This is a genomic window from Adhaeribacter aerolatus (genome assembly GCF_007991635.1).
GTDB lineage: Bacteria > Bacteroidota > Bacteroidia > Cytophagales > Hymenobacteraceae > Adhaeribacter > Adhaeribacter aerolatus.
Map to the genome: position 1 here is coordinate 1 of NZ_BJYS01000032.1, position 57671 is coordinate 57671.

General features: G+C 45.4%; 55 protein-coding genes and 1 pseudogene (1 of these 56 running past the window's edge). 26 read left to right on the top strand and 30 right to left on the bottom strand.

Features of this window, described 5'->3' with window-relative positions:
• Positions 1–210 precede the first annotated feature (210 nt).
• On the bottom strand, positions 211–1311 hold the full coding sequence (locus tag AAE02nite_RS19155; RefSeq protein WP_170252647.1) for a DUF3810 domain-containing protein: 1101 nt from the start codon (positions 1309–1311) through the stop codon (positions 211–213).
• 202 nt (positions 1312–1513) lie between these two features.
• On the opposite strand from AAE02nite_RS19155, the gene AAE02nite_RS19160 reads away from it, so the two are divergent.
• Positions 1514–2599, top strand: a complete 1086-nt coding sequence (locus tag AAE02nite_RS19160; RefSeq protein ID WP_146901577.1) for a Gfo/Idh/MocA family protein — start codon at positions 1514–1516, stop codon at positions 2597–2599.
• A gap of 7 nt (positions 2600–2606) precedes the next feature.
• On the opposite strand, the gene AAE02nite_RS19165 is transcribed toward AAE02nite_RS19160, so the two are convergent.
• Positions 2607–3833: an MFS transporter gene (locus AAE02nite_RS19165; RefSeq protein ID WP_146901580.1), complete on the bottom strand. Its 1227-nt coding sequence runs from the start codon at positions 3831–3833 to the stop codon at positions 2607–2609.
• Between the two features lie 214 nt (positions 3834–4047).
• Between AAE02nite_RS19165 and AAE02nite_RS19170 the strand changes: the two genes are divergently transcribed.
• From AAE02nite_RS19170 to AAE02nite_RS19195, 6 genes are all read left to right on the top strand, one after another.
• On the top strand, positions 4048–5370 hold the full coding sequence (locus AAE02nite_RS19170) for a polysaccharide deacetylase family protein (protein ID WP_146901583.1): 1323 nt from the start codon (positions 4048–4050) through the stop codon (positions 5368–5370).
• A 737-nt stretch (positions 5371–6107) separates the two neighbouring features.
• The gene (locus AAE02nite_RS19175) at positions 6108–7331 is read left to right on the top strand and encodes an acyltransferase family protein (RefSeq protein WP_146901587.1); all 1224 of its coding nucleotides are present in this window, start codon (positions 6108–6110) and stop codon (positions 7329–7331) included.
• A gap of 269 nt (positions 7332–7600) precedes the next feature.
• The gene (locus tag AAE02nite_RS19180; RefSeq protein ID WP_146901590.1) at positions 7601–8950 is read left to right on the top strand and encodes a Gfo/Idh/MocA family protein; all 1350 of its coding nucleotides are present in this window, start codon (positions 7601–7603) and stop codon (positions 8948–8950) included.
• A 253-nt stretch (positions 8951–9203) separates the two neighbouring features.
• Positions 9204–9608: a hypothetical protein gene (locus AAE02nite_RS19185; RefSeq protein WP_146901593.1), complete on the top strand. Its 405-nt coding sequence runs from the start codon at positions 9204–9206 to the stop codon at positions 9606–9608.
• A 535-nt stretch (positions 9609–10143) separates the two neighbouring features.
• The gene (locus AAE02nite_RS19190; protein WP_146901595.1) at positions 10144–11025 is read left to right on the top strand and encodes a PIG-L deacetylase family protein; all 882 of its coding nucleotides are present in this window, start codon (positions 10144–10146) and stop codon (positions 11023–11025) included.
• Between the two features lie 58 nt (positions 11026–11083).
• The gene (locus AAE02nite_RS19195; RefSeq protein ID WP_146901598.1) at positions 11084–12058 is read left to right on the top strand and encodes an NAD(P)H-quinone oxidoreductase; all 975 of its coding nucleotides are present in this window, start codon (positions 11084–11086) and stop codon (positions 12056–12058) included.
• 261 nt (positions 12059–12319) lie between these two features.
• Here the strand turns inward: AAE02nite_RS19195 and AAE02nite_RS19200 are convergent.
• Positions 12320–12706, bottom strand: a pseudogene (locus AAE02nite_RS19200) (endonuclease domain-containing protein).
• 354 nt (positions 12707–13060) lie between these two features.
• On the opposite strand from AAE02nite_RS19200, the gene AAE02nite_RS19205 reads away from it, so the two are divergent.
• A complete protein-coding gene (locus AAE02nite_RS19205) occupies positions 13061–14236 on the top strand; it encodes an MFS transporter (protein WP_146901601.1) in 1176 nt (391 codons plus the stop codon).
• A gap of 170 nt (positions 14237–14406) precedes the next feature.
• On the opposite strand, the gene AAE02nite_RS19210 is transcribed toward AAE02nite_RS19205, so the two are convergent.
• A complete protein-coding gene (locus AAE02nite_RS19210) occupies positions 14407–15717 on the bottom strand; it encodes an amidohydrolase (RefSeq protein WP_146901604.1) in 1311 nt (436 codons plus the stop codon).
• Between the two features lie 672 nt (positions 15718–16389).
• Between AAE02nite_RS19210 and AAE02nite_RS19215 the strand changes: the two genes are divergently transcribed.
• Positions 16390–17877: an SDR family oxidoreductase gene (locus AAE02nite_RS19215; protein WP_146901608.1), complete on the top strand. Its 1488-nt coding sequence runs from the start codon at positions 16390–16392 to the stop codon at positions 17875–17877.
• 97 nt (positions 17878–17974) lie between these two features.
• On the opposite strand, the gene AAE02nite_RS19220 is transcribed toward AAE02nite_RS19215, so the two are convergent.
• The 11 genes from AAE02nite_RS19220 to AAE02nite_RS19270 all read right to left on the bottom strand — a co-directional run bounded on the left by AAE02nite_RS19220 (position 17975) and on the right by AAE02nite_RS19270 (position 27352).
• Positions 17975–18274, bottom strand: a complete 300-nt coding sequence (locus AAE02nite_RS19220) for a HigA family addiction module antitoxin (RefSeq protein WP_146901613.1) — start codon at positions 18272–18274, stop codon at positions 17975–17977.
• A 4-nt stretch (positions 18275–18278) separates the two neighbouring features.
• On the bottom strand, positions 18279–18563 hold the full coding sequence (locus tag AAE02nite_RS19225; protein ID WP_146901615.1) for a type II toxin-antitoxin system RelE/ParE family toxin: 285 nt from the start codon (positions 18561–18563) through the stop codon (positions 18279–18281).
• Positions 18564–18700: 137 nt separating this feature from the next.
• Complete coding sequence (locus AAE02nite_RS19230) at positions 18701–19015, bottom strand: hypothetical protein (protein ID WP_146901618.1); 315 nt, start codon at positions 19013–19015, stop codon at positions 18701–18703.
• A 241-nt stretch (positions 19016–19256) separates the two neighbouring features.
• Entirely contained in the window at positions 19257–20303 is a 1047-nt protein-coding gene (locus tag AAE02nite_RS19235; protein ID WP_146901621.1) for a tRNA guanosine transglycosylase family protein, read from the bottom strand.
• The gene (locus AAE02nite_RS19240) at positions 20281–22089 is read right to left on the bottom strand and encodes an ATP-binding protein (RefSeq protein ID WP_146901624.1); all 1809 of its coding nucleotides are present in this window, start codon (positions 22087–22089) and stop codon (positions 20281–20283) included. The genes AAE02nite_RS19235 and AAE02nite_RS19240 overlap by 23 nt, the downstream gene beginning before the upstream one ends.
• Before the next feature lie 22 nt (positions 22090–22111).
• Positions 22112–23602, bottom strand: coding sequence for a DNA double-strand break repair nuclease NurA (locus AAE02nite_RS19245; protein WP_146901627.1), 1491 nt, complete (start codon positions 23600–23602; stop codon positions 22112–22114).
• The gene (locus AAE02nite_RS19250) at positions 23599–24342 is read right to left on the bottom strand and encodes a DUF6884 domain-containing protein (RefSeq protein ID WP_146901631.1); all 744 of its coding nucleotides are present in this window, start codon (positions 24340–24342) and stop codon (positions 23599–23601) included. The genes AAE02nite_RS19245 and AAE02nite_RS19250 overlap by 4 nt, the downstream gene beginning before the upstream one ends.
• Positions 24343–24461: 119 nt before the next feature.
• Entirely contained in the window at positions 24462–25145 is a 684-nt protein-coding gene (gene queC, locus AAE02nite_RS19255) for a 7-cyano-7-deazaguanine synthase QueC (protein ID WP_146901634.1), read from the bottom strand.
• A gap of 42 nt (positions 25146–25187) precedes the next feature.
• Entirely contained in the window at positions 25188–25664 is a 477-nt protein-coding gene (locus AAE02nite_RS19260) for a 6-pyruvoyl trahydropterin synthase family protein (protein WP_146901637.1), read from the bottom strand.
• A gap of 150 nt (positions 25665–25814) precedes the next feature.
• Positions 25815–26696: a phosphorothioated DNA-binding restriction endonuclease gene (locus tag AAE02nite_RS19265; RefSeq protein ID WP_146901640.1), complete on the bottom strand. Its 882-nt coding sequence runs from the start codon at positions 26694–26696 to the stop codon at positions 25815–25817.
• A 269-nt stretch (positions 26697–26965) separates the two neighbouring features.
• Positions 26966–27352 (bottom strand): PDDEXK nuclease domain-containing protein, encoded by a 387-nt coding sequence (locus AAE02nite_RS19270; RefSeq protein ID WP_146901644.1) that lies wholly within the window; start codon positions 27350–27352, stop codon positions 26966–26968.
• A gap of 297 nt (positions 27353–27649) precedes the next feature.
• On the opposite strand from AAE02nite_RS19270, the gene AAE02nite_RS19275 reads away from it, so the two are divergent.
• The 4 genes from AAE02nite_RS19275 (at position 27650) to AAE02nite_RS19290 (ending at position 30810) form a co-directional block, all read left to right on the top strand.
• On the top strand, positions 27650–27892 hold the full coding sequence (locus AAE02nite_RS19275; RefSeq protein WP_146901647.1) for a DUF433 domain-containing protein: 243 nt from the start codon (positions 27650–27652) through the stop codon (positions 27890–27892).
• Positions 27876–28199 carry a hypothetical protein gene (locus AAE02nite_RS19280; protein ID WP_146901650.1) on the top strand — a complete coding sequence of 108 codons (324 nt, stop codon included), beginning with the start codon at positions 27876–27878 and terminating at the stop codon, positions 28197–28199. Before AAE02nite_RS19275 ends, AAE02nite_RS19280 begins: the two co-directional genes overlap by 17 nt.
• Positions 28200–29012: 813 nt before the next feature.
• Complete coding sequence (locus tag AAE02nite_RS19285; RefSeq protein WP_146901652.1) at positions 29013–29654, top strand: OmpA family protein; 642 nt, start codon at positions 29013–29015, stop codon at positions 29652–29654.
• A gap of 88 nt (positions 29655–29742) precedes the next feature.
• Positions 29743–30810, top strand: coding sequence for a DUF2382 domain-containing protein (locus tag AAE02nite_RS19290; protein ID WP_146901655.1), 1068 nt, complete (start codon positions 29743–29745; stop codon positions 30808–30810).
• A 200-nt stretch (positions 30811–31010) separates the two neighbouring features.
• Here the strand turns inward: AAE02nite_RS19290 and AAE02nite_RS19295 are convergent, their stop codons facing one another.
• The gene (locus AAE02nite_RS19295) at positions 31011–31328 is read right to left on the bottom strand and encodes a hypothetical protein (RefSeq protein WP_146901658.1); all 318 of its coding nucleotides are present in this window, start codon (positions 31326–31328) and stop codon (positions 31011–31013) included.
• Positions 31329–31862: 534 nt separating this feature from the next.
• Between AAE02nite_RS19295 and AAE02nite_RS19300 the strand changes: the two genes are divergently transcribed.
• The 3 genes from AAE02nite_RS19300 to AAE02nite_RS19310 all read left to right on the top strand — a co-directional run bounded on the left by AAE02nite_RS19300 (position 31863) and on the right by AAE02nite_RS19310 (position 35801).
• Positions 31863–32291 (top strand): LexA family protein, encoded by a 429-nt coding sequence (locus AAE02nite_RS19300; protein WP_146901661.1) that lies wholly within the window; start codon positions 31863–31865, stop codon positions 32289–32291.
• Positions 32292–32296: 5 nt separating this feature from the next.
• A complete protein-coding gene (locus tag AAE02nite_RS19305; RefSeq protein WP_246151164.1) occupies positions 32297–33577 on the top strand; it encodes a Y-family DNA polymerase in 1281 nt (426 codons plus the stop codon).
• Between the two features lie 943 nt (positions 33578–34520).
• Entirely contained in the window at positions 34521–35801 is a 1281-nt protein-coding gene (locus tag AAE02nite_RS19310; RefSeq protein WP_146901667.1) for an MFS transporter, read from the top strand.
• Between the two features lie 439 nt (positions 35802–36240).
• Here AAE02nite_RS19310 and AAE02nite_RS19315 read toward each other — a convergent pair whose 3' ends face one another.
• Positions 36241–37602 carry a Gfo/Idh/MocA family protein gene (locus AAE02nite_RS19315; protein WP_146901670.1) on the bottom strand — a complete coding sequence of 454 codons (1362 nt, stop codon included), beginning with the start codon at positions 37600–37602 and terminating at the stop codon, positions 36241–36243.
• A 45-nt stretch (positions 37603–37647) separates the two neighbouring features.
• The gene (locus AAE02nite_RS19320) at positions 37648–38676 is read right to left on the bottom strand and encodes a formylglycine-generating enzyme family protein (RefSeq protein ID WP_246151166.1); all 1029 of its coding nucleotides are present in this window, start codon (positions 38674–38676) and stop codon (positions 37648–37650) included.
• A gap of 237 nt (positions 38677–38913) precedes the next feature.
• Here AAE02nite_RS19320 and AAE02nite_RS19325 point away from each other — a divergent pair, with 237 nt between their 5' ends.
• Positions 38914–39867: a sugar phosphate isomerase/epimerase family protein gene (locus AAE02nite_RS19325; RefSeq protein WP_146901672.1), complete on the top strand. Its 954-nt coding sequence runs from the start codon at positions 38914–38916 to the stop codon at positions 39865–39867.
• Positions 39868–40222: 355 nt separating this feature from the next.
• Here the strand turns inward: AAE02nite_RS19325 and AAE02nite_RS19330 are convergent, their stop codons facing one another.
• The 3 genes from AAE02nite_RS19330 to AAE02nite_RS19340 form a co-directional block, all read right to left on the bottom strand.
• A complete protein-coding gene (locus AAE02nite_RS19330) occupies positions 40223–40468 on the bottom strand; it encodes a hypothetical protein (protein ID WP_146901675.1) in 246 nt (81 codons plus the stop codon).
• A gap of 45 nt (positions 40469–40513) precedes the next feature.
• Complete coding sequence (locus AAE02nite_RS19335; protein WP_146901678.1) at positions 40514–40774, bottom strand: hypothetical protein; 261 nt, start codon at positions 40772–40774, stop codon at positions 40514–40516.
• Positions 40775–40936: 162 nt separating this feature from the next.
• The gene (locus AAE02nite_RS19340) at positions 40937–41341 is read right to left on the bottom strand and encodes an Hsp20/alpha crystallin family protein (protein ID WP_146901681.1); all 405 of its coding nucleotides are present in this window, start codon (positions 41339–41341) and stop codon (positions 40937–40939) included.
• Positions 41342–41755: 414 nt separating this feature from the next.
• On the opposite strand from AAE02nite_RS19340, the gene AAE02nite_RS19345 reads away from it, so the two are divergent.
• Complete coding sequence (locus tag AAE02nite_RS19345) at positions 41756–42559, top strand: hypothetical protein (RefSeq protein ID WP_146901684.1); 804 nt, start codon at positions 41756–41758, stop codon at positions 42557–42559.
• 165 nt (positions 42560–42724) lie between these two features.
• Here AAE02nite_RS19345 and AAE02nite_RS19350 read toward each other — a convergent pair whose 3' ends face one another.
• Together AAE02nite_RS19350 and AAE02nite_RS19355 are read right to left on the bottom strand one after the other, a co-directional pair.
• The gene (locus AAE02nite_RS19350) at positions 42725–43741 is read right to left on the bottom strand and encodes an MBL fold metallo-hydrolase (protein WP_146901687.1); all 1017 of its coding nucleotides are present in this window, start codon (positions 43739–43741) and stop codon (positions 42725–42727) included.
• Positions 43742–43856: 115 nt separating this feature from the next.
• Positions 43857–44822: a M28 family peptidase gene (locus AAE02nite_RS19355; RefSeq protein WP_246151170.1), complete on the bottom strand. Its 966-nt coding sequence runs from the start codon at positions 44820–44822 to the stop codon at positions 43857–43859.
• A 210-nt stretch (positions 44823–45032) separates the two neighbouring features.
• On the opposite strand from AAE02nite_RS19355, the gene AAE02nite_RS19360 reads away from it, so the two are divergent.
• Positions 45033–45824, top strand: coding sequence for an FRG domain-containing protein (locus AAE02nite_RS19360; protein WP_146901689.1), 792 nt, complete (start codon positions 45033–45035; stop codon positions 45822–45824).
• 240 nt (positions 45825–46064) lie between these two features.
• Here AAE02nite_RS19360 and AAE02nite_RS19365 read toward each other — a convergent pair whose 3' ends face one another.
• Positions 46065–47342, bottom strand: coding sequence for an erythromycin esterase family protein (locus tag AAE02nite_RS19365; RefSeq protein ID WP_146901692.1), 1278 nt, complete (start codon positions 47340–47342; stop codon positions 46065–46067).
• Between the two features lie 170 nt (positions 47343–47512).
• On the opposite strand from AAE02nite_RS19365, the gene AAE02nite_RS19370 reads away from it, so the two are divergent.
• The gene (locus AAE02nite_RS19370) at positions 47513–47743 is read left to right on the top strand and encodes a hypothetical protein (RefSeq protein ID WP_146901695.1); all 231 of its coding nucleotides are present in this window, start codon (positions 47513–47515) and stop codon (positions 47741–47743) included.
• An 87-nt stretch (positions 47744–47830) separates the two neighbouring features.
• Here the strand turns inward: AAE02nite_RS19370 and AAE02nite_RS26390 are convergent, their stop codons facing one another.
• From AAE02nite_RS26390 to AAE02nite_RS19380, 3 genes are all read right to left on the bottom strand, one after another.
• Positions 47831–47977, bottom strand: a complete 147-nt coding sequence (locus AAE02nite_RS26390) for a hypothetical protein (protein WP_170252648.1) — start codon at positions 47975–47977, stop codon at positions 47831–47833.
• Positions 47978–47988: 11 nt separating this feature from the next.
• Positions 47989–48435, bottom strand: coding sequence for a DUF6934 family protein (locus AAE02nite_RS19375; protein WP_218033525.1), 447 nt, complete (start codon positions 48433–48435; stop codon positions 47989–47991).
• A gap of 118 nt (positions 48436–48553) precedes the next feature.
• A complete protein-coding gene (locus AAE02nite_RS19380; protein ID WP_246151171.1) occupies positions 48554–49552 on the bottom strand; it encodes a hypothetical protein in 999 nt (332 codons plus the stop codon).
• 175 nt (positions 49553–49727) lie between these two features.
• Here AAE02nite_RS19380 and AAE02nite_RS19385 point away from each other — a divergent pair, with 175 nt between their 5' ends.
• Together AAE02nite_RS19385 and AAE02nite_RS19390 are read left to right on the top strand one after the other, a co-directional pair.
• Entirely contained in the window at positions 49728–50462 is a 735-nt protein-coding gene (locus AAE02nite_RS19385) for an SIMPL domain-containing protein (protein ID WP_146901699.1), read from the top strand.
• A 118-nt stretch (positions 50463–50580) separates the two neighbouring features.
• Entirely contained in the window at positions 50581–52311 is a 1731-nt protein-coding gene (locus AAE02nite_RS19390; protein ID WP_146901702.1) for a M28 family metallopeptidase, read from the top strand.
• A gap of 601 nt (positions 52312–52912) precedes the next feature.
• Here the strand turns inward: AAE02nite_RS19390 and AAE02nite_RS19395 are convergent.
• Positions 52913–53134, bottom strand: coding sequence for a hypothetical protein (locus tag AAE02nite_RS19395; RefSeq protein ID WP_146901705.1), 222 nt, complete (start codon positions 53132–53134; stop codon positions 52913–52915).
• Positions 53135–53740: 606 nt separating this feature from the next.
• A complete protein-coding gene (locus AAE02nite_RS19400; protein ID WP_246151180.1) occupies positions 53741–55090 on the bottom strand; it encodes an amidohydrolase in 1350 nt (449 codons plus the stop codon).
• A 268-nt stretch (positions 55091–55358) separates the two neighbouring features.
• Here AAE02nite_RS19400 and AAE02nite_RS19405 point away from each other — a divergent pair, with 268 nt between their 5' ends.
• The 4 genes from AAE02nite_RS19405 (at position 55359) to AAE02nite_RS19420 (ending at position 57545) form a co-directional block, all read left to right on the top strand.
• Entirely contained in the window at positions 55359–55571 is a 213-nt protein-coding gene (locus AAE02nite_RS19405; protein ID WP_146901708.1) for a hypothetical protein, read from the top strand.
• 170 nt (positions 55572–55741) lie between these two features.
• Positions 55742–55969 carry an entericidin gene (locus tag AAE02nite_RS19410; RefSeq protein WP_146901711.1) on the top strand — a complete coding sequence of 76 codons (228 nt, stop codon included), beginning with the start codon at positions 55742–55744 and terminating at the stop codon, positions 55967–55969.
• Between the two features lie 200 nt (positions 55970–56169).
• Entirely contained in the window at positions 56170–57108 is a 939-nt protein-coding gene (locus AAE02nite_RS19415) for a J domain-containing protein (protein ID WP_146901714.1), read from the top strand.
• A 107-nt stretch (positions 57109–57215) separates the two neighbouring features.
• The gene (locus tag AAE02nite_RS19420) at positions 57216–57545 is read left to right on the top strand and encodes a chaperone modulator CbpM (protein WP_146901717.1); all 330 of its coding nucleotides are present in this window, start codon (positions 57216–57218) and stop codon (positions 57543–57545) included.
• Positions 57546–57599: 54 nt separating this feature from the next.
• On the opposite strand, the gene AAE02nite_RS19425 is transcribed toward AAE02nite_RS19420, so the two are convergent.
• Positions 57600–57671, bottom strand: partial view of an NAD(P)-dependent oxidoreductase gene (locus tag AAE02nite_RS19425; protein WP_146901720.1) — the 3' portion only. It continues 1158 nt past the right edge of the window; only the last 72 of its 1230 coding nucleotides appear in the window; its start codon lies off the right edge, out of view; it ends in the stop codon at positions 57600–57602.

Here is a 57671-nt window from a genome sequence, read left to right on the forward strand (position 1 = left end):
TCTCACAAATCTAAAGGGAGGAAACTTGTTGGCTGCCTGCTAAATAGTTTCCTCCTGAATGACACCTTTAGATTAGACGTTGCCGCTTAACAAAACTTTGCATAACAATCGTTGATAATATTCAAACAATTACGCTTGGCAAAGGAAAAGCCAAGCAACAAAAAGGCAACGAAACTGGCGTTCTGCTGCAAGCTATTGCCCACCTTTATTTTAATATTTCAACTGGTTTTTCCGGAACTCGGCCAGGAGCAACTCTACCACCATGCTGTAGCTTTCGAGGCCTTCGTCCTGGTCGTTGGCTTTCAGGAATAAATCGTGAATACCATCGCTGACAACCTCAATCGGATTCTGAAATTTTTCCCAGTACGCCTGGTTTTTTTTTAAGTCCTGCTGCAAGCCGGGGCTGAACCTTTTTTCCAACTGTTTAAACGCCACTGAATCTACCGTGCGAAGGCGGTTCATGGCGTACTTCATGGCCATCAGGTTACCCGAATACTGAAACGCCGGATTGGGGTTCAGGCGACAGGCCAGGTACGATACAAAATTAGCTTCGTCTTCCGAAGCTACACCTATCTGGTGGGCCATTTCGTGACAAACCGTGGCGGGTAGTAAAAAATTAGGCGGGTCCATGTTAACGTTGGCTTCGCCGGTAAACGGAAAATAAATACCGCCAATCCCGAAAAACGACATTAATTGGGGCACATACACTTGCTTTACGGCCGGATAGGTGTACGTTAATTCGGGAAATTGCCTAGACATCACCGCAAAGCCCCGCGTAGCTTCTTCCAGCATTTGCTCGTGGCTGATGGGTAATATTAAAGGCTGCTTTTCCTGCTGCGTTACCTGCTGGCGACTTTGGTTCGTTAGCCCGATCAATTTTACACAAAGGGTGATTAACTCCGGCTTTGCGAGGGTGCGGGGCTGGATGCCGACAATATCGTGGATGGGCCGGCGGTGGTAATTAAGTCCCCACATGAGGGTAAACAAAAAATAAAACACCGATAAAAAACCCACGGCCGCCAGCCCAACGCGCTTAAAAAATAATTTCAGGCTCACCTGTTTTAACCACATCTGCCGGACCTGCCGGAGCAACCAAAACAGCATGGCGGCTATAATACCGTAAAAAAGCAATTGCCCGACCGGCACCGGAATAGCCCCGAATACGATGCGGAGCGTTTGGCTTAAGCTTTTGTAAAATCCGTGGGTATAAACCTGTTCTACCCAGTGGGTCCGCGCCGAAAGAAACTGAACTATAATTATTTGTAGCGGTAAACTTATTAAAAGTAAGCGGTGCCGGTATTTTTTTATCACTTTATAAATTGTTTAATCTTAATATTTGTAAGGCCGGAGGCACTTAGAATAACGCTGGCTAAGCCTTTGTTTGTATTCTGGCTGTCCCGGTTATGCCCAATCTGCTCCAGCTTTTCCTGGTTACGGCAGGCTTACTTATTCAAAAGGTTTAAGTATCTTCCGGTGGTAATATTAAAGAAATTCCGCCTTAAAATTTCCGGATATGAAGTACGGCTTGCTAACCTTTATGCTGATAATGCTTATGTTCCAGACTTTTGCCCAATCACCGGTAAAAATTGCCGTAGCCGGTTTAAGTCACGGCCACGTCGATTGGATTTTTAACCGGCCGGGTAAACAGGATATTTTACTGGTGGGCATTTACGAGCCTGATAAAGAACTGGCGAACCAGTACGCGCAAAGATACAAGCTCGACCCCAAGCTCTTTTTTACGGATTTAAATAAAATGCTGGACCAGGTAAAGCCCGAGGCTGTTTCGGCTTTTGGTGCCATCAGCGAGCATATAACCGTGGTGCGGGCTTGTGCGCCGCGCAAAATTCATGTAATGGTGGAAAAACCCCTGGCTACCACTTTGGCCGATGCCCGGAAAATGCAGACCTTGGCCAAAAAAAATAATATTCAGGTACTCACTAATTTTGAAACCTCGTGGTACGCCAGCAACCAGCATGTAAACGATTTACTGAACCAGGGCAAACTGGGCGAAATCCGGAAAGTAATGGTAAACGACGGCCACCAGGGCCCGAAAGAAATTGGCGTAAGCCAGGCATTTCTGGAAATACTAACCGACCCGGTAAAAAACGGAGCCGGCGCTTTAACTGATTTCGGCTGCTACGGTGCTAACCTGATGACCTGGCTTTTAAAAGGCCAACGGCCGGTTTCGGTAACCGCCGTGGTGCACCAGAATAAACCGGAAATTTATAAAAAGGTAGATGACGAAGCCACCATCATTCTGCAATACCCCAAGGCCCAGTGCATCATTCAGGGTTCCTGGAACTGGACCTTTGCCCGCAAAGACCTGGAGGTTTACGGCGATAAAGGCTACGCCATTGCCGTAAATGCCACTACTGTCCGGCAACGGCTGGATGAAAAATCGTCCGAAACCACCTTAAAACTGGAACCGCGACCCGAGCCTTATACCGATCCTTTTTCTTTACTGGCAACCGTGGTAAGCGGTAAACTTACGTTGGATAAAAATGATTTATACGGTTTACCCATTAATATTACCGTTGTAGAAATACTGGAAGCCGCCAAGGAATCGGCCCGGTTAAACAAAACTATTTTCCTGAAATAGAGGTAGCCTAAGCTTTTCTGCTTTTCTCTACATCCGGTAAAAAACCGGTGAGTAAACCAATCAGCGGCAAAAAGGCACAAAGCTGGAATACGTAGCCGATGCTGGTGCGGTCGGCTACTTCGCCGAGCACCGCCGATCCAATACCGGCTACACCAAAAGCAAACCCAAAAAATAATCCGGCAATCAGGCCAATTTTACCCGGCACCAGCTCCTGGGCATACACCAATATAGCCGAAAACGCCGACGACAGAATCACCCCGATAAGCACGATGAGCACGCCGGTCCAGAATAAATTGGCGTGGGGCAGCAGTAACGTAAACGGTGCTACACCCAGAATAGAGCCCCAGATAACGTATTTACGGCCAAAGCGATCCCCTACCGGTCCACCAATAAAAGTACCCGCCGCTACCGAAAACAAAAACACGAACAAATACATTTGTGAGCTTTGCACCGATACCCCGAATTTATCGATGAGGTAAAAGGTGAAATAACTCGTCATGCTCGATAGGTAAATATGCTTCGAGAAAATAAGCGTTAATAATATTACCAGCGACAAAATAATTTTTGATCTGGATAAACCGGTTGGTACTTCCGGGTGCACAGTTACGGCTTTCTGCCGGATTTGAGCCGTGTGGTTTTGCTGCCACCGGCCAACCCGCCACAGTACCAAAATAGCCAGCAACGCCACTCCCGAAAACCAGCCGATAGAAACCTGCCCGAAAGGCACAATTACCAAAGCCGCCAGAATAGGCCCCAGCGAACTGCCTGCATTGCCGCCCAACTGGAACAACGACTGCGCCATGCCCCGTCGTCCGCCGGAAGCCAGGTGCGCCATGCGCGAAGCCTCCGGGTGAAAAACCGCCGAACCCATGCCCACCAGGGCCACCGAAAACAGCAAAAACGAAAAACTCGCCGCCTGCGATAACAGCAATAAACCCAGTAAGGTAAAGCCCATCCCTATCGCCAGTGCATAAGGCTGCGGCTTTTTATCGGTATAAAACCCAACAAAGGGCTGCAGAATAGAGGCCGACAACTGGAAGGTTAAAGTAATTAAACCAATCTGCGCAAAATCCAGCCGAAATGAATCTTTCACCAGCGGGTAAATAGACGGGATCAGCGATTGCATGGTATCGTTGAGCAGGTGCGAGAAGCTAAGGGCAAACAGCACCGGGAAAACGGCCTGCTGGGCTACGCGTTGAGATACTGTGTTCTCGCCCGATAAGGTATTATTCATGGGGTATTACCTATTGTATTTACTGCGGGGCTACTGGTTTAAGTTTCAGCATAAACGCAAACCCGCCCGCAAAGTTAAAGCCATTCCGGCAGGCTTCCTAACCAAAAAAGCCCGCAGAAAGTTTAGCAGAAATTTGTTTGGCCGGAGATAGCTTAATAATTGGGAAGAATTATTAAATTTCTGACTTGACCAACTTCCATCACCTTTATCCACCATGCTTAAAAATTTAATTTATTTCTCCCTTGTGCTGGCGCTGTTTAGCGCCTGTAATGCGCCGGAAAAATCGTCTAATGCCACCGAAATTACCAAATGGCAGTACAACAAGAAAGCCGCCGTTTCGCTGACTTACGACGACGGCTCTACGAACCAGTTTGCCAAAGCCCTGCCCATTATGAACCAGTTGGGTTTACCGGCCACCTTTTTCATTATTACCGGGCAAATACCGGGTTCGCAGTACCAGGGGAAATTTCTTGGCCGGCCGGTAAAAGAAATTATTCAGGAAACAGCTACGGTACCTACTAATAAAGATAACTTTTTCGAGCGGGCTTCGGCCGTAGGTTTTCTGGGTTATCAGGGCACCATCGATTATCATACCCAGGCGGGCGCTTTGATAGATGCGGGCAAAGAAGCAGAGGCTTATAAGGTAATAGATGAAGTCTATAAAAAAGTAAGAGACGGTGCGTTTAAACCCGGTTACCAGAGCAACAACGAAGTAGCCGAAGCCCGGGGTGTAACCTGGGATAAAATAAGAGCTTACGCCAAACAAGGCCACGAATTTGCCAGCCATACCGTTACGCATCCCCGCTTAGCGGCTTTAGATGAAGCCAACCTGGTGTACGAGTTGGAGAAGAGTAAAGAAGATATTCAGAAGCAATTAGGTCCGGCCTACACTTTTTCGGCCGAAGGCCCCTACGGTACCGAGAACGAGCGGGTAATGGAATATGCCTATAAGATATACCCGGCTCTGCGCAACCGGATGCCCGAACCGTACCTGACAGAAATAAACCGGGGCAGCAAAGTGCAGCCCGGCACCTCCGATAAAGAATACGTGCAATGGCAGCGGGGCGCCACCACCAAAACCCCTTTGCCCCTCATGAAATCCTGGGTAGATACCGTAGCCGCCCACGATAAAGATTGGCTGGTACTGGTATTTCACGGAGTGGATGGTATTGGCTGGGAAGCCTTGTCATCGGAGTTGCTGAAAGAATATTTCGAATACATTAAAGCGCAGGAAGATAAACTTTGGGTGGCCACTTTTGGCGATGTTACTAAATACATGCGGGAGCGCATGAACGCCAAAGTACAGGTAGCGGAAAAAGAAGACAAAGTAACGGTTAATCTTACCCACGACCTGGATAAAACGATGTATAACCTGCCACTTACCTTAAAGTCGTACGTTTCCCCGGACTGGAAAACGGTACAGGTAAAACAAGGCGAGAAGACGCAGCGCGTGCAACCGCAGCAGGATGCGAAAGGTACTTATGTGCTCTACCAGGCCCAGCCCAATGCCCAACCGATAGAATTATCGGGTATTTAAAGGCAACCTATAGAGATTATTGTTATGGAATTTATGGCGCGAGGCTCCGCCTCGTGTCTTTTTATTTTCCGGCCTCTGGCCCGTGTAAACGTACCAGCTGAGAAAAACTAAAATACTACTATATCGGCCAGAGGCCGGAAGAAATCACGAGCGGGACGCTCGCGATAGTTGAGTCTTACTAATTTTAATTCCACAGCTTCTAAATCAACATTAGACATATGCGGAATATCGGCAGCTACTGGCAACTGACATCAGTTTGGGCGATGAGGGCCTTTTGGAAGATGCTCTTCTGGGTTTCCGGTGCGCAGCATTGCGAGACACGAGCAAAGGAAAGATGAGCAGCCCGAATGACCAAACGGAGCCCGCCGGCCGGGAGGCTACTTAGACCTCTCAATACAGTTAGCACCTGAATATTGAAGGATGAAATCTTTCAAAAGGCGGCCCCATTATATTCCATGTTTAAATAGATATTCTAACAAGTATTATGTTTCAGAACCTTATTCTGTGTAATCGAAGCTATTAAACTCCGAAAAGGTTTTGTTTTAACCTTTCATTAATTATATTTAGCATACTCCTGATAAAGTGTTGTGTCTGATGTCTTTTCTGCTGAAGCAGCATTGGTATAATTATTAAAATTACTACGGCAGAATAAAGAATCACGGAAGGAATATTTTAAAGCAGTGCCAGAAAAGCCTTATTACCCCAAATCTGATAAGCCAACTATATCCACCAAACGCATGAAAAATCAACCTGCTTCTGTCTCCTGGTTTGCTTCCGTAAAGCAATTGGTCAATCCCGAAAGTGCTGCGGAAATCGCGCCAGCCACAACCTCAACCAAACCCTTACAACCGGCCGGATCAGCTAAAAAATCAACCCGGCTCCTTTCCATCGACGCGCTCCGGGGCTTCGATATGCTGCTGATTGCCGGTGGTGGTACTTTCCTGGTGCTGATGAAAGATTTAACCGGCTTGGCCTGGGTGGATTGGATAGCGGACCAACTAACGCACCCGGCCTGGCACGGCTTTACTTTTTACGACTTTATATTTCCGCTATTCTTATTCCTGGCCGGGGTATCGCTGCCTTTCTCTTTAAACCGGGGCCTGGAAATGGGCCTGAGCAAATCCGATTTGTACCGCAAGGCTTTCTGGCGCATGGTTATTCTGATTGCACTGGGTATATTGGATAAAAACGCACCCTTCCCCTTTTTCGAACCTTCGCAAATTCGGTTAGGCAGTGTGTTGGGCCGGATTGGGTTAGCCGGTTTTGTTACCACGCTGCTCTATTTAAACTTCTCGGGCCGCAAACGGTTATCGTTGGTCGGAATTATTTTGGTTTTGTATTATGCGGCGCTCTTTTTAATTCCGGTACCGGGCTACGGTGCGGGTAATTTAACCATGGAAGGCAACCTGGTTGGCTGGATCGACCGGACGTTTCTGCCGGGCCGGCTGCTGCAAAAAATATACGACGAATTAGGTTTGCTCACCCAATTCCCTGCTATCTGCCTGACAATACTCGGTGCCATGGCCGGCGATATTTTACGCACCAACTGGAAAGATAACCGGAAAATACAGACCTTGCTGCTGGCCGGGGTAACTGGTATCGCTTTGGGGCTTCTGTGGGACCTGCACTTTCCCATTAACAAACACCTTTGGTCCAGCTCATTTATTTGCCTCACGGCCGGCATGGCTTTTATCTTCCTGGCTGGTTTCTATTTTGTTATCGATGTGCTGCAATTCCGGAAATGGGCTTTCTTTTTTATGGTAATCGGCATGAACTCTATTACCGTTTACCTGGCCTACCGGTTTATTAACTTTTCGCACACCTCTAAACTGCTTTTTGGTGGCTTGTACGCGCCCGCCCCGGAACCCTGGCAGGAAGTTTTTCAGGCTTTTGGCGCCATGATGCTGGTGTGGCTGTTCCTCTACTTTTTATACCGCCAAAAAATATTCCTGAAAGTTTAAAGTGGATGTTGGTAGCAGGTAGTTGGTAGCAAGTATCAGGTATCAGGTAGCAAGAATCAGGAGATGGGTATTTCGCCATGGTGTTATCACCGCCAATTCTAACACTTCTGCCCGACTATTAACCGGTTTAAACACAAGGCCAGAGCTACTGACTAGCGAATATTAATGTTTAATACAGCTTACTATTTAGAATATTAATATTGGATTAACAATTCAACAATTTAACAATCCAACAATCTATTAATCAACTAAATCATAATATTTCCATAATGGGTGAAGAGTTAATACAACGCCGGGCATTTATCCGGAAAACATTAACCGGGGCGGCCGTAGCCGGTTTGGGTGGCATTTTGCCAGGTTTTAGCGCGCAGAGTTATGGCAATATTTTAGGGGCGAACGATCGGATTCGGGTAACTTGTATGGGCGTGAATTCGCGGGGTTTTGCTGTAGCCGATAACTTTGCGGGTCTGCCGAACTGCGAGGTGTTGTACGTATCGGATGTGGATCGCCGGGCGGCCGAGAAATGCATCGCCAGCGTCGGAAAAATTCAAAAAAAACAACCCAAAGCCCGGCCCGATTTCCGGAAAGCTTTGGAAGATAAAAATGTAGATGCCCTGGTAGTTACCGCCCCCGACCATTGGCACGTGCCGGCAGCGCTCCTGGCCTGCCAGGCCGGCAAACATGTTTACCTCGAAAAGCCGGCCAGCCATAATCCCCGCGAAGGAGAACTGGTGGTAGAAGCAGCCAAAAAATATAATCGGGTAATACAACTAGGCAACCAACGGCGCTCCTGGCCCAACGTAGCGGCAGCCATTAAGGAACTGCACGGTGGCGCAATCGGCCGACCTTATTTTGTGAAGACCTGGTACGCCAATAACCGGCCTTCCATTGGCATTGGCAAAGAAACAGCCGTGCCCGAGTGGCTCGATTATGAATTGTGGCAAGGCCCGGCGCCGCGGCGGGCATTCCGCGACAACGTAGTACATTACAACTGGCACTGGTTCTGGCACTGGGGTACCGCCGAATCGGGTAACACCGGTATGCACCAGATAGACCTGGCTCGCTGGGGCTTAGGTGTGGATTATCCCACGCGGGTGACTTCGGCCGGCGGTCGTTACCGCTACCAGGACGACCAGGAAACGCCTGACACGCAGGTCATCACCCTCGAATTTAAAAACAATACCAGTATTTTATATGAGGGGCGCAGTTGTAACGGCAAGTCGGTAGATGGAAGCGGCACCGCTTTAATATTTTATGGTGATAACGGCTCTATGTTAATCGATGGCAATGCTTATACCATTTATGACCCGAAGAACAAAGTAGTAAAAGAGGTAAAAAATCAGGTAAAAATGGAGTCGCTTAACACGACCAGCCCGGCCCAGCAATTAGATGCCCCGCATATGCAAAACTTCCTGGATGGTATTCGCACCGGCACTAAGCTGATTTCAGATATTTTAGGAGGGCACCAGAGTACCTTGCTGTGCCAGTTAGGTAATATTGCCTTGCGCACCGGTTATACCCTGAATATCAATCCGGAGAACGGCCATATTCTAAACAACCCCGAAGCCATGAAATTCTGGGCCCGCGAATACCAGCCCGGCTGGGAACCCAAAGTGTAAGTTTTATCAGCATGACATAATTCCTGGTGCTGAACCCGTGAGGTTGTTGGTTTATATTCAAGACGCTCTTAATTAATCCTATCGGGTTATTGCCCTTACTAAATCAAGTACGGCAGATATTTATTTTATAAGAACAGAAAGGCTCGGCCCTCTACCGGGAATCCGGTGGGTGTTTTCTTCTTGGTAAAGAGGTTATACTTATCTTTGTAACCGGTACGTTCACTATTAAAAAGCTTTATAAGCTTCAGCTGGTATGGATAAAAGAAGACGAAGATATTTAATGGGTATGGCAGTGGCCTTGCTGCTGGTTTGGATAATTGCCGATGCCACCAATGAGCCGGGCGTAAATGATTTGCCGGGCAATTTTGAAGAGGTTGCCTTGTACCGGAACGAGAACAATACTGGTCCTATCATTCGGGTTTATGCCGTTACCCTCACCGATACCCTTTGGACTGAAATGAAGGACTACGGCAATTTTATGCCTCATACCAAATACGGGAACACGAAAGTTTACTTTTTTCGTAAAGGCAGCCCTGTGCCGGATAAATTAATACCGGGAGCGGAGAATTTTAGCCCGGAACTAAAACAATATGTCCTGGCTACCTACGAGAAGGATGCAATGGGCACCGTTTCCTTCCGAAAGTACCCGTTCTTGTAAAGCTTTTCTTTTTCTTCTTATACCAAACAGTGTTAGATATCTTCCATAAATATTCTCGCTGTCATGTTGGAAGAATCTGTTGTTTAAACACCTTCACACACATCAACAGGTAAAGGCTATATGGCCCACTTGATTTTCTAACCAAAAGATCCTGCTAGAATTTTCTGAATTATGAAGATGACAACGATAAAGTGTCCTTTTATGATAGGTGTTATTATTTGGTATTATTTCTTCCTGGTGAATGCAGTAACAGAATTACCAATGCAAAGGGTTTTCGCATACTGTTGATTTGATGAAAGAAAAGAAAATTGCTGAATGAATCCCATTCCTGTCATTCAATAGGAACCTGTTTTTACTGCTTACATTATTACAAACGCTTGGCATAAGCCACGCATTATCAGCACCATATCTAGAATTTAGAAAAAGGCATATTGGTTTGGGAAGTTCGCGTGAAGGGAACAAAGCCGGACCAGCCTGATATTTAAAATATTTTCTTATTTTGGGTTTTCGCCTAAATCATTAAAGACTCTCCTTCATGAAAAAGCTTTATTCGTGTTTATTTCTGTTTTTATTCCTGGCGCAATCGGTTTCGGCGCAAAGTCCTAAAATCCGGGTTATTGTGTTTGGCGCGCATCCCGATGATTGTGATATTTCGTCGGGCGGACTGGCGGCTTTGTATGTGGCGGCGGGACACGCCGTTAAGTTTGTATCTTTAACCAACGGCGACAAAGGCCACCAGCAAATGGGCGGGCCAGAACTAGCCAAGCGAAGATTAGAGGAAACCCGCGAAGTAGCCCGCCGGCTGGGCGTTACCTACGAAGTACTGAACAACCACGATGGAGAATTAATGCCTACGCTGGAAAACCGGCTGGAGGTAATACGCCGGATACGGGAGTGGAAAGCCGACGTGGTGATTGCGCCGCGCCCCAACGATTACCACCCAGATCATCGGTATACCGGGGTTTTGGTACAGGATGCCGCTTACCTGGTTATCGTGCCCAATATTTTGCCCAAGGTAGCTCCCCTGGAAAATAACCCTTTGTTTTTGTATACCCGCGATCATTTCCAGCGGCCTAACCCCTTCCGGCCCGACATTGCCGTAGATATTACTTCGGTTTACGATAAAAAAGTACACGCTCTGGATGCGCACGTTTCGCAGGTGTACGAGTGGCTGCCCTGGACCGCCCACGATAAATCGGTGCCAACTAATCTGCAGGAACGTAAAAAATGGCTTTGGAATAAATATTTAACCCGCGTAAACATCAGCCCGGAAGTAAGGCAATCGCTAGGAAAATGGTACGGCCAGGAACGGGCGGCACAGACAACTATGGCTGAAGTATTCGAAATTTGCGAGTACGGCAAAAGGCCCACCGAGGCTGATATCAGGCGCTTGTTCCCGATGCTGCCGCCGCAGTAAAGGCGATTGGGTATAAGAAATAAACGTAAGCAGTTATCAGAAACTTAAAGTTACCCCAATGCAGGCCATCATTATTACCCAACCCGGCAACCCCGAAGTACTGCAACCACAGGAAAGGCCAACGCCCACGCCGTCGCCATACGAAATATTAATCCGGGTAAAAGCAGCGGGCGTAAACCGGCCCGATGTTTTCCAGCGCCGGGGTGGTTATCCGCCTCCCATTGGCGTACCGGCCGATATACCGGGCCTGGAGGTGGCGGGTGTAGTAGAAACAATTGGCGCTGAAGTTACCCGCTGGCAACCCGGCGATGCGGTTTGCGCTTTGCTGGGCGGCGGTGGCTACGCGGAGTTTGCGGTAGTAGATGCCCGCCATTGTTTGCCCTTACCATCTAGTTGGTCTTTTACCGAAGCCGCCTCTTTGCCCGAAACGGTATTTACGGTTTGGCACAATGTATTTCAGCGGGGCGCTTTACAGCCCGGCGAAAGCTTTTTGGTACACGGCGGCAGCAGCGGCATTGGCATTACAGCCATTCAGTTGGCCAAAGCCTTCGGGGCGCGCGTATTTACCACTGCCGGCAGCTCCGAAAAATGTGCCCGCTGCGAAGACTTAGGTGCCGAACGGGCCATTAACTACAAAACCGAAGATTTTGCCCAGGTGCTGCAAGCTGATGGCGTAGACGTAATCCTGGACATGATAGGCGGCGACTATACCCACAAAAACCTGAACTTGCTGCGGCCGGATGGTAGGTTAATATTTATTAATGCCATGCAGGGCGCACCCGCCGAGTTTAATATCCAGCACCTGATGCGTAATCGGTTAACCATTACCGGCAGCACCCTACGCCCCCGCTCTGCCCAATTTAAAGCAGACTTAACAGCAGCTATTCTGGAAAACTTTTGGCCGGTGTTGGAGAGCGGGAAATTTAAGCCCGTTATTTACCAGGAGTTTCCTTTGGCCGAAGCCGCCCAGGCCCATGCCCTGATGGAAAGCAGTCAACACATCGGAAAAATAGTATTGCGTGTTGGAGAATAGTTTTTCAGTTGCTTTAACTACTCGAAGAAACAGAAGTAAATCAAGTACTAAGCAGGGGAAGAGAATGCGCTATTTCACTTTTAAGATTAATGCTTCACTTTGACGTTTAATTAAATTAACAAGTTTTATGCTATATAAAACTACATAACAATTTCATAACTCTAACACGTTGTCAGTAGGCAATCAAAAGGTTATTTATAAATACATTCCCAAAAGAAGGCAGTGGCGTTCCGGAATAGCTTATTCCCCTCCGCGGAGGGGTTAGGGGTGGGTCAACTGTTGAGACAACCGATTCTCCATCCAGATTTCAATCGTTCGGAGCACATTTTCCATATTCTTTTTTACTTCCGTATCCGTAAAACGCAAAAAACAAACCCCAAAGGATTCCAGCCGTTTCTGGCGCATTATGTCTTCCGTATAGGTATAATTGTGGCTGGCGCCATCTATTTCAATTACTAACCCTAACTATTTACAATAGAAATCCACAATATAGGCATCCAGGGGCTTTTGCCGGTCAAAATCATAACCATTCAACTTTTTACCCTTTAATTCATTCCAGAGAAGCACTTCGGCCAGGGTGCTGTTATTGCGGAGCTGCCGGGCCAGTTGCTTTAAGTGGGGCTGATAGGGAATAATTCTGGACTTCATACGGTAGCTGCTATATTGAACCCACCCCTAACCCCTCCGTGGAGGGGAATAGTTCCTCCGGCGGGCTGCTATTTCTACCATACGCATCTGTTTACCCATTTTGTGTATAACTCTAGCAAAGCATTACTTGAAAATTTCTTTAAAGCAATTTGTAGAACTTTGGGGTAAAACAAGAATAATTCTACCGATGTACAGCCGGGCCTTTGCGTAAAGTAACAAGCCAGGCTTCTTTTAGTTCTAGCACCAAAGGAGTAAATGCCCGAAAAAATTTATTCTCCGAGAGCGGCTTGTTTCAGAAAAGGTAAAAAGATAAGCTTAATTTTGAGCCGGAACAAAAGCTAACTACGGTAGCCGATGAATAAAAAGCTGATTACATACCTCGTTTCTTTTGCCGCCTTTTTCGGCCCGTTTACCCAATCTATCTACACCCCTTTGCTGCCGGTGGTGCGAGAGCAGTTCCAAACCACGGAGTTGCTGGTAAACCTGACTATTTCCATTTTTACGTTTGTGCTGGCTGTTATGCAGATTATTTACGGCCCGCTCACCGATTCCAAAGGTCGGCGCAAAGTACTACTGCCTGGCATTCTGGTGTATGTAGCGGCTTCGGTGGGGGCGGCTTTTGCTACTAATATTTACATTTTTCTGGGTTTCCGGGTATTGCAGGCGGCCGGTATGGCAGTGGGTTCGGTGGTAGCCACTACGGTTATCGGCGATTTGTACGAAGGCAAAAAGCGCGGCCGTGCTATGGGTACTTTCCAGACGTTGGTGGCCCTGGGGCCGGCGGTGGGTCCGGTAATTGGGGGCTTTGTGGGCGAATATTTTGGCTTCCACGGGGTATTCTGGGTGCTGGCGGGTACGGGCGCTTTGTTGTGGGTGCTTAATTACCGCTACTTGCCCGAAACCAAACCCGATTCTTTTAGCGGCGACCGCTTCCATGTAAAGCATTTTGCTAAAATATTAACCAAACCGGCCGGTCCGGCTATTGTGCTGCTGGGCTTTGTGCAATATTTTACCTTTTACAATTTTCTCGTATTTCTGCCGGTGCTGCTTACTTTGTTCTACGGGCTCACCCCGGGGCAAAACGGTCTGGTGTTCTTGCCCATGTCGCTGATGGTGATAACGGGCAGCCTCGTGGGCGGACGCATCCAGGAATATTTTAACCCGCGTAAATTCCTGCTGGCGAGTGCTACGTTAAATGTGGTGGCTACACTGTTGTTTGTCTGGCTTTCGGCTGTAAGTTTACCGGCATTAATTTTTAGCATCTCGTTTTTCGGTTTGTGCCTCGGGCTCTCGCTGCCCGTACAAACCACCTTGCTCACGAACGAATTCCAGCACAGCCGGGCTACCGCCATGGGTATTTATAATTTTTTCCGGTATTTGGGCATGGGCGCCGGTCCGCTGGTAGGCACCTTTTTCTACCACATTGGCAACCGCGTTGAGTTTATTTTTGCCGGCGTTTTGTTTGGCGCAGCGGTAATATACGCGGCGGTAAAGTTTTCACGGGCACGCCAACCTGTAGCCGAAGGGTAATTACCATTTGATTAACCGACTTATTCCCTGGCCAACGCTGATACCAGAAAGGCAGGTGCCAGGCGCATAATCAATGGCAACGAGTTTGATGGCCCAAATTAATAAATAAAAGTTTAAAAACTTGCTCCCATTTACACCAGGTGCGCTGCACTTAAGATTAGCCTCCTGAATTATTGCCGGGCCGATTGCATATAATCCAGCACCAGATTGCACATGGCTTTTACACCTAACTTAAAACCGCTTTCATCGAGGTAAAAATCGGGGGTGTGGTGCGAGGGCGCTTCTTCGGGCTTTTTGCCTTTGGGCATCCCGCCCAGAAAAAAGAACAGACCCGGCACTTTTTCCTGGAAGAAAGAAAAATCTTCGGCCCCGGTAACGGGCGGACGTAACACCACATTATTAGTACCGGCCGTGCGCTGTAAGGTGGGTAACATTTTTTCGGTTAAAGCCAGGTTGTTGTAGGTAACCGGGTAGCTGGTGCCATACGGAACCAATACCTCTGCGGTAGCGCCGGCGCTTTCGGCGGTTTTAGTGGCTACTTCTTTTACGCGCCTGATTATCATTTTCTCATCGTCGGCGCTCAGGGCCCGGATGGTGCCTTCCATTTCTACCTGCTCCGGAATAATATTTGCCCGTACCCCGCCGTGAATAGAGCCCACCGTTACCACCCCGGGATTTTGGGTTACATTCAGGTTCCGGCTTACAATAGCTTGTAAATTATTAATAATCTGGGCGGCGGCCACCACCGGGTCTACCGACGACCATGGGTAAGCGCCGTGCGCCTGCTTGCCTTTTACCAATATTTTAAAGCCATTCACACTGGCCATGGTGCCGCCCGGCCGGTAAGTTAGCTGCCCTACCTCGGTTTGGGAATTAATGTGCAGGCCAAAGATAACGTCTACTTTGGGGTTATCCAGCACGCCTTCCTTTATCATGAGTTGCGCACCGCCCTCCTCTCCAGGGGGAACGCCTTCCTCGGCCGGTTGAAAAATAAATTTCACCGTTCCGGCCAAATCGTTTTTCATTGAAGCCAATATTTCGGCGGTGCCCATTAAAATAGCTACGTGCGAGTCGTGGCCACAGGCATGCATTACTCCTACCTGCTGACCGTTATAAGTGGTTTTTACTTTAGAGGCAAAAGGCAGCGGCACCCGTTCAGTTACCGGCAAAGCATCCATATCAGCCCGCAACGCAATTACCGGCCCCGGTTTACCCCCTTTTAAGATACCCACTACGCCGGTTTTGGCTACGCCGGTTTTCACTTCTATTCCCAAGCCTTTCAAATGTTTGGCCACAATAGCAGCCGTGCGCTTTTCGGCGTTGCCCAGTTCCGGGTTCTGGTGAATGTCGCGGCGCCAGGCAATCACTTTCTGCTCTATCTTGTCGGCCGCCGGGTTAATGCGAGCATCAAAATTATTGTTTTGGCTAAAAGCCGGTATGGCCAGCGTCAGGACAAAACCCAGGGCGTATATATTTTTCATGTAGGCGCTCTTTTGGTGAGTTAAGATAAATAATTCTAACCGGAAAAAAGAATAAGAAGAAAGATACGAGCTACAAGCTCGCACCAGCAAATAAAAATCTGATGGTGGTCTGGACACAACATTTTTTCAACCACCAGGTTAGTTAAACTTTATGGGCACCTTCCCAACCTTAAAATATGCAGTCCCCACGCTACCGCCAGTTTTAAACGAAGTGTACTTGGTGTCTATAAACAACCCTAAGTCTTCAGGTTTACTTACTACTGCCAAAGAAAGTTAGCTACTACAAGTTAACGGCAAAAGCTGCATTACCAGGCTCCCCGCCTATTTTAGGAGGGGCTGGGGGTGGTAAATTTTGTTTACCCTCTCCAAGCAAAGGAGAGCCGGTCCAACATTCATTTCTTTACAACGCTTTATATATAGCCTTCTACAGGTAACCCTTACGCCCTGCGGACACTGTCCCTAAATCATGGCTACAATTAGGGCTTATTCACCCAGCCAATTAACCCATAACATTCCCGTCCTTAAACTGTTAACCTAACACTAGGAAACCAGCTTTGCACAAAAAAGACAGAAAAAAACAGGTTCGCAGCTACCGGGTAAGCAAAGCCTGCCGCGCTGGCCGTGCCAAATCAACCAGCCTAACCAAATGACCAACCCCAACCAAAAAAGCTTATGAAAATATTGCTGACGGGTGCCACCGGCTATATTGGCAAAAGATTGCTGCCGGTGCTCCTGGAACAGGGGCACGAAGTAATTTGCTGCGTCCGCGATATTGACCGGTTTCCGCAGGAAGGCATTTACCAGCACCCCAATATTGCCTTGCTCGAAATTGATTTCCTGGAACCTATTCCCGCGGCCGGGGCCAACCCGGATAACGAAAAAAGCCGGAATGAAAAAATCCGGGAGATAGAAGTGGCTTACTACCTTATCCACTCCATGAGCACGAACAGCAAAGATTTCGGGCAACTGGAAGCCACTTCGGCGCACAACTTTATCCAACTGGTAAAACCCACCGCCGTGCGGCAAATTATTTATCTGGGCGGCATTACCAACAGTACCCAGCTCTCGCGGCACCTGGCTTCGCGCAAAAAAGTAGAAGAAATATTAAGCCAGAGCGGCATACCGGTAACTGCCCTTCGGGCCGGCATTATTGTGGGCTCCGGCAGTGCCTCTTTCGAAATTATCCGCGACCTCGTAGAAAAGCTACCGGTCATGATTGCCCCCAAATGGCTGAACACCCGCACCCAGCCCATTGCCATCCGGAACGTTTTGGAATATTTAACCGGCGTTTTGGGTAAGCCCCAAACCCTGAACCAGGCCTACGATGTGGGCGGACCGGATATTTTATCTTACAAAGAAATGCTGCTCCAGTTTGCCCAGGTGCGCGGACTCAAACGGTTCATCTTTACGGTGCCCGTCATGACGCCGCGGCTGTCGTCGTACTGGTTGTATTTTGTGACGGCTACCTCTTACCAGTTGGCTACCAACCTGGTAAACAGCATGAAAGTAGAAGTAATTGCCAAAGATAGAACCCTGGAGCAACTGTTGGGCATTACCCCCATCCCTTACCAAAAAGCGGTAGAACTGGCTTTTCAGAAAATAGAACAAAACAACGTGGTTTCGAGTTGGAAAGACTCGCTGGTATCGAGTAACGTCGATAATTCTTTGCTGGAACACATAAAAGTACCCGAAGCCGGCTGCTTTACTGACTGCCGGCAGAAGCCCATTACCACCAGTGTAAACCAGGTGCTCGATAATATCTGGTCGATTGGGGGCAGGCGCGGGTGGTACTACGGCGACTGGCTCTGGCACATACGCGGCCTGCTGGATAAGCTGGTGGGCGGCGTAGGTTTGCGCCGCGGCCGCACCAACAAGCACACCATAAACACCGGCGACACGCTCGATTTCTGGCGGGTGCTGGCCGCCGACAAACAAAACCAACGCTTGTTGCTGTATGCCGAAATGAAATTACCCGGCGAAGCCTGGCTGGAGTTTAAAATTATGCAAACCGACCACGGGCCTTTTCTCCGGCAAACGGCCACTTTCCGGCCCAAAGGGTTGCTGGGCCGCTTATACTGGTATGCCGTGTTACCGTTTCATTTTTTCGTGTTCGAGGGCATGGTGAATAATGTAATCCGGTATGGCAATTCTTTAAAATAAACTGGTGGGTCCAGACAATGTCTGAACGCCCTGGCTGCTTCCGCAAACCGTTAAGTATGCAAAGCCGCCGCGAAACAATGATTTTGTATGGGTAGGGTTAGGCGGCGTTTTTCTCAAACCTTTTTATACCCGCTAACTCTTTCTGCATATTTATTTTTTCTTCTTCTAAATCATAGTCGTCTTGTAGCCCAAGCCAAAATTTAGGAGAATTTCCAAAATAACAGCTTAATCTAAGAGCGGTATCGGCTGTAATTCTCCTGTTACCTTTAAGAATTTCTGAAACTCTGGTTTGAGGAATATGAATGTCTTTAGCTAGTCGGTAAGCGGTAATATGGAGAGGCAGGAGAAATTCTTCCTGCAACACTTCTCCCGGATGAATATTAGGTATCTTTTCCATTTTTTTAATGATAGTCAATAATCTCTACTGCGGCGGCTTGTCCATTGTTCCATTGAAAAATGATTCGCCACTGGTCGTTTATACGGCGGATGCTATAAAATTCTTTTAAATTCCCGGATAGCTTTTCTAAACGGTTAGACGGCGGAATCCGCAAATCGGCAATGTTCTGGGAGTTATTTAACATTCTTAATTTGCGGCGGCCAATTGCTTGGATATCCAAAGGTAATTTTGCCACTCTTTCCCCGTTCCAAATCTTTTCTGTTTCTTTCGAACCAAAAGACATTATCATACTTTCGCCTTACGGTACTAACGTCCAAAGTAAGTATTTTTTTCATTTTTAATAGCAAAAGAGAAAATTCTTAAATGCCGCTTGTCTTACTGGCATTGGTAACTAAAGCCCGGTGTACGAATTCCCCCCTAAAAATTTCAGGTACCCGCGGTATTCGTTTCGGCTTCGTTTACCAGGCGCAGGGCGGTTTCCTTTAAACCCGCCTCCGGAATAAATTCGTCGGAGATAGTTAGCACCGAAAACAAGGAGCGCTGCAAATGCTTTGTACTGAGTTCATCGCCTTTCAGGGCGGCTTGTACCAGGTGCAACGATAAATCGGCGAGTAATAAGCGGCGTTTCTGCGCGTAGGCCGGCGTACCTTTGGCGGCCAGGTTTTCCAGGTAGGCTTGTTCTACACGACTGTGCGCTTCGGCTACCAAATCCAGCACCGCCTGTTTTTCTTCTGGTTGCATAATAATTGTCTAAACGATAATACAGGTAAGTTACGGGCTAGAAATATTTATTCCAATAGCGGTTGCAGCTAAAAAACTTGTCTAGCGCCAGTGTTGAGCTTAGCGTCACTGGTGCCTGTTTATGTTAGCCAGTTTTTAAATTAGCGGAAGCTGAAGTTAAAAAATAAGTCTGAAGACTTACATTCATAGCTAGACACAAGCCACGCTTCGCTTAAGATTTGCGCCAGAGGGGGAGTTAAACCTATTTTTTAAATAAAGTATGTACCTGCTTTTCTTTAATTAAATAATCAATTAAAGGTTTATATGTTGAGTTACTTACGTGAGAAGGATACCATTCAGAATAAGAATTATTAAGAAGATGATATTTAATTAAACGGTCCTCCTCTAACAATACCCATAAATTATGAGCTGCTCTGTTCATGAATCCTGTTAAGCCTTTTATCTTTAATCCTTCAATACCATTATTCCGACAGGATGGACAACCACATTGAGTTAAAACATCCCATTCATTTTCATCGCAATTTCGTCCACGCCATTTACCCAATTCAGCAACTAAGCGATCACCTTTGCCAGGAAGCTGTATTATGCCGCGAGCTGCTCGGTTACGCCACCCAGTCGAATCTATTGAATCCATTTGAAGCAAAGCTGCTATATGTAGCGTAGCCGTTCCGCCTATTCCGAATACATGTATTTTCTTATCTTTAAATACCTTCCTAATATTTTGCAAGTGCCCCAATATATCTTGATAAGGCATAGCTTTAGGAGCCCGTAGTAAGTTAGGCACAATACCTCCTAAGGCAATTCTTTTCTTCTGATTTAATAAATGATCACCTTGAAGATGCGTCACATATTCATTTAAATAACGGCAGATGTGGAGAACTGGAACAAAGCCATCGTAATTATATGCAAGATTTATTTTCATGGTATCTAACATGCAATTATACTGCTGCCCATCTGACATAGCAGGAGCAGGAATAAAATCTTGTGGGGTTGGATACCAATCTGGTTTTGCTCTTTCTATAAATTCTTTATATTCTTGCTGATTAATTTGACTGGACCGGCGCAGGAAGCTAAATGAGCCGTTGTCAAGGTAAATTGAAATATCTTTGGGAACTTCAAGATATTGGTGCAAACCAACTTCCATCGCCTTCTTCCGCTTGGTAGGTGTTTTATCAAATTCTGCATAAGACACCATCACCGCCCGTACTTCAGGTAAAAAATAAGGTGAACTTGAATTCCATACTTTAGGATTAGGGTTACTTAAATTAAGACCGACGACTATTTCCATTTTGTTTTGTTTGCTCCATCTCAAGACCCTTCTGTGCATTTTCAAGCGCAACAAAAGCATCTTCTTCTTCCCTCTCACCTTGCGATTCTGATTTCTTTATTCGTACTAAGACCGGAAAGTTAATTAATTGACCGGATAAAATTGCTTCCCCAACATCTAAATCAGGAAGCATTTTGGCTTCATCTTCTCCAAGTGATTCTATTACCCTACGTACAAAATTTTGGTCAGCAGGGTTTATCATTCTCATAATGATGTAAGAATTGCACATTGATAATGCAGTTTCATCTAAACGAGATGGTCGTTGGCTAACCATTATTAAACCAACACCAAATTTACGGCCTTCTTGAGCAATTTGCTTTGTAATAGCTATGGAACGCTCTTCGGCTGTGGTCAAAGCTTTACCAGGAACAAAGTTGTGTGCTTCTTCTAACAATAGAACAACCGGAAGTTTTAGTTCATCGCGTACTTTAGCTTCAAAAATACTGTTAGCAATAATTGTGTAAATAGTTGCTTGAAAATTACCCGTATATCCGGCCAGTGATATCACACTAATCTGACCATATTTTACAAGTTCTAAACGATTAATAGGTAATGGGTTAGCACTACGAGCAACCTTTTTATTGGTTGTTTCCATCCGCTTAAGTGCCGCTGCCGCTTTAAATACTCTCTTCTTAATACCCTCAATGGTTCTCTTATCGGTTCTACTATAAGTATCGATACGAGCCCATCCCCATTCCTGTAATTGCGTTTCAAGCTGCTGCCAATCTCCTTCATTATCCGCTTTCATCTGCACAATTCGTTCTCCGGCTTCAGCTAAATAACCTACCAACCACATATCTTGCTTAATTCCGTATTGTTCAATAGTATCTCGTCTCAAGAGTAAAGCGAGCCATTGTTCCCGCCGCTTTCTTTCACCCCCATCTTCTATAAAAAATTGTTTTGCAGCATAAAATACATCATCAAATACACCTTGCATCGTGGGAGTTAATTCATACCCTAGTGTATCTACGACCTTAGCAACTGTTTCACTCTCTTCTTCAAATACTGGAAACTCGGCATAATATCGTTGTACTTTTCCTTTCAACTTCTCAACATCAGCTAATCCTGTATAATCACCATGTGGATCAAAAATAACAATAGGATAATTCCTCTCTGCCAATTGTTCCACAATTCGACGAGCTGTAACACTTTTACCTGCTCCGGTCATTGCTAAAATCGCCAAATGCCTACTCACAATTGCATGCCCGTCAACCTTAACTGTCACACTTGGGCGATTAGATAAAGTGGCAATGTCTAATGCACGACTCTGCTTAGTACCTAATTCTCCAATTACAACTCTTTCCAAATCGGTTGAATTTGGCATATAAGCTTGAGAAGCCGGCTGAGGAGGATACCGCACATGGTCTAATCTGCCGCCAGCTGATCCATCAATAGGTTCTGATCCTAAAACTTGACAAACTGCTGTTACCATTTCTCTACTTAATGAAAGTACGGTATCAAAAGGGCTAGTTCTAGTTTCAGCAAGTTCATGGCCGGCTTCCACTGGGAAGAGTGGATTAATCCGTTCGATTTGTTGAACCTTTGCCCAAAGTCGCGTTTTTTGTTTAATACTATTTTGTTCGGTAGATTTTAGATCAACATCCACAGCAATAATATCCTGTTCACGAATTGTTTCATGAGCAACAGCTAATCGGAAGGTTCGACTAGTACTTTCACCAACAAGGGTTCCTACAAAACTCTGCTTTTCGAGTTTTTCAGGTAATTCTTCAGTAGCAATTTGAGGCATAAGTTATATTTTAACCTAATATTTAAGGATTTGGACGGAAAAGCCAATCTCGATGTGTCATATAAATAGCCTGAACAAGCAGATGTCGCATTTCAGCATCTTTAATTTCTCCCTTTTGCAAACTAACGCTTAAATGGTGTTTGATTAATTTACTATATGCATTAGTAAGCCATGTGGGTACCTTTGCGAATTTATCAGCTACATCTAAGCCAACAGGAAACCCATAACCAGGTATTAACAATGAATATAAATATGCTCGCTTAGCTGCTTCTTCAATTTGTTGTTCTCCTAAGCATTCAAACACTTCAACCCTAATTGGCTCTGTTCTGTCGGACACACTTATATAACAACCTTTAATTTTAGGAAAGCCAAGCAATGGATCTTTTAAAATACTCCAATCCATATTTGTTGCCCGAGCCTCACCTGTTAATATTGTTTGACCAGTACGAAGGCCTTTAAGTTTATTTATTATCCAAGATTCTGAACGTTGGCCAGGCTTCATTAGCATTGCCATTAGGATAGCATCAGTATAGGCTAAACGATCTAATAAAATTCCTGGAGTTTTTAAATCTGTTCTACCAAATAAATTATTGAAGTAATTTTGATTATTCTTTTTCCTTAAGCTAACAAATATGCGCTCTAGTAGTACATCTTCGCTAAATTCTCTTAATCTTCCACGCTCAACAACACCTGCAATTATAGGAACAGGACTACGCTTCTTTGCCTCAGATATAAGTTGCTGATATAGAAATGCCATCCACGCTAAAGGATCAAACAACTTTTTTTGAATCATATCTGTATCTACACCGGGTGCTAACTTCGGATATATTTGGATACGAGCTTCCTCTAAAAATTTATTCTTTAGATCAGAGGCTAGTTGAGGGTTTGCGGCATAACTTCTCAGAAATAAATCAATATCATTTTCAGTAAATGGACTATGTCCAGCGTAATTACCCATTAAGTACATTAAAGGACCATGAAACATTAGCAACCTCAAATTAGGTGTACGTTTCAATGCAGAAAGACCGCCTAGAAGCTCGGCAGTAATTCTAACTATATCTATAAAATCCTTGCGCTCTTTACTACCACCTTCTAAATCTCCTAAGATAACAGGATAATAACCAAATTGCTCTCTTTCTGCTAAGTTACGTTCACCGGTTCGGACGGCATAGGAGCCTACCCGTAATAAAATAGGAATTTGTCCAGAAATTTCTACTTGTCCAACTCCCCCATCTATAAATGTTACAACTTCTCCTTGAACTTCCTGCCAATTTGCCCCATTAATATTAGAGATAGAAATAATTGGATCAGACTCGCCACTTTTAGCTAATAATATTTTCTTCCTTAGATCTTTTATAAATTTGGATGTGTTTTCAAAATAATTTCCTCTTAGATTTTCTGCTACAATAAAAGCATTTTCTACAAGGCGCATCAACACATAAGGTTGGCGTTGTAAATCTTCTCGAACCCCTTCCTCCGTTAGATGATAATCTTGTCCATTATTTTCACTCATATACGTTTAATTTCCACACCTAACTGAGTAAGAATCTTTCGCGCATCCAGAGTTCGGAACTGTCCTACTGGCACACCGGTTAGAATACTAAGAAGCCACTTTGGAGCCACCCTCAATTCTCCAATTGGAACAAACCAAGATTCAAATCGTGCTGCACCTATAGGATCTTCTTTAGCCTTTATAAATGCAATATGTAAAATTTCATTTACATTATATTTTATTTCTTTGCCGTGGAAAGTGATTATTTGTGCTAATCCAGTCGCATCAATCTCTGGCGGTGGGGCTTGATAAAGCCATTCATATAAATTAGAGACTTGTTTACCTATACTTCCTTGCGTATGAATAATTTTAGGCTCACTTTCTTGTACATACCCGGTTAGCCTATTTAACTGGGAAGGATTTAAAGCTTCAAGATAATTATTTGACATACAAACCATTACCTCTTGAAGTAACTCAGTTTTACGTTGAATAAGCCCATTCAGCTTTTCTTCAACTAATGGTTGAAGTTCGCGAGCCCTAACAAGAGTCATTTTCCTATCATAATTACCAATTAGCTCATCGGCTGCTATTAAAGAATGTTCGGCAGAAAGGATAAAGGTTAAAGGAAGGTTACTATTGGGAGATTCGCGATATTTACGTAAAACTTTAAAAAATGGCCCATCATATCTTTCAATTGCCGGTAATAAAACTGTTGTGTTTTTTTTTAATTGCGAGCAAGACAATAATAATAATCGAGTCATTTAAATAAAACTTGGGAATAGTTTATTAAAAGCTAAAGATTAAACAAATTGATAGGCGACTGAATTATTTAATTAGAGGTAAAGCTTTTTTATTAGATAACGTTACTTGTGAGTTACAATTAAATCCAACCTTTCGCTTTAGCTTCTTCAAATCCTCTGGCGCGCAAAATAGAAGCTGGGTTATCAAGCTGACCATAACCCCATTCATTGAGCACATTTCTATTCCCATTATAATCGGTATGAGAATCAAATCTTACGATATCTAGTACTCCTAGTTCTTTGGCCATCTTCCAGGTTTCAGCTTTAGAAAGATACATCAGGGGTGTATGAATACTTACATCTGTATCCATTGCTAACGATAATGATGTTTGTAAAGAATCTAAAAAAGCCCTGCGACAATCAGGATAGCCAGAGTAATCAGTTTCGCACATTCCACCAACTAAATTAGTTATGCCTTTGTTGTATGCATAACTAGCAGCAATTGTAAGAAAAAGGGCATTACGACCTGGAACAAAAGAAGAAGGTAAATTTTTATTCCGCTCATGTGGTTCAGCAATATCTTTATTATACTCAATAAGTGAAGAACCACTAAGTGTACCTTGTATATTAAAAATAGTGAATTCAACTCCAGCTTTAGCGGCTATAATCCCTGCCTGCTCTAACTCTACGTTATGTTTTTGCCCGTAATCAAATCCTAAACCTTCTACATGATTAAAAATTTGCTTTGCCCAAAACAAACACGTTGTAGAGTCTTGCCCACCTGAAAGTAGTACTACGGCTGCATCCCTTCTTTCATTTTCCATTAATAAATAATTTTTAGAGTCTCGTACTAAGGATTTGCGCAGTTATATATTTACTACAGAGTAGGCGCTATTAGGTATTTCTTCTTCACTTAGTATTACTGAACGCTCTAACTCTGCATAACAGGTGTCTGTCTCTCTAATCAGTACCCGAATTTCGCTGATACTATTTTTAATTAGAAACGAATAACCATCCTTTATTATAAAATCAATAACAAATTGGCAAAGATTCTCCGAAGTACTATTATACGGTAATACAAAATATTTCGAACCTAATGTATTGAGCACATTTATCAAATCTTCGTCGCCTTCTGCTACTAGTGTTGCATGGTCCCAAGCTTCAATAAGTGGATTAATCAACGCTTTTAGGTCTGCAAAGTCAACAACCATACCTTCCTCATTAAGCATTCCCTTTAATTCAATTGTCATTTTATATGAATGCCCATGTAAATTTCTACAATTACCCTTATGGTTAGGAAGCCGATGAGCACCTTCCCAGCGGAATTGCTTAGCAATCTTCATAATTTATTTATTTTAGTTTAATTAGGCGAAGGTATAGCAAAATACCTAATATTTGCTCTGTAAAATATCAACATCAAAGGCTTTCATTTTCTCTCTTGTTAGCCCCAACTTCTCATTAAAATATTAAATTCAATTAGATAGAGCTATTTATTACTCCCTATACCCTCCCTTAAAAACCTCATTTACATGCCAGGCAGTAAAATCCGGATTAGGATAGAAGGCTTTTTTCTGCGGCGGTTTAATATTCTTCCCGTGATGCTGGATTAGCCACATATCGGCACCCTGTCCGTTTACTTCATCCGAAACCAGCATTCGTAATTCCGGGCTTACCGTAAAAGCTCCCAAGTCGAAAAGTTTGTGGTGGGTGGCACATAAAGCCAACCCATTTACTTCTTCATCTGGCCCGCCCGCCTGGTGCCATTTAATATGAGCAGCTTCCAGGGCCAATATTTTATTCTTCAGCCGCACGCTAAACCCACAAATGGCACATTGGTATTCGTACGCTTTCAGAATACTTTCGCGGAACTGCGGGTCACGCCTTCGGATTTGTTTGGCACCAGTTGGGGTTAGAGCAATATTTAAACCTACTGCATCCAGAATATCCTGGTGCAGGGTTTCGGGAAAATTCTGATCCAGTATTCTTTCGGCAATAGTTCTCAATAAATCCGGGTTAGCCTTTAGCCGTTGTACTACTTCTTCCGGGAACCGCCCCTGCACATTATTGGTCAGCAAATATTTAGAACGGTAATCGTGTTTGGTATTCAGCAATTCAGGTTTATTAAATTGCCAAAGGCCATCGTTAGCCAAACGAATAAAAGGATAATACGCGTGGGTTTTGCGGGGTGGGCCAAAATCAGCTAATAAATTATTCAGCTTTGGTTCTATAGCTGCGTAAGAGATAAACCCGAGGTTGCCCCGTTGTATTTCGCCGAGGGCCAGCAGCATTAAAAGCGGCTTATGTGGGGCGCGGGTGCCTTTGCTTTGCCAGGTTTTAATATTGCTGAATTGCTCTAATACTTGTTTGTCGTCCATCGGGTGCAAAATCTCCTTAATGTAATATTTTGCACAGAGCTTTAATAAGCTTTTACCATTATTTTAATAATTTATGACTTTTGTGAAAACAGGATTTAATGCCCTTAGAATTTGGTCAACAGGTTGTTGGCTTTTTCAACTAGCAAATAGGCAACAGCTTGTTGCCTGATTACATTTTGCATGTGATAAAATCGGGTAGGATTCATCTGACTATTTTCAGAATTTGCTTTAACATCCATTTGGCTTAGCTTCCACAACTTGCCTCCATACTACTGCAATTTATTCCGGATAAAATTTTCCAGTTGTTCTTTAGACGGCAGTTGTACCAGGTACTTCGACACAAATAGCTGGATATCGAAGCCGGCGGTGGCGTATTGCACCAGGGCATCGTTTTTATGGGCTACTAACAAAATACCTACCGGCGGCTGATCATCGGGCCGCATCACCTCCGCTTTGTAGCAATTTAGATAAGTGTTGAACTGACCGGCGTTTACATGATTAAAGTCGGCTAATTTTAACTCGGAGAGTACATGGCATTTTAATAGGCAGTGGTAAAATACCAAGTCGATAAAGAAATATTTATCGCCTATTAAAATACGTTTTTGGCGGCCTTCCAGCCAAAAGCCGTGTCCTAGCTCCAGTAAAAATTCCTGCAAATGGTCGGGTAATGCCTATTCCAGGTTATTTTCGGTTACCAAGGCTTGCTACGGTAGCCCAAAAACTCAAAAGCGTAGGTGCTTTAGATAAAGTCGGGCGGGTTTGGTAGGCACGTTGTTAGTTTCGTGTACCAGTTGCGCTAATTTTTCCGGCTGCCGACCCAGGCCCATCCGTTCAAAATAAAGACTAATTATTAGCCGCTTTCCTTCGCGTACACGCCAGTTGCCTTTTATAGCTTTTAGTTAGGCACCAGCTAAGAGATCACCTTATTTTGAAAAAAACGTATATTTGACATTATGACAAATATCAAAGACTACATCAGCATAGACCAGGAAATCTTAAGCGGACAACCTGTTTTCAAAGGAACCCGGGTTCCGATTGAGACATTGTTTTTGCATTTAGAAAAAGGGGTTTCTCTGGACGAATTTTTAGAGGATTTTCCTACTGTGAGCAAAGAACAAGCAATTGGCGTTTTAGGAATTGCCGAAAAAATAATGACTTCTAAAAATATAGAAAAGTTATATGAAACTGCTGCTTGACGAAAACTTACCCAAGCGGCTTAAACTTGACTTTCCTGAACATGAGATTTACACAGTTAGCGACAAAGGCTGGAATGGCAAGAAGAATGGAGAATTAATGAAGCTGTTAATATTAGAAGAATTCGACGCTTTATTCACCTTTGACAAAAATTTACAATACCAACAGAACTTTAAAAAATACGCTATTCCTGTTTTAGTGCTGAATGCTACTGACAATACTTATCTGACGTTAAGTAAACTTGTGCCTAAAATGAAAGAAACACTCAATACCCAATTAATCTCCGGGCCGACAATTCTAAATAAATAAAAAGAAAACCTGTGGCTAATACGGTATATACAAAATCCTGGCTCCGCTACGGGTTTCGCATATTCCAACCGTTCGTAATAGTTAAGTGACTTACTTAACTGCTGTTACGCAAAAGTTTAAAAAATATAGGTTTAGGAAACCCACTCGTGTCATTCAGGAGGAACCTATGTAGCAGGTAGCCAAAAAGTGTCCTCCTGAATGACACGAGTGAACACCATAGCCTTATAAAACATTATACAAGCAAATATTGCGTAATAGCAGTTACTAAGTGCATCAATAGCTTATAGCCGTACTGCGCCAGCTCTTCGCCTTTCTGCTCGTATTCTACCCTGTTCGTATTCTACAATGTAAAGCCAATGAGCCAGTTGCGGAGTTACGGATGGTGAGCAATTTATTTACCGCTTTAGCCGCGGCATGGTGCAGGTGCACATGAGTGCTTTTAATATTTTGAAGCAGTAGCAGAAATTGCATAGGGCATCTTTTAGGAAAGATACAATGGTTCTGTAAGAAAATTCTGGTTATTTATAATAAAAAAGTCTTTCACTATTTGCCCGGGCATCTAAGTTAATAAAGCCGGTAATACTATTATTTTCGGGTTCCTTGCCGCTGGCCCGGTTGGCCTTATTCTTTATAGTATCCAATTTATTTAAAACGCTGTCTCTTACCATCTTCGCCCCGTTCAAAAGCTTCTTTACTGACTTCCGCCTGAAAATAAATTACTTATAAGAACCTATATATAGAAACACGCGTAAACCGGCAGACATTTATTTAATTTTCGTTTCGTAACAAAATCCAAACTAACCTGAAAAAACTATGGCAGATTTAGATGTACAACCCAAAAAAAGCCGTCCCTGGTGGATATGGCTTTTATTAGCACTAATAGCAATTGCGGTAATATTTGTTTTGTCGCGCGGTTGCAACCGTACCAACGACGATGCTGACGCAGTTGGCACTACTATGACCGATACCACAACTACCACTGCGGCTGCCGACGGCACCGCCACCGATGATGGCTGGGGTACGGTAGATTTTAATGCGCCGGCCGCTACCTACGAGGAAATAACCGACCGGGATATTAACGTGCGCGGCAACGACGATTACGCCATTTACAGCGTAGACGAAACCGTTTTGTTTGATACCGATAAAAGTACGATTAAGCCCCAGGCCGCTGAGAAGCTGAAGCAGATTGCGGGCTCGATGGGCAAACGCTTTGCCAACAGCCAGGTTCGTATTTACGGCTACACCGATGCCCAGGGCAGCGCCAGCTATAACAAAGAACTGGCCGAACAACGCGCCGCCGCCGTACAAACCTGGCTGACCCAGAACGGGAATATTGCCCAGGATAATGTTACGCTGCATCCCGTTGGCGAGTCGCGGCCCGTAGCTTCTAACGAAACGGCCGCCGGCCGCCAGCAAAACCGCCGCGTAGAAATTGTTGCCCGCCGGTCGGAATAACCTTTCCGGGCTAGTACGTAAACAATAGATACCTTTGGTTTACAATGTTTTAACCAGCGCCCATCCCGGCGCCCTTAACTAAAAAATTATGGAAAGAGATAATAATTATAACGAAACCAACCGCCTGCAGGAGTTAGGCGGCAGCGATTTCGAAATTGCCGACGGCCAACCCAATATTAAAGGCTGGACCATCAAAAACCCGCAGGGCCAAACCATTGGCGAGGTAGAAGAACTTATATTTGATGTGCAATCCAGGAAAGTACGCTACATGGTAGTGGATTTGGAAAACAGTGTGCTGGACCTGGAACCGCGCAATGTACTGGTACCCATTGGCCTGGCCCAACTAAACGAAGACGACGATGATGTAATATTGCCCAACGTTACCGCCGACCAGTTACGCGCTTTACCCGTGTACGAGAAAAATCGGATTGGCCGCGATACCGAAACATCTATCCGCTCGATATTTGGCGGCCTGGGGGCAGCGGCCGGAGCTGCCGGGGCTGCCATTAGCGGTGCTGCCCACCGGGCCGGCGATGCCATCACCGGCGACACCGATACCCGCGATGACTTTTACGAACACAACCACTTTAGCGACCGCGGCCTGCACCGTAATCGCCGGGACTTAACCGATGATTATACCGATGCCAATACGACCCGCGACCTCACCGATAGCGATTATACCACTGCCAACACCAATCGCGACCTAACCGACAGTGATACTACTATTCCGATAATAGAAGAAGACGTAGAAATAGGTAAGCGCGAAGTAGAAACCGGGGGCGCTCGTATTAGCAGCCGGATTGTGGAAGAAGATGTTGAGGAAAATATTACCCTCCGGGAAGAGCACATAAACGTGGAGCGTACGCCGGTAAACCGTCCGGCCACCAATGCCGATATTAATGCTTTTAGAGAAGGTGAAATTGAACTGACCGAACATGCCGAAGTACCGGTGGTAAACAAGGAAGCCCGCGTGGTAGAAGAAATAACCCTCGACAAAGAGGTAACCGAACGCGACGAAGTAATCCGCGACACCGTGCGCAAAACCGAAGTAGACGTAGAAAACCTGGATGCTGATACCAATCGGCCCCGCCTCGACGACGATGATACTTACCTGACCGACGAGGAGCGAAACCGCAACAGGCCTACCAACATTTAAACTAATATTACAGAACTTGCGCCAAGTTATTTAAAAGTCCCTCTAAATTATCGGACAGTCCCCCTTCGGAGGGGGCAGGGGGAGGATTTAAAGCGTAAACAGCAACCTGGCGAAAGCTTTTAATGATTTAAAACCCAAAGCAAAACGGCATCTTAACTAAGATGCCGTTTTGCTTTTACAAGCCAGAAAATTCGTAATTATTAATTATCAGCGGCTTTGCGGGCGGCTTTATCGGCTTTCTTGCGGGCACGCTGGGCCCGGGCTTCGGTTTTGGCTGCTTTTTTGGTTTGTTTGGCTACTTTCTCGGCGGCATCATCCAGTTCTTCGGTTCTCCGGGCTTCGCGCTTGGCTTCCCGGGCGCTTCTTTTGGCATCGGATAAGCGTTCTTTATCCTGTCGGGGGTCAGAAGTCTGCACGGGCGCAGTCTGCGCCGGGGTGGTCTCGGTGGTTTGGGCAATAGCATGGTTACTTAATAAAGTAAACAGGCCTGCAATTAAGGCAAAAAATAGTTTTTTCATTTCTTTAAAGGTTATAAACCTACTACGCATAATCTGCAAAATAAGCCATCGGGCATCCAAAAAATACAATTGCAATTACCAGGCAACTAACCCGTTTTTATTTAAGCAGCGCTCCGGAGAAAATTAATTGATTACGTGAAGAAGAAAGGCAATAAACCGGAAGGCCTCGCCGTGTATGCCTCAATTTAACCAGCGGCTTTACCTTTGCAGGTTGTTTAAGTTATTTTCTAATTCATGGGAGGAAGGTAATTCGGATTGTAAGCCTTCGGGTAATATTTTAGTATCCTTAAATGCACTTGCGCGAATTGCGAATCATCAAAAGATTTTCTCAAATTTTGAATTAGGCTTTAATCCGCCATTTTGAGGGTTGCCATGTTAAATCCAGTTATCCTTAAATATTGTTCAGCTTTGTGGTAAGAAAAACTTCACCGGGTAATCACTTGAATATATTTACTAAAATATTTAGCATATAAATAAACTATATTTAAAATTAGCCAGTATATTTAGCATAAATATCTCTAATGCTAAACCCGAATGCAACTACTAGCTACTTATTCCCCTATTGGTCAGCCCAGCCAGGTGCGGGTAAAATTGTACGAGCACAATGTACCGGCCGGCTTTCCTTCGCCGGCCGCCGACTTTACCGAACGCACCTTAGATTTAAATGAGTTTATCGTAAAACGCCCGTCCTCTACCTTTTTTGTAAAAGTAAGCGGCGACTCGATGCAAAACGCCGGCATTTACGAAGGCGATATTATTGTGGTAGATAAGTCGTTGAAAGCTGTACACGGCAATATTGTGCTGGCAGTGGTACACGGTGAGTTTACTGTAAAACGGCTGCACTATGCGGGTAAAAAAGTTTTTCTGCGGCCCGAAAATGAACACTACGAACCCCTGGAAATATTACCCGACATGGGCTTTACAGTGTGGGGCGTGGTTATTCATGTACTGCATAAAGTATAAGTTTTATGCTGGCGCTGATTGATTGCAACAACTTTTTTGTATCGTGCGAGCGTGTATTTCAACCTGGGCTAAAAAACACACCCGTGGTGGTGCTGTCGAATAACGATGGCTGCATTATTTCGCGCTCCCAGGAAGCCAAAGATTTAGGCATAAAAATGGGAGAACCTTTATTTAAGGCGCGGCCCATTATCGAACAGGCAGGCGTGCGGGTATTTTCGTCTAACTTTATGCTCTACGGCGATATGTCGCAGCGCGTGATGCAAACCCTAAAAAAATTTGGAGCCGTAGAGGTTTATTCTATCGACGAAGCCTTTGTTGATTTATCGCATGTGCCAGCGGCTAATCTGGAAAAATGCGCTGCGACCATCCGGGAAATTATTTACCAATATTTGGGCTTGCCGGTATGCGTAGGCATTGCTCCTACCAAAACCCTGGCTAAAGCCGCGAATCACCTGGCCAAGAAAAACCCCGCTTACAACGGTACTATGCTGCTCGATACACCCGCCAAACAGGCCGCTGCCCGCCGCCATCTGGCGGTAGAAAACATCTGGGGCGTAGGCCGCCGCTATGCCGCCAAACTGCACCAGCACCAGGTTTATACCGTCGCCGACCTCGTAGATCGCAGCTCGGGCTGGGTGTACAAACACCTGGGCGGCGTGGTAGGCGTGCGATTGCGGCAGGAATTATTAGGTCAACCCTGTCAGGAACTAAGTTTTAAGGAAGAACACGTACGTAAAAATATCGCCTGCACCCGTTCTTTCTCGCAGTACATTACCACCCTCAACGACCTGCAGGAGGCCGTAGCTACCTACACCTCCCGTGCCGCCGAAAAATTACGGCGACAACGCAGCGCTGCCAAAGCCATTACAGTTTTTATCCGGACGAATAAGTTTTCGGTACAAGCGCCTCAATACCACCGGGCCACCACGGTTTCGTTACCCCTTGCTTCCGCCGATACCGGCGAGCTGATTCGGTATGCCCTGCAAGGCCTGCAACAAATTTACCAACCGGGCTATTCCTATAAAAAAGCCGGCGTTATTTTGTCGGAGATTATACCGGAACACCAAGTACAAACCGATTTATTCCATACCACCGACCGAAGTAAAAGCCAGAAACTAATGCAGGCCCTGGACAAACTGAACACCAAAATGAGCAAGAACGAGTGGGCCATAAATGCAGTAGGTTACGCTGCAGCCGGTATTGAAAAAGATTGGAAAATGATCGTTACGCGCCGCAGTCCCCGTTACACTACGCATTGGCAAGAGATATTAGAAATTAATATTTGATTCAGATATCATATAGGCTTCTGATTGGTAACTGCTATTACGCAAATTTAAGTTAAGCGGTAATATCTAATCCAGAGTTGTTATTCTGGGAATCCAAGGATTCCGGGCGGAAACTTGTTAGCAGGTCACGAACAAGTTTCCGCCTGCATGACAATAATTTACCCCTTCATGAGTTTCTTTCAACCTGACCTTCGTTTTGCGTAACATCAGTTAATAAGATAAGAATCCGGAAAAACTCACCTTGCTGCATTATCTGGTTCTGTATTAACGAAGTGTAACTTGGACCTATAGATAAGAGTCAGTTTTTAACTGGCAGGCTGTCCGAAACTTCCTTAATCGGCACCCACTTGCTAAAAGCTGGTTCGAGTGGAAGATAAAAATCACAAATATTCCTTAGCCTGACGGCTATGCGCTGATGGCCTAATATTTAATATATCTTTTGTGAGCTTTTGCACAGTAGTTTTTTAACCTTGAAAATCCTCCCCCTACCCCCTCCAAAGGGGGACATTCAATAATTTTGCGAAAGCCCTATCTTTTTATATCTACATACTTCCGTCCTGTCATTCCGAAGGAATCTTCTGCTTAGAGGGCGTTACAAGCAAATAACAGAATTGGTTTATTACCTGTTTTCCTAATTCAAGCATAAGATTCTAATAGCATTTTGCGAATTCTACGGCATAGCACCAACTATAAGGGCCTAATTCACAGAAACAATTTATTTTCAGAATAACAATGGCTTTAAATCTCCTTGGCACCGCCATTCTAAAATAAAAGGCCGTTTAATCAGACCACAAAAACTTCATCCGGATTAAAAATTTTCTGTTTAAATAAACGCTATGCTTTATATTTAATTTCTCGGGGAGACTGGCAAATTGCTTATCAAAGGGGCTGGTACGGGAAAGATTAAAAACTTGTAAAACCAGTATAAGAACCATTTGCCAGTATGGAAAAATTAATTGCCAAAGCGCGTTGGTACCGCCTAATACCGTTAGCCTTTATCACCTACAGCCTGGCTTACCTGGCTAGGGCTAACTTTGGCTTTGGTGCCGCCAGTGGCATGGCCGCCGACCTGGGAATTACCCCGGCCATGTCTTCGCTCTTAGGCTCTTTGTTTTTTCTGGGTTATTTCTTTTTCCAGATTCCGGGAGCCCATTATGCCGCCCATAACAGCGCCAAACGTTTAATTTTCTGGTCTTTGATTATGTGGGGTGGTTTAGCCACGGCTACCGGCCTGATTAGTAACGTAAATCTCCTGATAATTATCCGGTTTATGCTGGGTGTAGCAGAGAGTGCCGTTATGCCGGCCATGCTTATCCTGCTCAGCAACTGGTTTACCAAAGCCGAACGCTCGCGGGCGAATACTTTCTTAATTTTGGGCAATCCGGCCACGGTACTCTGGATGTCTATTTTGTCGGGTTATTTAGTAGAAACGATGGGTTGGCGCTGGATGTTTATTCTGGAAGGATTACCAGCTATTATATGGGCTTTTTTCTGGTGGCGATTGGTAGAAGATAAACCCGCCGCTGCTACCTGGTTAACCGAGCCTGAAAAGCAAGCTTTAGCCGACCAACTGCACGCCGAGCAACAAAGCTTGAAACCAGTAAAAAATTATACCGAAGCTTTCCGCTCCCGGACCGTAATATTACTTAGTTTGCAGTACGCTTTCTGGAGCATTGGCGTATATGGTTTTGTAATGTGGCTGCCTTCTATCATTAAAGCAGCGCCGAACATGAGCATGATAGAAACCGGCTGGCTGTCTTCGGTGCCTTACCTGCTGGCTATTGTTGGTATGTTGGGAGCTTCTTATTTCTCGGATAAAACCCTGAATCGGAAAGTCTTTGTGTGGCCGTTTCTGTTAATTGGGTCACTGGCCTTTTATGGTTCTTACGTACTGGGCACGAGTAATTTCTGGTTATCGTTTGGGCTGCTTACCCTGGCGGGTGGCGCCATGTACGCGCCATACGGTCCGTTCTTCGCCATTATTCCGGAAATATTACCGCGCAATGTGGCCGGCGGAGCCATGGCTTTAATTAACAGTATGGGTGCCCTGGGCTCATTTGCCGGGTCGTATCTGGTGGGGTATTTAAATGGTTATACTGGTGGCTTCGGTGCTTCCTATATTTTCATGGCTGGTTCGTTGTTGCTGGCCGCTGTCTTTACGTTATTGGCAGTAAAAACCAAGCCCGCTACTTACCAATCCAAGCTGGCGGTTAATCCCGCCTGATTGTGCACTAACTTATAAAAAAATAGAAACAACTGTGCACTTAATTAATTGCTATGGCTGGCGTGCCGCTAATGATAGTTTCTCACAGGCTTTTGGCCGTTCGTCTTAATTACCCACAGGAAAATATTAGGAAGTCCAGCAAAATAGTAAAGGAATAGTTTGTAAAGGCGACAACTATAGGGAAACTACATCAGTTTGGGCAATGAGGGCCTTTCAGATTTCCGGTGCGCAGCATTCCGACGGAGGAGGAAAGGAAAGATGAGCAGCCCGAATGACCAAACGGGGCCGCGCGGCCTGGAGCTAACTTAGTAAGTAACTACCAGTTAGCACCTATACCTTGAAAGATGCAATCTTTCAAAAGATCTAAACCTTACTTTTTTATATTAAAAATAGCACTTCAAGTTTATCCAGAAGTGCTATTTTTAATATCTATACTAATTTAAACTACTTTTGTAACACCAGGCGTTGGAATCGGGTACCGGCCGTTAGCGTCGGGCTTCGTTGGCGTTTCGGCATCAAAGGCAAAAGTTTTTGGCATAATGCTGATTTCAGAATTCAGCGCCTCTTCCCAATTAATCACCTGGCCCGAATAAGTTGCCATGCGGCCCATGATAGCCGTCATGGTACTCTTAGCTGCAATTTCGGCGTTGTTGTAAGGTTTATTTTCCCGAATAGCGGCAAATAAAATGTCGTGCTCGGTCTGGTACGGATTCGGATCGTCTTTGCCGCGGTGATTGTAAAGGACTTTACCAGTCAGGTCAGTGATAATACCTTTGCCGTCGCCGGACAGGGTAACCCGGCCTTTGGAGCCGGAGAAAGTTTCTTCTACCCGGTTCATGGTATTGGGTATATGACGGCACTGGCTGTTCAAGATAGAACCGTCGGCGTAGGTATATTCTACGTAGTGGTGGTCGTAAATTTCGCCGTGGTCGATGCCGTTGCGCACCTGGCGGCCACCCATGCCCTGGGCACTCACCGGATAACCGTTTTTCACCCAGTTTACCACGTCGATGTTATGAATGTGCTGCTCGTTGATATGGTCGCCGCACAGCCAGTTAAAGTAATACCAGTTACGCATCTGGTATTCCATTTCGGTTTGGCCAGCCTGCCGCGGACGTACCCACACCCCGGCATTATGCCAGTAAGCTTGGGCTCCCAATACATCGCCAATCATACCATCGTTAATACGTTTGATGGTTTCGAGGTAAGCATTCTGGTAGCGGCGCTGTAAACCCATAACCACTTTCAGGTTTTTCTTTTTGGCTTCTTCAGCTGCCGCCAGAACCCGGCGGACACCGGGCGCATCGGTAGCTACCGGTTTTTCCATAAATACGTGCTTGCCGGCTTTTACCGCTTCTTCAAAATGAATCGGGCGGAAACCCGGCGGTGTAGCCAGAATAACTACATCGGCTAAGGCAATCGCTTTTTTATAACCATCGAAACCGACAAACTTGTTTTTTTCAGGTACATCTACCCGCTTTTTGTCGCCTTCAAATTTCTTCTGAATATTGGTATAGCTGTCGTCGAGGCGGTCGCGGAAGGCATCGGCCATGGCTACTAGCTTTACATTGCCTTTGGTGCTCAGGGCCTGAATGGCAGCACCGGTACCACGGCCACCGCAACCAATAACGGCTACTTTCAGGGTATCGCTACCGGCAATGTAAGCGCCGGCGCTGGCGCTGCTAAAAGGTATCTGGCTAACCAGGGCCCCACCCAACAGGGCAGCTGATCCTTTTACAAAATCCCGGCGGGAGAAGCCACCGCTGGCTAGTGCTTTTTCGTTGTATTCTTTCTCGCTCATGCTCTTTTAGTTTGGGTAATAATGAAATTTATGGTGGTGAATATTTTAAATATCTTTAATTGGCTCCGACCAGTATTTGGCTATTTCCTCTGGTGATGGTTGTTTCAAAGGCCGTACTACCCGGAACCCGATAAACGGGGCATCGGTAAACCACCATTGGCTTTTCGGCATTTGTGGGTCGCGTTGCTTCCAAACAGGCTTCGAAAATTGGCGGGCCGCACTGCGCAAAGCGTCAGGATCATCGTCCCAGGAGCCACCACGTAAGCTGTGGGGGTACAGTTTGGTAGGTTTCAGCCACGAATTGGTAGCCGTACCTTTGGCAAACTGGGCGTAATAATTAGGGTCGTACTGGTCCATGGTCCACTCGGCTACGTTACCGTGCATATCGTAGAGGCCCCAGGCATTTGGCTTTTTGCTACCTACTTTTTTGGTACCGGCCTGGCTATTGTTGTAGTGCCAGCCGTATTCATCTATTTTACTCGCGTCATCGCCGAAAGCAAAAGCCGTGGTAGAACCGGCGCGGCAGGCATATTCCCATTCGGCTTCGGTGGGCAGGCGGTAAAAATGGCCAGTTTTAGCGGTAAGCCACTTGCAATAAGTTAAGGCAGCAAACTGGGTCATGTTGATGGCCGGGAAACCATTTTTACCCATGCCAAAGGTCATATCGAGGTAAGGCGGACTGGGACGTGAAACGGCATCGGAACCGGTTTTACCGGTGGCCGACGAAGCACTCATCGATTGCTTTTCAAGTTCGCGGTACACAAATATTTCAAATTCGTCCCAGGTAACTTCGTGGGTGCCCATCCAGAAAGGCTCAATCTTTACTTTATGTTGCGGACCTTCGTCAGGTTTGCGTTTGGCTTCGGAGGCCGGGCTGCCCATCAGAAATTCGCCGCCGGCAATAGGCACCATCCCGAAAGAAACTTTGGTACCGGGTATTTGTTCGGTGTACTTTTCAAAACCAGGGGTATCGGTTTTAGAAGGGTCTTTAACCTGGGCGGCTACCAGCATAAAAAGCCCGATTATTGCTACAATTCCTTTTTTACCTTTACTTTGCCACCCGTTATTTACCATTATTTTATTTAAAAGCTTACTACTGATTTTACGCCAATTAAATCCGAAATTAAATAAATATTGTAAAAAACACAAAATGTTAACCGGTTTCTATTTCAGTTTTATTATATTTGAAATAAAGTAGGGTTTATAGGCGACAAAACTGTAACATTCAGGCTTTTATTGAATATTTTTAAAAGGGCATTCTCCTACCCAACTCTAAACATTACCTTATTAGTTCAATATATTATAAATTTTATGCACTCCAACCGACGTGATTTTTTAAAAAATTTGGGGCTGGCTGCCGCCAGTTACAGCTTTCTTTCTTCAATACCCGGTTTTTCGCTGGGCCAAGCCGAAGCAGCCGGTTTAGCCGAAGCCAGCACCCTGGCTAAAAAACCTTTCTTCCAGATTTCGCTGGCCGAGTGGTCGCTGCACAAAACGCTGTTTGCCGGCAAGCTCGATAACCTCGATTTTCCGCTGAAAGCCAAAAATGATTTTGGGATTACCATTGTGGAGTACGTGAGTCCTTTTTTTAAGAAACAGGAAAAAGACCCGAACTACCTGAAAGAACTAAAAAAGCGCACCGATGACAACGGCATTACCAACCACCTAATAATGGTTGACGGCGAAGGCAATTTAGGTGACACCGATGCGGCCAAACGGATGCAGGCGGTAGAAAACCATTACAAGTGGATAGATGCGGCAAAATATTTGGGCTGTAAAACCATTCGGGTAAACGCGGCGGGCCGCGGCACCGCCGAAGAAGTGCAGAAAGCTGCCATTGAGGGCCTGGGTAAGCTATCGGAATACGGCCAAAAAAACAAGATTAATGTAATTGTAGAAAACCACGGCGGTTATTCTTCTAATGGTGCCTGGCTGGCCGGCGTAATGAAAGGCGTTAATAACAAATATTGCGGTACGTTGCCCGACTTTGGTAATTTTAAAATTAGCGCCACCGAAAACTACGACCGGTACAAAGGCGTGCAGGAATTATTGCCTTACGCCAAAGGTATCAGTGCCAAGTCGCACGATTTTGACGCCAGCGGCAACGAAACCGGCACCGATTACCAGCGCATGTTTAAAATGATAAAAGCTGCCGGCTGGAAAGGCATTGTGGGCATCGAATACGAAGGTTCGCGCCTGGGTGAGGAAGAAGGAATCCGGGCTACCAAAGCCTTATTGGATCGCATACAACAGGAAATGGTTTAATAAAAATATATTAACCTGAATAAAGAAAGGCTGCCTCTAACCGAAGCAGCCTTTCTTTATTATTATCTTTTATAAGCTAATTTTTTAGTTGGTTATAACAGGCAAAGCACCATAAAATCTTATTTCTTTACCCCACAACTATCCATCAATAACCTGAATTTCCTAATTTCTTATTCACATAAGAATTTCCCAGACCCTCGCCTAAAAATATTTGAAAGTCCCGAAGGGACGCAATATCTCAGCGATAGGTGCAGCCCATCGAAATACTCCACAAAAGCCCTGAAAGGCGTAATAATTAATACCAGATATAGGATTTTGCCCTTTCAGGGCTGAGGTAAACTGACGCACCTTACACTCAAACCTCTTTTAACTGAATGGTATCGAGGTAGGGTTCCAGCGATGGTTTGCCGGAGAGCACCCGAATCAGCCCCACAGTGTGGTCGTTATGCAGATACCAGACTTCGACGTAAAATTTATAGAACCAGTAAAGCTCTATCTTGCACCAGCCCTTATACCGGTAATGAATATAATTGCCATGATTTTGCAAAACAGCTACTTGTTCGGGGGTGGTTAAAACTTTAAATTCTTCCTGTGCCAGCATTTCTCCCTGCTCTAAAATAAAAATGATGCTTGCACCTACGAGAATTTAATTCAAACAGATGCTAAAAATTTCGAAACGGTCGGAGGCAAAGCTCCAGTGTGAAGGCGACGGATGAATCTCTTCGCCGTCGGCGTCCAGGATAGTAACGGCAAAGCCTTCGCTATTATTTAAAGCTTCGGTATAATGCTTTACCTGATAGATGCGCCCTTCCTGAATCCATTCCTGGGGCTCAAAGGCCGGCAACGAGTCGTCGATGCACTGCGCATACACGGCCATGTATTTGGGAGGAAATATTAAATTAACCATGCTCTTAAAACTCCTATAAAAATATTTTTGTTCCGGGCCGGCCAGATAATCCGGCTAAAACAACGTACCAACGGGCAAATACTTTTGATTACCTATTTATAAAGTAAATAAAAAAGGGCCATTTATCATAGCCCCTTCTATCTATTTTTATTTAATGCCTTTTTATGACCGCTCAATACTAATAGTTTTCCGGTGGTTTAACCGGCCTTCGGCAAAAGGTAAGTTAATGTTTAATTTGCCGTTTTCAAAAACCGCGTAGATCTGTTCTACGTCTACGTGAAACGGTATCTGGATTACCTGGGCAAACAACGGAAAGTTTACGTTGGCCTGGTCGGTACCATTTTCATCTTTCTGCGGTAAAGTAGCATATACCATTAGCTTGTTGTATTCTACCTGTACCTGTATCAGTTCCGGACTAACAGACGGGGCCACCACGGTTACCACCATTTTATCCGGTTTATTCGAAACTTTAAACTGGGCCATACTCACGCCCCCGCTTAAAGTGTTCAGTTGGTCAATCTGCTGACCAAAGCTTTTTAATATTTTTTTATTTTTTATGATATACATCGTCTTTTCCCTTCTAGCTCTTATGCCTTTTTAAGAACAAATCTTATACCACAATGTAATAACGGCTGGTTTTTGCGGATACAAGCCAAATAATAAGACAAAATGACATTAATCTAATAGCCTTTCGCAAGAAAGCCACTTATAATAATTATACCGATTTGTTTTACAAACCGTTACACTAAACCACCATTCTCCCCTGCCCCACCAGAATAACATTATTGTCAGATGCTCTTAAATATTCTTCTTTCAGGAAAAATTAAAGGCCGGTTACGTGGGCAGGAGAATTTTCGATTTGGTTTTAATTTCCCGAGTGTCTGGTTAGTTCAGTTTATTTATCAACTCTCTTAAAGTTATTCCCGTAAAAAAGACAATCTTTTTAGAAGAAATATTTAACCTATTTAACAAAATACAACTATGGATTATAACAGAAGATATTCAGACGAAGATGATCAAAACCAACACCCCGACCGCAGGAACTTACCAGAAAACCAACGGGTAGGCAAAGATATTTACCGCAATCGCGGCGATCAGAATCCGGCCGACCAGTACCGGAGTGGACAGAGCTACCATAACCGCAACGAAGGTTTTGGACCGAATCAGACCCATTACGGTGCCCGCCCTGATAGCGCCTATCGCGATCCAAACCGCATTAATTACGGCGATAACCGGCAAAACCAGAACCGGTACCAGGACAGAAATCAGAATTATAATAAAAACCAGGACTGGAACCGGAACCAAAACCGGAATACGAACGACAATCAAAATTACCGAAGCCAGAACACCTACGGCGATCGTAACCAAAATTACTACAACAACCCGCCGGAAGGCGATCATGCCGGTACCCGGTTCTGGGGCGAGCGCGAAGGTTATAAGCAAGATGATTACCGTTATACCAGCGGCAACCGTGGCAACTGGGAAGCCCCCGGCATTGGCCGCAACGACCGGGATGAAAATGACCGGAACCGCTACCGGAAAGATTACCGCCCCGACCGCCACTACGATCAGGACCGGGACCGCGGTTTTTTTGACCGGATAGGCGATAGCATCAGCAATACCTGGAACCGCATGACCGGCGACGATGATGATAATTACCAGAATCGTGACCGTAATCAGCACAACCGCCCCTTTAACCGGGGCTACGAATCCGGGCCCCGCTGGGCCGACGAAGATGACCGCTATGACCGCGAACGGCGTAACCGCCGCCGCTACGATGACTAACTGGTAGTTTTTAGCAGAACCGACAGGCTAGTACCTAGACAGCTACCGTTGAATACCTGCCGGCACCGCAACCACCCCTTGGGTATTTATAGATTACCCAGTACTGATTAAAATAAAAAAGCCGGGTAAACCGGCTTTTTTATTTTAAGTATCTTGAGCGGATGCTTAGAATTTAGCAATACCGGATAGAAAACTCTTATCTATAAAATCGATGGTATTATTGCGGCGACGGATAGCTAAAACGGCCATACCGGCCAACGCCACCAATCCCACACCTACCATTATTTTAGGAACGGGGTCGGGCACCGGCGGCGGTAAAGATATTACTCCGCTCTCATCGGCTTCGGCGGCCTGATGGATGTAGCGCCCCTGGTGCGGCAACGCCCGTTGGTCGAACTCGCGGAATAAAAGGCCTAGTTGGTCTAATAATTCATCGCCGTACATGGGCAAGCCGTGGCCGGTTGCAGCCACCTTGGGCCGCAGCAGTAAGAGCCGCTCAATCGAACGTTTGGCGGCCTCCCAGTTAGGTGTGTAATAAGCCGGCGGGCCGTGCACTTCCTGTTTCTGGGTCATCACGGCCAGCATCGACTCCTGTTTCACGGTTACAAAGGCATCGCCGGCTACCAGCACACTATCGCTATCGCGAAAAAGAGATATATGCCCGGCCGTGTGGCCCGGCGTGTGCAGGTAAGTCCAGCCCGGCAAATGCGGTACGGTGCCGTCGTTTGGCAGCGCTTGCACGTGCCGGCTGATGTCGATTGGTTTATTCGGATAAATCCGCGACATAAAGGCCATGGCGCCGCCGCCTACCGTTGGGTCCGGGGGTGGATAAGCGGAGCGGCCCGTTAAATAAGGTAATTCGAGCAAATGAGCATAAACCGGCACATCCCATTCTTCCAGCAACTGGCGCAAAGCCCCTATATGGTCGAAATGGCCGTGGGTGAGGATAATTGCCCGGGGTTTGGTGCCTTTGCCGTACAATTTTTCGGCGGCCCGTTTAATCCGGCTGGCCGAACCAGCCAGGCCGGCATCTACCAGTACCCAATTGCCGTTCGTATCGGCCGGGTCGCTGATGAGATAAACATTTACCATTACTATTTGTAAACAACTAACGCCGGGGGCAACCGTCAGGAAGTCGTTGCGTTTGAGGTTCTGATAAATTGCTTTAGTGTGACTCTGCATATATTTTCTTTTACAGGTACATAAGAGGTCTGCATCTGTTATCGACGCATGTTAACTTAGAGTTACGCACAAATATGCTCTTTAGTTTATATTATATACGCTTCTTATAAAAACCTTATAAATGCACAATTGCCCAATAAACGCCTTTTACCACTTCGGCCATTTTAGAGAAATCCAGGGTATCAATTGTGTCGGATTCGAGGTGGTAGTGGGGGTTGCGGAAAAAAGCGGTATTGGTTATCATGGCGGCCGGGTAGTTGTAACGCCAGTAGTTCAGGTGGTCCGAAAAATCTACCCCTGGTACCGAGGCCGGCGCAGTTAAAGATTCTACGTCGATTTGGCTGCCCGCCTGCATGTATTTTTTCAGGTGCTTTACCAGATTGCCCTGCCCCATGTTGCCTACTACCGAAATAAAATTACCTTTATCGGGGTAAATAGCTTTTAAAGCCGCCGGGTACCGTTGCGAATTCTTTTTCTCGGAGTAATACCCAATCATTTCGAGGCAAACCATCCCTCTTAGTTTAACGCCTGCAGCGGCTAAAGATTTTGCGTGCACCGCACTGCCCATGTCGTCGGTTTTAAAATACGGGGGTTCTTCCAGGGCAAAGGCCACAAAATCGATCCGGTATCGCAGGTCCGGCTTTTGCTCGTGTACCATCCGTGCTATTTCCAACAAGCCGGCCACACCGCTGGCATTATCATCGGCGCCGGGCTGATCGCCGCATACATCGTAATGTGCCCCAACCACAATGCGCTCACCGGTTTCGGGGCCTACCGAAAGAATAATATTTTTATATTCCTGTGGCCCTACTTTAAAGGTTTGGTAAATTACCCGGTCAGATATCTTCCCGAACTGCTGGTAAATATAGGCGGCGCTTTTGTTTAGCGAAGCCACGTTAAAAGCATTGCGCGGCGGTGTAACTTGGGTCAGAAATTCTACATCGGCGTAAAGCCGGTCTTTGTTTACCGGTAGCAGCTCTTTAGCGGTCATGTTTTTATGATAGAAGTTTTTGTGGATATAAGTAGCCACCAGGACACCCACCCATGCCGTTAATATTAAGATCAGGAGTGCTTTATTCATACCGCATGTAGTAGCTTTGCTGGTGTCCGAGCCCACCGGCAATTGTCGTGGGTAACCTATAAAGCCATACGCATACCTTTATTTCTGTTTAAACTCCCGGCAGAATTACGTATAAACCTGCGGCTATTTTACGTACATATCACCGTTAAAAAGAGCAGTTGTTGCCGTATACTCAACAAACTTCTGAATCTATTATAAAAGAGCACCTTTATGGAGCTAGACAATGACATTGTGGTTCAATCCTGGGAAGAATTACAAAAAGCTTTATTCCATAACTCCTGGGACGAACGCATCAACCGCTTCCGGTCGCCGTATATTTACCGGGGTTTGGGCAGCAAAAAATACGACTTAAAAACCAGCCTGATCCGTTTGGGTGGTGATTATGGCAAGCTGGAACATCACTTACTCCGGAATTTTAAGAAATACGCCCACGAAGATGCCTCGCCGGGCAATTCTATCTGGAACTGGCTGGCGGTAGCCCAACACCATGGTTTGCCAACCCGACTCCTCGACTGGACTTATTCGCCGTACGTAGCCCTGCATTTTGCCACCGCCGATTTTAATAATTTTGACAAGGATGCTGCTATCTGGTGCATTAACTATGTAAAAACCAACAATTATATTCCGGAAATACTGCGGGAAACCATTTACGCCGAAGGCTCTAATGTGTTTACCCCCGAAATACTGGAACCGGTTTGTTCTTCTTTAAAAGAGCTGGGTACTTTTCAGGAAGATGATTTTGTGATTTTTCTGGAGCCGCCTTCGCTCGACGCCCGCATTGTGCACCAGTTTGCCTTGTTTTCGATGATGTCGAGTCCTCACGCGGTTTTAAACGATTGGCTGGCCGACCATACTAATTTATATTTCCGGATAATTATACCCGCCCGCCTGAAATGGGAAGTGCGCGATAAACTGGACCAGGCGAATATTACCGAACGCGTGCTGTTTCCGGGCCTGGCCGGCCTGAGCCAATGGCTCCGCCGCCATTATACCACTACCTGATTAGAATAAGTAAATAAGTGAATTTTAAAGAAATAAATATTTATGGAATTTTGAAGGTGTTATATTTCATAATTAAATGAGGTAAAACAGGTTTCTGGTCCAGATTAGTTTTGTGTGATATAAAAACAGTTTTAGGTTTTCCAGATTAGTGAGTAGTAAGATTCACTTACCTTCCATAAATAAAATCTAATTATTCCTTTATTCACTCATTCACTCCTTAACACACTTACTCATTCAATTCTACTCTGCCCAGGGATATAATTCCGGCGGTTGCGTATGGTCCTGGTGAATGGCCAAGGGATGCAGCGCCCGGGTAGTATCGATGTAAACAAAAGCATCGTAACGGCGCGGTATAATGGTGGGCACGTAGTTGCCAAATCGTTCCCGTCGCGGATGATACACCACGCCAATAGCCCGGTGGCCGATGGTTTTTTCCAGTTCTTTCAGGTGGCGAAGGTCCTTGGAGAAAATAAGTTTATCGTTGGCGCCTATTTCGTGGAGCATATATTCCCAGGTACCCGGCGGGGCGGGCGGCACTTCCATTTCTTCCATCTGTTCGCCCCACTCATCGGCGGCAATTACCGAACCTTTGTAAGAGCCAAATCCGACAATATACACGTTTTCTTCGCCGTATTGCTCGCGGGCTAATTGCCCGACGTTTACCATACCGGCGCGAGCCATATCGGTATACCGGGCATCACCCACGTGCGTATTATGTTCCCAAATAATGGCTTTTGAATCAGGCCCATGCAAATCCAGCAAGCGGGTCAGGGTTTCCATCATGTGGCGGTCGCGTACGTTCCAGGAATTGCCCCCACCCCGGACCATGGCCCGGTAATAGCGCTCCGCGTTAACGGCTACCAGCGCATTTTGTTCGGCATCAAAATCCGATTCGCGGGTAATACCGGCACCCAGGGCTTTGGTACGTAAGGTATGCAGCATCTCTATCACTTCGTCCTCGCAGTCCTGCGACACAAAGGCCACTGCCCGGGCATATTCCTGCGGGTCTTCGCTGTAGGGTTCAAAACACCGGAAAGCTTTGCGGGCGGCCGCTACGGCCGCGCCATCTTTTTTCTCTAAATAAGCCAGAATTTCCTGCAGCGAATCCCAGAGGCTGTAAACATCCAGTCCGTAAAAACCTACTTTCTCTTTTTCGGGTTTGCCGTTATTATGCTGTTTCAGCCAGTCGGCCAGGGCGGCTACTTCCCAGTTTCCCCACATCCAGGTTGGCCAGCGGTTGTAAGTTTGCAATACTTCCAAAGCCGTAGCATTATCTGTCTTGTGGCTTTTAATAAAATTATTTACCTCAAAACAATCCGGCCAGTCGCCTTCTACCGAAATAAAGTTAAAGCCTTTTTCCTGAATCAGGCGCTTGGAAATAGCCGTTCGCCAAGTATAATATTCGGAAGTGCCGTGCGAAGCTTCGCCCAATAACACAATGCGGGTATCGCCAATTTCCTGAGTTAATAAGTCTAAGTCATGGGCTCCTTGCAGGGGATAATGCGGAATATTTGCCATAATTTCTCTCTTTTGCTACCCTCTGTTTTTACGATAATTACCAAAGGAGTTTCGGTGCAACGCACAATTGTAAAAGAGAATATTTTAAATCCTATCCGTACTTTTCCCCGAACCAGCCGTAAAAGAATAATCCAAGAGTATTTTAAAAACACTTAAAGCACTTAAAAACAATGGAACCACAAGATAAAAACGATCAGGCCACCCAACGGGAAGCCGAAAACAACAGCACCGAAGGACTTAAAAATAAATCAGCAGACGAGCAGGCCAAATTTGCCCAGGGCGGTCAGCCGGCCGGCCATTCGCAAGGCGGCCAGGGTGGTAACCAGACCCCACACGGTGGTGAAAACCCCCGCCACGATAAGAATGATGAGTTAAGCGAATTTGCCCGCGAAGACAGCTAGGCAATATTTTTTATATTAAAGTGAAAAATCCTGTATAGAATTGTTTTTAACTATACAGGATTTTTTATGGGTTGTAAAGAACAAATATTATTTCTTTGGTAGCCCAACTGTTTTTAAAATTTCATTTGCATTATCCAGTTTCTCCTTAAACAGCACTTTTGCTTTGTAATTTTCAAGTGTCTTGTCGATGGTAATAATTGGGGTTTTAGCGTTATTTAATTTTTTTATATTCATGTCAGTATAAACTATTTCTTTTTACGTTTCACAAGAAAAGCGTCGTATGTAATTTCTTTTTCAAACACCTCCCATTGGTTTCCTTTTAATCCATATACTACAAAGTCCTTCTGAATTTCGATGAGATTATTTGTTATTCCCATTCGATATAGTCTTGTACGAATAATATTGCTGCCAGTAGCGTAAATCCAGGAATCAGGATATTTTTCGGTAAAAGCATAAACTGTTGCTGCAACCGTTGCTAATGCTTTCTGGCTATCACCATTATTGGTAATAATAGTGTCGTCAATTTCCCCGGTCCGCTCGTCTTTGTCACCAAAGCCAAGATTATAAAAATCTTTTAGGTTAGTCTCGCTGTACTGTATCAGTTTTTTTATTTGTCCTTGTGGCCCCTCACTAACAAACTCAAAAACCATTAATGTACTTTCTGCTTTGAGTTGGTATCTATCTAACTTCAATATTATGCCGCTATTCTAACAAAAATAGAAATTACTATGGATTGATCAATTATTAATTCTCAATATAAGCCAACTACCAGTATAATATTCGACTATACTCACAAAAAAATCATCTTATTCAAATAACCGGTGGAAAGCTAACAATATTCCGGAGAGCACCGGTTTCGTCGTATAGCATCGTCATGGGTTCCTGCGGATTTTTTAAAATCTGCTCACGGGTAATTTGCCATTTCTTCCACATTTCTTCCAGCACTTTGGCGTAAGCCGAGTTTTCCCAGGGGTTAAAAATATCCATGGTTATATCATCTATTAGAGTATCGTAAGTGAGGAAATCATCGGAAGGAGAAGCTTTGCGTTCAAAATATTCCGGAATAATATTCAGCAGATAGGCGGCATAATAAACGCGGGCGGTAAACTCAGCTACTTGTATCGGGTGCAACGGCTTGTCATTTATAGTATCGTAAACCCTTTGCAGGGCTTGTTGCAGCAAACCATTATCTAACAGGCAACAAATTAAAACCACCCGACCCATTTTAATGCTAAACATCATGGTGGTTAGTTCGTCGCGGTACTCAAAAGGTACAGTATCATCGGTTTCGGCTACTTCCAGCACAAACAAGCTGCACGGCGTAAAATCGTCGAAAACAATGGGTACCCGCAACGCCTGCAATAATTTATAAAAAGCCTGAAATTTGATAAACATTTTAGGATTTTCGCCTACAGCGTGTTCCGGCATTATCAGCGGATTTTTTTCATTCATCAGTTCCCGCACCAGTATCCCGTAAAATATTTTACTCAGCCACAGAAAAACATCTTTCTCGTCGAGGGCTTTAAACCCGGCCACCCCTTGGTCGTGTGCCGCTTCTACTTTGTCTTCCAGCGGCTGCAAGTGCTGCTCCCAGCAAACCGGGCAACACGGAATCGTCAGATCGGGATAGGTAATAATGCTTTTATCTAATAGTTGTAATTGCTTGTTGGTTAAGTTGTAACGCTGCTGCAGCCACCCCGGAAATACCGGTATGGTATCGGTGGCGCTGGTTGGCGTGCCGCATAAAAAACAAATATCAGACCCAAACTGCATCCGGTCGAAAGGATCATATAAAGTAAGAGAAATCATAGCCAGTATATTAATTCCTGCAAAGATAACTTATAACCGTTAAAGCTTACCAGTAACAAGGCCCACAAAAAATAAGCTGCTTCAGTTAAAATATTTAGGTATATTAACAGGTTGTATATAGAAATGGCATGATACTTGGATAAGCCGGGTTATAAATACTAAGGTCTTTACCCCTATGAAACGCCTCCTGTTGTACCCGATTCTTTTTTTAAGTTTATTCTCCGGTTTTGCCGTTTCGGCCCAAGCCCAGCTGCAAGCGCCGGCGGTTTTACCGCCCCTGGTAAATGTATCGGGCATAGGCGAAGTGAAGGTAGAGCCCAACGAAGTAATGCTGAATGTGGGCATTGATATCCGGAACAAAAGCTTGGAAGCGGCCCGTCAGGAAAGCGATAACAAAGTAAGAGAACTGCTTAATTACCTGAAAAAAGCCGGCATCGACCAGAAAGATATACAGGTTACGAATATAAGCGTGTACCCGCAGTACGTGGGCGAATACGGCCAGACCACGCCGGAATTTTACATGACCCAGCGGTCGGTATCGGTGCTGATTCGAAAAATTAACCGCTTCGACGAAATATTAACTGGTATTTATAACACCGGCGCCAACCGGGTAGAAGGCATCGAGTACCGTACTTCGGATTTACAAAAATACCGCGAACAGGCCAGGAAACTGGCGGTGCAGTCGGCGAAAGAAAAAGCCACGGTCCTGACGAAAGAACTGGGGGCCAAACCGGGCCGGGTTTATAGCATTACCGAATCCAGTTCGGAATATACGCCGCGGCCTTATGCCCGCCTCCAAATGGCCAATAAAATGATGGAATCGGCTGATATGGCTTCCGGCGGCCCTACTTTGGCAGTTGGCCAGATTTTGGTAAAAGCGGCCGTAGAAGTAAGTTTTGTAATAGAATAGTTGTTGTTTATTTAGTGTTTGTGTTGGAGCCGGCCCTTTGTTGGGGGCCGGCTTTTTTCGTTAGCTTAGGTCCGGATAAAAGTTTAAATTAGAGCCGTACCAAAACTATGAAACCCGAATGAAATATCTTTCTTATGCTTTTTTGCTCCTGGGGCTGCTCAGCGGCTGCAGCGAAAAAGCCCGTAAAACCGCTGAAACCCAAACCAACACCGCGACCACTACCGATACCATTGCCACTGCAGCCATTCAGCCCGCCTTGGCCAGTTTTAGCGCCGATTCTTTACTCGGCCACATTAAAATATTAGCTTCAGATGCTTTCGAGGGGCGCAGCCCCGGCACCCGGGGCGAAGACTCTACCGTGGCTTACCTGACCCGCCAGTTTACCCAAATGGGTTTAAAACCCGGCAACCCCGATGGCACCTATGTGCAGCAGGTACCCCTGGTAGGCTATATTGCCCAGCCCACCGCGTCGGTAACCATCGGCGGCAAAAAAACGAATCTGAATTTTCCATCGGAGTACGTGGCGGTAACCCGGCGGTTTGTACCGCAGGTGCAGGTAAATAATTCGGATATAGTGTTTGTGGGTTACGGCATTGTAGCGCCCGAGTACGGCTGGGACGATTACAAAGGCCTGGATGTAAAAGGCAAAACGATTGTGATGCTGGTTAACGATCCACCCATTCCTCATCCGCAGGATACCTCAAAACTCGACGACAGTATGTTTAAAGGCCGCGCCATGACCTATTACGGCCGCTGGACTTATAAATACGAAATAGCCTCCGAGAAAGGCGCCGCCGCTTGTATTATTATACACGAAACCGGTCCGGCCGGTTATCCTTACGAAGTTATTTCGGGCGGCTGGAGCCAGGAAAATTTCGATATTAAAAACCCGAGCAAAAACATGGACCGCGTGCCGGTGGAAGCCTGGATAACGGACACCAAAGCCAAAGAATTATTCCGGGCCAGCGGTAAAGACTTTAACGCCTTAAAAAAACAAGCTATCAATAAAAACTTTAAACCCGTACTGCTAGGGGCTCAGGCTAACTTTACCATCAACAATAAACTGCGCGATGTCCAGTCGAAAAATGTGATCGCTAAACTCGAAGGTTCCGACCCGGAACTGAAAGACGAGTACGTCATTTATTCTGCCCACTGGGATCACCTGGGCCGCGATTCGAAGTTACAGGGCGACCAGATTTTTAACGGCGCCTTAGACAATGCCTCCGGCACGGCCGGCCTACTCGAACTGGCCAAAGCTTATACCCGGCTGCCCGAGCCGCCCAAACGCTCTATCCTGTTTTTAGCGGTTACCGCCGAAGAGAAAGGTTTACTGGGCTCAAAATATTACGCCAATAACCCGCTTTACCCGCTAAATAAAACCCTGGCAAATATTAACATGGATGGCCTGAACCCCTACGGCCGCACCGAAGACGTCATTATTGTAGGTTACGGCAACTCTACTCTGGATGACGTGCTGGCCCGGGCTGCCGCCACCCAAAATCGCGAAATAGTACCGGAAGCTACCCCCGAGAAAGGCTCCTTCTATCGCTCCGACCATTTTGAATTTGCCAAGCAAGGCGTTCCGGCACTTTACGCCAAATCCGGGATAAGAGCCAGAAACCACGAGGCTAAATATTTACAGGAAAAAGCCGACATTTATACCGCTCAGAATTACCACAAAGTATCGGACGAGGTAAAACCCGACTGGGATTTTTCCGGGGCCGTAGAAGATTTGCAGCTTTATTTTAGAGTAGGTTACCAGGTAGCCCAGGGCAATAACTGGCCCGAATGGAAACCCGGCACTGAATTTAAAGAGCGTCGCGAGAAAATGCTGCAGCCCCAACAGTAACTGCAACAATAGATTAACTTTAAAAGATGAGCTTGGGACGTGGATTGGGCTCTTCTGCTGTAAGAACGAACTTTTTACCTATTTTTTCTAGGCTTTAAACCACTTAGTATAGAAGAGCATCCATATTTAAAGATATAAATCATCCTCTCCCCACCGGTCATTCCGCAGGAATCTTCTACCTAGAAGGCATTACAGGCAAATACCCGAATCGGTTAATTACTTGTTTTTCCAGCTCATGCAGAAGATTCTTAACAGAATGACATACAGGGAAAGTCATGCGCCGGATTGCTATGGAACTCTACATTTGCTATTTGGTAGTATAAACCTGCTATGGAAAGAATGACATTTAAAATAATTAAAAAGCGTCCTCAAAATAATTCAGAGACGCTTTTTTCTTTTACAAAAATTTGGTATTGTTCAGTGCCTATTTACTCCTTAAACAGAGAAGCTGTTTATCATTTTCTAAATCAGAATAACCCCTGCCCTGCTGCATGTTTTCACCAACAAATAGATCGGCAGAAGCTTTACAAATGGCGATGATAACACCACCAATGGCGGCTTATGCTGCTCGAATCAGAAATATGAAACAGCTTTTAACCTGTTAAATAAATCCGCCCCCAATCATCAACCTAAACATGGCTAATAACAGCGCAATAATATTTAAATAGAGGCCGCTTCTTTTAGAAGAGAAAGCACCGATAATGGCGCCGACTACCGCCAGCGGAATAACAAACCAGTTACCCCAACCCAGTAACGGAATAAAACTGATTACCGCCAGCAGCAGGGTAATAATACCCCATAACACCGAAAAAAAGTTAAGCATAATATTTATTTTTAAAGTTTTGATGGTTGAACGTTATAAACCTGTTACGCTAATTAGGATTGCCGCAATATTTAAGCTGCTAATTACCAAAATTTCTATCCTGCTCTTAGGCCGCGAAATGCTACCGCCAAGGTACCAAAAATCTTATTAATTGTTTAATCTGCGCCCGAAGCTGATTTGAAAATGGAGGTGTTAACCCTTATCATCAATACACCGGTATTACCAGGTAAAAAAATAAAGAACAGCAATTATTTTGGGGCATAGAATAAATTAGGACTTTCGCAAAGTGGTTTTTTAACCTAGTAAATCCTCCCCCTTGCCCCCTGCGAAGGGGGACTTTGGATAATTTTGCGAAAGTCCTGTAAATATTAACCTTGAAAACAATTTAAAAATATGCTTATCGATTTCGGCCGATGGCTACGCCGGTAAGCTTTACATTTAACCGGTAGATTAATGAGCGCTAATTAAAAGTATTGCCTTAGAGCGGAATATTGTCATAAGCGTTAAATTTCATTCTGTTTCCTTTTCAAGCCTAACGGAAAACGCATCTAAACCGGCCTTAATGATTTCTTTCGGCGGGAAACAGTCTTCATCGCTAATTAAATTTTATTTCCGGTTAAATAAATCCAGTACGGCCGTGCTCATGGCCAGCACACCGGTTTTAATGGTAGGCTCCGGCAAGGGCGCAAATTTACTCGAATGTAAACCTGGCAGTTCGGCACCTTTGGCTTTGCTTTCGGCTATCTTTTTAGGGTCTACGGTACCCAGCCAGAACATGCAAACAGGAATTTTAGCTTCGGTGCGGCCGTAGAAAGAGAAGTCTTCGCCCACCATGGAGGGCGGTGTTTCTACTACTTTATCGGGCCCCAAAACGCGTTTAAAAGAAGCCGTGAGGCGGCGGGTCAGTGGAATATCGTTATAAGTAAAAGGAGTAAACTGATCGCGCACAGTAACTAGGGGCAGGCGGTTTTCGGGCAGGCCCGCCTCCCGGCCCAAGCCATCGCACATGCGTTTAATACTAGCAATGGTATTGTTGCGCACCTCGTCGCTGTAAGATCGCAAAGTAAGTTGCAGCTTTACCTCGTCGGGGATTACGTTAAAAGAAGTACCGCCGTGGATAGAACCTACTGTAACAACTGCCGGTTGAAACGGCGAAGTCTCGCGACTAACAATGGTTTGCAGGGCCATTACCAGTTGCGAGGCCAGCACGACCGGGTCCTTAGCTTTGTCCGGCACGGCCCCATGGCCACCAATGCCGCGTACCGTTATATCTACCGCATCTACATTAGCCATAATATTGCCTTCGGTGTAGCCGACCTGCCCGGCCGGAATACTGGCATTGGTGTGCAGCGCCACCACGTAATCCGGTTTCGGAAACTTGGTAAATAAACCTTCCTGCAGCATGGCTTTCGCGCCACCGCTTCGTTCTTCGGCAGGCTGACCAATTAAAACCAGCGTGCCTTTCCAGTTATTCTTAAACTGCGCCAGGGTTTTGGCTACGCCGGTAAAAACGGTCATGTGCACATCGTGACCGCAGGCCTGCATAACTGGTACGTCTTTGCCATCGTCGGATTTACCTAAAGCCTTACTCGCGTACGGCAACCCGGTCTCTTCCAGAATAGGCAGGGCATCTAAATCGGTGCGGATTAAAACGGTGGGGCCGCTGCCGTTTTTTAAAACCCCTACTATCCCATAACCACCAATATTTTGCGTAACGGCATAGCCCAGGCTTTTTAACTCGGCAGCCATCCGGGCCGACGTATTTTTTTCCTGAAACGAAAGCTCCGGATGCTCATGCAGGTGCTGGTATAATTTAGCTAAATCGGGGTAAGCCGATTGAATAAACTGCACGAAAGCTTTGTCCGGTGCCGGCGACTGGGCCGCAACCATCCGGACCAGCCCGGAAAAGATAAAAAGCAGGATACCAAACCGCTGGAAAAACATAATTTGCTGCATTATTTATAAGCTGGTATTTTTTCAAAACTACAAAGCTTTAGGTATTTCCAAAAATATCTTTTCCGGACCGAAATACGCGGGCAGTTTAAAGATGGCCGCCAACACAAAGCAGGGTTTTTAATATTTTTTTTAGCGGATAACCTATCTGATAATAAGTTCTTTAGCCCGCTTGAACAAAAAACAGATAAAATTTTTCTGAAAAAGCGGGTTACCTTCTTTTGCACCCGGTATTAACGGTATCAGAAACTAAAACCCAATTAAAACAACAATGAAAAACTTATCAAAAATCACTGTATTAGCTTTTGCTGCTATCTCTTTCACTTTTGCTTCTTGCGGTGGCGAAACTAAAACTACTGAAACTACTGAAACTGAAACTACAGTTGAAGGTACTGAAGCTACTGAAGATGCAGCTGCAACCGATGCAACTACAACTGATAGCACCACTACTACCACTACTGACTCTACTACTGTTGCTCAGTAATTTTTAGATAATTGCAATATTAAAACAGCCCGACCGCTTATACCGGTTGGGCTGTTTGTTTTAGAAGTAACTTACGTTAGCCCTTCTACGGATATCACTACGCAATTTCTTAAGTAGTTGGGTTACTTTTTCTTAAATCCGGTATTAAATCAAAATAGAAAAATAAAGTTATGAAAAATTTAGCAAAAATTTCCGTCCTGGCTTTTGCCGCCATTTCTTTCACTTTTGCCTCCTGCGATTCTAAACCCGCTGAAAATGCAGAAGATGCTACCGAAAGCACTGTAGACGCCGCTGAAGCAGAGATGGATTCGGTAGGTATGGCCACCGAAGGTGATACCGCTACTGTTCAGGACCAACCCGTAAAGGATGGCGTAGTTGATTCGATGAAAGCTCAATAAGCACTAAAAAATGTATTTAAAGCCTTTGCTCTTAATTGGGCAAAGGCTTTTTTATTCGGGTTAATCTGGTAATCCACTCGTGTTTATTTACCGGCTCGCTGTCTAATACTTATTTTGAGGAGTTTAATTCAACCAATCAGATTAAGTTTTTCGTATTATTACCCAATCTGGAACGCAACCTGTTTTGATCTGACACGACCGTGGACTACAAAGATTATTACAAAATACTGGAAGTTGACAAGAAAGCCCCCAAAGAGGAGATAAAGAAGCAGTACAAGAAATTAGCCCGTAAATATCACCCGGATGTAAACCCGGGCAACAAAGAGGCCGAAGAAAAATTTAAAGCTATAAACGAGGCACACGAAGTACTCAGCGACGATGAAAAACGCCAGAAGTACGATACCCTGGGTGCTGACTGGAAACGTTACGAACAGGCCGGTGGTGGTGCGGGCGGATTTGACTGGTCGCAGTACGCACAAGGCGGCCGGCCGGGTGGCAGCTACACCTACAGCAACATGGGCGGCGATTTTGAAGGTGCTGATTTCTCGGATTTTTTCCGGGATATTTTTGGCGGCATGGGTGGCGGTGGCGGACAACAGGCTGGTTCCCGGCGCACCCGCTCGTTTAAAGGTCAGGATTATACCGCTGAACTGACCTTACCGCTGCACGAAGCCTATACCGGTGGCCGCAAAACCATAACGGTTAACGGTAAAAACCTGCGCATTAACATTAAGCCCGGCGTAGAAGATGGCCAGACCATCCGGCTGAAAGGAAATGGTGGCCCCGGTGCCAACGGCGGCGAACCCGGCGATTTATATATTACCTTCCGGATTGAACCCGACCCGCACTTTACCCGCCGCGGAAACGACTTGTATGTAGATGCTGATATACCTGTTTATAAAGCCGCTTTAGGAGGCGATGCCTTTATAGATACCATGAGCGGACAGCTCAAAATTAAAGTAAAACCCGAAACGAAGAACGGCACCCTGCTGCGGCTGCGCGGCAAAGGATTCCCGGTTTATAACCAGCCCGACACGTTCGGCGATTTGTATGTAAAAATAAATTTGCAATTACCCGAAAATTTAACCGAGAAAGAAAAAGATTTATTTCAGCAACTGGCTCAAGCCCGGGGGGAGTAATTCGTTTTTCGTTAATCGTTGTCCGTTATTCGATTAGTGTTGTTTGTTCGTTGTTGATTCTTGTTTCCTAATTACTAATAGCTAACAACTAATCACTATAGACCGCTATGAAATATATTGCCATTGAAGAATTTTGTAGCCACCACGGCGTAGAAATTACCTTAATTCGGGAGTTCGCCGCTTTTGGATTGGTACCCTTGCACGTAGAGAACAACCGCGAGTTTCTGCCGGACAAAGCTATTACCCGCCTGGAACGCACTTTGCGGCTATTTCGGGATTTAGATGTTAATAAAGAGGGGATTGAGGTGATTTTGCGCATGCGCAAACAATTGAAAAAATTACGCCGCGAACACGAAAAATTACTTAACCGTCTTCAGCAACTGGAAAATCCGGGAATAGCCCGCAACTATATTATTCAGGAAATTGACTTGGAATAACCAGTCTCTTTTCTTAGCTGGTATATTTAAAGTATTTATATAGCAAGGCGGCTCTTAAGGCACCAGCAACTTACCGGTTGCATAATCGTGCAGGTATTCGTAGCGGAGCAATAGTTTACCGTGACT

Coding starts and splice junctions, on each gene's coding strand:
- AAE02nite_RS19345 (WP_146901684.1), top strand. CDS start 41,756: ATGGATTATAACAGAAGATATTCAGACGAAGATGATCAAAACCAACAC.
- AAE02nite_RS19400 (WP_246151180.1), bottom strand. CDS start 55,090: ATGCAGCAAATTATGTTTTTCCAGCGGTTTGGTATCCTGCTTTTTATC.
- AAE02nite_RS19180 (WP_146901590.1), top strand. CDS start 7,601: ATGGGTGAAGAGTTAATACAACGCCGGGCATTTATCCGGAAAACATTA.
- AAE02nite_RS19320 (WP_246151166.1), bottom strand. CDS start 38,676: ATGGTAAATAACGGGTGGCAAAGTAAAGGTAAAAAAGGAATTGTAGCA.
- AAE02nite_RS19195 (WP_146901598.1), top strand. CDS start 11,084: ATGCAGGCCATCATTATTACCCAACCCGGCAACCCCGAAGTACTGCAA.
- AAE02nite_RS19380 (WP_246151171.1), bottom strand. CDS start 49,552: ATGATTTCTCTTACTTTATATGATCCTTTCGACCGGATGCAGTTTGGG.
- AAE02nite_RS19185 (WP_146901593.1), top strand. CDS start 9,204: ATGGATAAAAGAAGACGAAGATATTTAATGGGTATGGCAGTGGCCTTG.
- AAE02nite_RS19245 (WP_146901627.1), bottom strand. CDS start 23,602: ATGAGTGAAAATAATGGACAAGATTATCATCTAACGGAGGAAGGGGTT.
- AAE02nite_RS19190 (WP_146901595.1), top strand. CDS start 10,144: ATGAAAAAGCTTTATTCGTGTTTATTTCTGTTTTTATTCCTGGCGCAA.
- AAE02nite_RS19330 (WP_146901675.1), bottom strand. CDS start 40,468: ATGCTGGCACAGGAAGAATTTAAAGTTTTAACCACCCCCGAACAAGTA.
- AAE02nite_RS19260 (WP_146901637.1), bottom strand. CDS start 25,664: ATGAAGATTGCTAAGCAATTCCGCTGGGAAGGTGCTCATCGGCTTCCT.
- AAE02nite_RS19405 (WP_146901708.1), top strand. CDS start 55,359: ATGAAAAACTTATCAAAAATCACTGTATTAGCTTTTGCTGCTATCTCT.
- AAE02nite_RS19285 (WP_146901652.1), top strand. CDS start 29,013: ATGGCAGATTTAGATGTACAACCCAAAAAAAGCCGTCCCTGGTGGATA.
- AAE02nite_RS19290 (WP_146901655.1), top strand. CDS start 29,743: ATGGAAAGAGATAATAATTATAACGAAACCAACCGCCTGCAGGAGTTA.
- AAE02nite_RS19275 (WP_146901647.1), top strand. CDS start 27,650: ATGACAAATATCAAAGACTACATCAGCATAGACCAGGAAATCTTAAGC.
- AAE02nite_RS19335 (WP_146901678.1), bottom strand. CDS start 40,774: ATGGTTAATTTAATATTTCCTCCCAAATACATGGCCGTGTATGCGCAG.
- queC (WP_146901634.1), bottom strand. CDS start 25,145: ATGGAAAATGAAAGAAGGGATGCAGCCGTAGTACTACTTTCAGGTGGG.
- AAE02nite_RS19210 (WP_146901604.1), bottom strand. CDS start 15,717: ATGAAAAATATATACGCCCTGGGTTTTGTCCTGACGCTGGCCATACCG.
- AAE02nite_RS19165 (WP_146901580.1), bottom strand. CDS start 3,833: ATGAATAATACCTTATCGGGCGAGAACACAGTATCTCAACGCGTAGCC.
- AAE02nite_RS19325 (WP_146901672.1), top strand. CDS start 38,914: ATGCACTCCAACCGACGTGATTTTTTAAAAAATTTGGGGCTGGCTGCC.
- AAE02nite_RS19310 (WP_146901667.1), top strand. CDS start 34,521: ATGGAAAAATTAATTGCCAAAGCGCGTTGGTACCGCCTAATACCGTTA.
- AAE02nite_RS19350 (WP_146901687.1), bottom strand. CDS start 43,741: ATGCAGAGTCACACTAAAGCAATTTATCAGAACCTCAAACGCAACGAC.
- AAE02nite_RS19250 (WP_146901631.1), bottom strand. CDS start 24,342: ATGACTCGATTATTATTATTGTCTTGCTCGCAATTAAAAAAAAACACA.
- AAE02nite_RS19340 (WP_146901681.1), bottom strand. CDS start 41,341: ATGTATATCATAAAAAATAAAAAAATATTAAAAAGCTTTGGTCAGCAG.
- AAE02nite_RS19235 (WP_146901621.1), bottom strand. CDS start 20,303: ATGGAAATAGTCGTCGGTCTTAATTTAAGTAACCCTAATCCTAAAGTA.
- AAE02nite_RS19385 (WP_146901699.1), top strand. CDS start 49,728: ATGAAACGCCTCCTGTTGTACCCGATTCTTTTTTTAAGTTTATTCTCC.
- AAE02nite_RS19305 (WP_246151164.1), top strand. CDS start 32,297: ATGCTGGCGCTGATTGATTGCAACAACTTTTTTGTATCGTGCGAGCGT.
- AAE02nite_RS19365 (WP_146901692.1), bottom strand. CDS start 47,342: ATGGCAAATATTCCGCATTATCCCCTGCAAGGAGCCCATGACTTAGAC.
- AAE02nite_RS19300 (WP_146901661.1), top strand. CDS start 31,863: ATGCAACTACTAGCTACTTATTCCCCTATTGGTCAGCCCAGCCAGGTG.
- AAE02nite_RS19215 (WP_146901608.1), top strand. CDS start 16,390: ATGAAAATATTGCTGACGGGTGCCACCGGCTATATTGGCAAAAGATTG.
- AAE02nite_RS19265 (WP_146901640.1), bottom strand. CDS start 26,696: ATGGACGACAAACAAGTATTAGAGCAATTCAGCAATATTAAAACCTGG.
- AAE02nite_RS19390 (WP_146901702.1), top strand. CDS start 50,581: ATGAAATATCTTTCTTATGCTTTTTTGCTCCTGGGGCTGCTCAGCGGC.
- AAE02nite_RS19175 (WP_146901587.1), top strand. CDS start 6,108: ATGAAAAATCAACCTGCTTCTGTCTCCTGGTTTGCTTCCGTAAAGCAA.
- AAE02nite_RS19355 (WP_246151170.1), bottom strand. CDS start 44,822: ATGAATAAAGCACTCCTGATCTTAATATTAACGGCATGGGTGGGTGTC.
- AAE02nite_RS19370 (WP_146901695.1), top strand. CDS start 47,513: ATGGAACCACAAGATAAAAACGATCAGGCCACCCAACGGGAAGCCGAA.
- AAE02nite_RS19295 (WP_146901658.1), bottom strand. CDS start 31,328: ATGAAAAAACTATTTTTTGCCTTAATTGCAGGCCTGTTTACTTTATTA.
- AAE02nite_RS19170 (WP_146901583.1), top strand. CDS start 4,048: ATGCTTAAAAATTTAATTTATTTCTCCCTTGTGCTGGCGCTGTTTAGC.
- AAE02nite_RS19205 (WP_146901601.1), top strand. CDS start 13,061: ATGAATAAAAAGCTGATTACATACCTCGTTTCTTTTGCCGCCTTTTTC.
- AAE02nite_RS19225 (WP_146901615.1), bottom strand. CDS start 18,563: ATGATAATGTCTTTTGGTTCGAAAGAAACAGAAAAGATTTGGAACGGG.
- AAE02nite_RS19240 (WP_146901624.1), bottom strand. CDS start 22,089: ATGCCTCAAATTGCTACTGAAGAATTACCTGAAAAACTCGAAAAGCAG.
- AAE02nite_RS19410 (WP_146901711.1), top strand. CDS start 55,742: ATGAAAAATTTAGCAAAAATTTCCGTCCTGGCTTTTGCCGCCATTTCT.
- AAE02nite_RS19315 (WP_146901670.1), bottom strand. CDS start 37,602: ATGAGCGAGAAAGAATACAACGAAAAAGCACTAGCCAGCGGTGGCTTC.
- AAE02nite_RS19420 (WP_146901717.1), top strand. CDS start 57,216: ATGAAATATATTGCCATTGAAGAATTTTGTAGCCACCACGGCGTAGAA.
- AAE02nite_RS19220 (WP_146901613.1), bottom strand. CDS start 18,274: ATGGAAAAGATACCTAATATTCATCCGGGAGAAGTGTTGCAGGAAGAA.
- AAE02nite_RS26390 (WP_170252648.1), bottom strand. CDS start 47,977: ATGAATATAAAAAAATTAAATAACGCTAAAACCCCAATTATTACCATC.
- AAE02nite_RS19160 (WP_146901577.1), top strand. CDS start 1,514: ATGAAGTACGGCTTGCTAACCTTTATGCTGATAATGCTTATGTTCCAG.
- AAE02nite_RS19230 (WP_146901618.1), bottom strand. CDS start 19,015: ATGCAACCAGAAGAAAAACAGGCGGTGCTGGATTTGGTAGCCGAAGCG.
- AAE02nite_RS19280 (WP_146901650.1), top strand. CDS start 27,876: ATGAAACTGCTGCTTGACGAAAACTTACCCAAGCGGCTTAAACTTGAC.
- AAE02nite_RS19360 (WP_146901689.1), top strand. CDS start 45,033: ATGGAGCTAGACAATGACATTGTGGTTCAATCCTGGGAAGAATTACAA.
- AAE02nite_RS19395 (WP_146901705.1), bottom strand. CDS start 53,134: ATGCTTAACTTTTTTTCGGTGTTATGGGGTATTATTACCCTGCTGCTG.